Annotated in this window: 55 protein-coding genes (2 of these 55 cut by a window edge); 38 read left to right on the top strand and 17 right to left on the bottom strand. The window is 69.9% G+C overall.

Translation table 11 applies throughout. The annotated features are described in order from the left end of the window. Together ACIQ6S_RS05670 and ACIQ6S_RS05665 are read left to right on the top strand one after the other, a co-directional pair. Window positions 1–718 carry the 3' portion of a diguanylate cyclase gene (locus ACIQ6S_RS05670; protein ID WP_397607508.1) on the top strand. Its footprint begins 437 nt before the window's first position, so the window shows 718 of its 1,155 coding nt (coding positions 438–1,155); the start codon falls outside the window, past its left edge; the stop codon is at window positions 716–718. Between the two features lie 55 nt (window positions 719–773). Further along, entirely contained in the window at window positions 774–1,961 is a 1,188-nt protein-coding gene (locus tag ACIQ6S_RS05665) for a class I SAM-dependent rRNA methyltransferase (RefSeq protein ID WP_397607507.1), read from the top strand. Between the two features lies 1 nt (window position 1,962). Here the strand turns inward: ACIQ6S_RS05665 and ACIQ6S_RS05660 are convergent, their stop codons facing one another. Next, window positions 1,963–2,346 (bottom strand): thiol-disulfide oxidoreductase DCC family protein, encoded by a 384-nt coding sequence (locus ACIQ6S_RS05660; protein ID WP_397607506.1) that lies wholly within the window; start codon window positions 2,344–2,346, stop codon window positions 1,963–1,965. A 121-nt stretch (window positions 2,347–2,467) separates the two neighbouring features. Here ACIQ6S_RS05660 and ACIQ6S_RS05655 point away from each other — a divergent pair, with 121 nt between their 5' ends. The 6 genes from ACIQ6S_RS05655 (at window position 2,468) to ACIQ6S_RS05630 (ending at window position 6,935) form a co-directional block, all read left to right on the top strand. Then, window positions 2,468–3,076, top strand: coding sequence for a pyridoxamine 5'-phosphate oxidase family protein (locus tag ACIQ6S_RS05655; RefSeq protein WP_397607505.1), 609 nt, complete (start codon window positions 2,468–2,470; stop codon window positions 3,074–3,076). A 71-nt stretch (window positions 3,077–3,147) separates the two neighbouring features. Beyond that, window positions 3,148–4,377, top strand: a complete 1,230-nt coding sequence (locus tag ACIQ6S_RS05650; RefSeq protein ID WP_397607504.1) for a TCR/Tet family MFS transporter — start codon at window positions 3,148–3,150, stop codon at window positions 4,375–4,377. Between the two features lie 95 nt (window positions 4,378–4,472). Then, entirely contained in the window at window positions 4,473–5,069 is a 597-nt protein-coding gene (gene folE / locus ACIQ6S_RS05645) for a GTP cyclohydrolase I FolE (protein ID WP_397607503.1), read from the top strand. Between the two features lie 19 nt (window positions 5,070–5,088). Next, window positions 5,089–5,850 carry a hypothetical protein gene (locus tag ACIQ6S_RS05640; RefSeq protein ID WP_397607502.1) on the top strand — a complete coding sequence of 254 codons (762 nt, stop codon included), beginning with the start codon at window positions 5,089–5,091 and terminating at the stop codon, window positions 5,848–5,850. A 7-nt stretch (window positions 5,851–5,857) separates the two neighbouring features. Then, the gene (locus ACIQ6S_RS05635) at window positions 5,858–6,607 is read left to right on the top strand and encodes a DnaJ domain-containing protein (RefSeq protein WP_397607501.1); all 750 of its coding nucleotides are present in this window, start codon (window positions 5,858–5,860) and stop codon (window positions 6,605–6,607) included. Next, window positions 6,600–6,935 (top strand): hypothetical protein, encoded by a 336-nt coding sequence (locus tag ACIQ6S_RS05630; protein ID WP_397607500.1) that lies wholly within the window; start codon window positions 6,600–6,602, stop codon window positions 6,933–6,935. Before ACIQ6S_RS05635 ends, ACIQ6S_RS05630 begins: the two co-directional genes overlap by 8 nt. 16 nt (window positions 6,936–6,951) lie before the next feature. Here ACIQ6S_RS05630 and ACIQ6S_RS05625 read toward each other — a convergent pair whose 3' ends face one another. The 5 genes from ACIQ6S_RS05625 to ACIQ6S_RS05605 all read right to left on the bottom strand — a co-directional run bounded on the left by ACIQ6S_RS05625 (window position 6,952) and on the right by ACIQ6S_RS05605 (window position 14,893). Next, window positions 6,952–8,925, bottom strand: coding sequence for an ATP-binding protein (locus ACIQ6S_RS05625; protein ID WP_297865551.1), 1,974 nt, complete (start codon window positions 8,923–8,925; stop codon window positions 6,952–6,954). Next, the gene (locus ACIQ6S_RS05620) at window positions 8,922–9,446 is read right to left on the bottom strand and encodes a YfiR family protein (RefSeq protein ID WP_397607499.1); all 525 of its coding nucleotides are present in this window, start codon (window positions 9,444–9,446) and stop codon (window positions 8,922–8,924) included. Before ACIQ6S_RS05620 ends, ACIQ6S_RS05625 begins: the two co-directional genes overlap by 4 nt. Window positions 9,447–9,475: 29 nt before the next feature. Next, window positions 9,476–11,467 carry a TonB-dependent receptor plug domain-containing protein gene (locus ACIQ6S_RS05615; RefSeq protein WP_397607498.1) on the bottom strand — a complete coding sequence of 664 codons (1,992 nt, stop codon included), beginning with the start codon at window positions 11,465–11,467 and terminating at the stop codon, window positions 9,476–9,478. Beyond that, window positions 11,464–13,707: an EAL domain-containing protein gene (locus tag ACIQ6S_RS05610; RefSeq protein WP_397607497.1), complete on the bottom strand. Its 2,244-nt coding sequence runs from the start codon at window positions 13,705–13,707 to the stop codon at window positions 11,464–11,466. Before ACIQ6S_RS05610 ends, ACIQ6S_RS05615 begins: the two co-directional genes overlap by 4 nt. Before the next feature lie 88 nt (window positions 13,708–13,795). After that, on the bottom strand, window positions 13,796–14,893 hold the full coding sequence (locus ACIQ6S_RS05605) for an HDOD domain-containing protein (protein WP_397607496.1): 1,098 nt from the start codon (window positions 14,891–14,893) through the stop codon (window positions 13,796–13,798). Window positions 14,894–15,094: 201 nt separating this feature from the next. Here ACIQ6S_RS05605 and ACIQ6S_RS05600 point away from each other — a divergent pair, with 201 nt between their 5' ends. The 3 genes from ACIQ6S_RS05600 to ACIQ6S_RS05590 are packed head-to-tail and all read left to right on the top strand — an operon-like array spanning window position 15,095 to window position 18,617. Next, window positions 15,095–16,228: an HDOD domain-containing protein gene (locus ACIQ6S_RS05600; RefSeq protein WP_397607495.1), complete on the top strand. Its 1,134-nt coding sequence runs from the start codon at window positions 15,095–15,097 to the stop codon at window positions 16,226–16,228. Window positions 16,229–16,234: 6 nt separating this feature from the next. Further along, window positions 16,235–17,917, top strand: coding sequence for an EAL domain-containing protein (locus ACIQ6S_RS05595; RefSeq protein ID WP_397607494.1), 1,683 nt, complete (start codon window positions 16,235–16,237; stop codon window positions 17,915–17,917). A gap of 31 nt (window positions 17,918–17,948) precedes the next feature. Further along, entirely contained in the window at window positions 17,949–18,617 is a 669-nt protein-coding gene (locus ACIQ6S_RS05590) for a potassium channel family protein (RefSeq protein WP_397607493.1), read from the top strand. Window position 18,618: 1 nt separating this feature from the next. On the opposite strand, the gene ACIQ6S_RS05585 is transcribed toward ACIQ6S_RS05590, so the two are convergent. The 4 genes from ACIQ6S_RS05585 to flgA form a co-directional block, all read right to left on the bottom strand. Continuing rightward, the gene (locus tag ACIQ6S_RS05585) at window positions 18,619–19,872 is read right to left on the bottom strand and encodes an ATP-binding protein (protein WP_397607492.1); all 1,254 of its coding nucleotides are present in this window, start codon (window positions 19,870–19,872) and stop codon (window positions 18,619–18,621) included. Between the two features lie 44 nt (window positions 19,873–19,916). Beyond that, window positions 19,917–20,246, bottom strand: coding sequence for a flagellar protein FlgN (locus tag ACIQ6S_RS05580; RefSeq protein ID WP_397607491.1), 330 nt, complete (start codon window positions 20,244–20,246; stop codon window positions 19,917–19,919). Between the two features lie 21 nt (window positions 20,247–20,267). Beyond that, window positions 20,268–20,594, bottom strand: coding sequence for a flagellar biosynthesis anti-sigma factor FlgM (flgM, locus tag ACIQ6S_RS05575; RefSeq protein ID WP_297876736.1), 327 nt, complete (start codon window positions 20,592–20,594; stop codon window positions 20,268–20,270). 127 nt (window positions 20,595–20,721) lie between these two features. Next, window positions 20,722–21,495, bottom strand: coding sequence for a flagellar basal body P-ring formation chaperone FlgA (flgA, locus tag ACIQ6S_RS05570; protein WP_397607490.1), 774 nt, complete (start codon window positions 21,493–21,495; stop codon window positions 20,722–20,724). 162 nt (window positions 21,496–21,657) lie between these two features. Here flgA and ACIQ6S_RS05565 point away from each other — a divergent pair, with 162 nt between their 5' ends. The 8 genes from ACIQ6S_RS05565 (at window position 21,658) to flgH (ending at window position 27,809) form a co-directional block, all read left to right on the top strand. Next, window positions 21,658–22,599 carry a chemotaxis protein CheV gene (locus tag ACIQ6S_RS05565; RefSeq protein WP_297865660.1) on the top strand — a complete coding sequence of 314 codons (942 nt, stop codon included), beginning with the start codon at window positions 21,658–21,660 and terminating at the stop codon, window positions 22,597–22,599. A gap of 88 nt (window positions 22,600–22,687) precedes the next feature. Next, the gene (locus tag ACIQ6S_RS05560) at window positions 22,688–23,125 is read left to right on the top strand and encodes a flagellar basal body protein (RefSeq protein ID WP_397607489.1); all 438 of its coding nucleotides are present in this window, start codon (window positions 22,688–22,690) and stop codon (window positions 23,123–23,125) included. A 25-nt stretch (window positions 23,126–23,150) separates the two neighbouring features. Then, entirely contained in the window at window positions 23,151–23,558 is a 408-nt protein-coding gene (gene flgC, locus ACIQ6S_RS05555; protein WP_397596511.1) for a flagellar basal body rod protein FlgC, read from the top strand. A gap of 20 nt (window positions 23,559–23,578) precedes the next feature. Beyond that, the gene (locus ACIQ6S_RS05550) at window positions 23,579–24,256 is read left to right on the top strand and encodes a flagellar hook capping FlgD N-terminal domain-containing protein (protein WP_397607488.1); all 678 of its coding nucleotides are present in this window, start codon (window positions 23,579–23,581) and stop codon (window positions 24,254–24,256) included. Between the two features lie 57 nt (window positions 24,257–24,313). Beyond that, complete coding sequence (flgE, locus tag ACIQ6S_RS05545; protein ID WP_397607487.1) at window positions 24,314–25,537, top strand: flagellar hook protein FlgE; 1,224 nt, start codon at window positions 24,314–24,316, stop codon at window positions 25,535–25,537. 26 nt (window positions 25,538–25,563) lie between these two features. After that, window positions 25,564–26,319 (top strand): flagellar basal body rod protein FlgF, encoded by a 756-nt coding sequence (locus ACIQ6S_RS05540; RefSeq protein ID WP_397607486.1) that lies wholly within the window; start codon window positions 25,564–25,566, stop codon window positions 26,317–26,319. Window positions 26,320–26,331: 12 nt separating this feature from the next. Beyond that, complete coding sequence (gene flgG / locus ACIQ6S_RS05535; RefSeq protein ID WP_297865535.1) at window positions 26,332–27,117, top strand: flagellar basal-body rod protein FlgG; 786 nt, start codon at window positions 26,332–26,334, stop codon at window positions 27,115–27,117. 8 nt (window positions 27,118–27,125) lie between these two features. Further along, a complete protein-coding gene (gene flgH / locus ACIQ6S_RS05530; protein WP_397607485.1) occupies window positions 27,126–27,809 on the top strand; it encodes a flagellar basal body L-ring protein FlgH in 684 nt (227 codons plus the stop codon). Between the two features lie 27 nt (window positions 27,810–27,836). Here the strand turns inward: flgH and ACIQ6S_RS05525 are convergent, their stop codons facing one another. Beyond that, complete coding sequence (locus ACIQ6S_RS05525; protein WP_397607484.1) at window positions 27,837–28,559, bottom strand: hypothetical protein; 723 nt, start codon at window positions 28,557–28,559, stop codon at window positions 27,837–27,839. A 172-nt stretch (window positions 28,560–28,731) separates the two neighbouring features. On the opposite strand from ACIQ6S_RS05525, the gene ACIQ6S_RS05520 reads away from it, so the two are divergent. The 13 genes from ACIQ6S_RS05520 (at window position 28,732) to ACIQ6S_RS05460 (ending at window position 44,600) form a co-directional block, all read left to right on the top strand. Then, window positions 28,732–29,880, top strand: coding sequence for a flagellar basal body P-ring protein FlgI (locus ACIQ6S_RS05520; RefSeq protein ID WP_397607483.1), 1,149 nt, complete (start codon window positions 28,732–28,734; stop codon window positions 29,878–29,880). 9 nt (window positions 29,881–29,889) lie between these two features. Further along, window positions 29,890–31,014, top strand: a complete 1,125-nt coding sequence (gene flgJ / locus ACIQ6S_RS05515; protein ID WP_397607482.1) for a flagellar assembly peptidoglycan hydrolase FlgJ — start codon at window positions 29,890–29,892, stop codon at window positions 31,012–31,014. After that, the gene (flgK, locus tag ACIQ6S_RS05510; protein WP_397607481.1) at window positions 31,014–32,897 is read left to right on the top strand and encodes a flagellar hook-associated protein FlgK; all 1,884 of its coding nucleotides are present in this window, start codon (window positions 31,014–31,016) and stop codon (window positions 32,895–32,897) included. The genes flgJ and flgK overlap by 1 nt, the downstream gene beginning before the upstream one ends. Window positions 32,898–32,909: 12 nt before the next feature. After that, window positions 32,910–34,130: a flagellar hook-associated protein FlgL gene (flgL, locus tag ACIQ6S_RS05505; protein ID WP_397607480.1), complete on the top strand. Its 1,221-nt coding sequence runs from the start codon at window positions 32,910–32,912 to the stop codon at window positions 34,128–34,130. 150 nt (window positions 34,131–34,280) lie between these two features. After that, window positions 34,281–35,480: a flagellin gene (locus ACIQ6S_RS05500; protein ID WP_397607479.1), complete on the top strand. Its 1,200-nt coding sequence runs from the start codon at window positions 34,281–34,283 to the stop codon at window positions 35,478–35,480. A gap of 101 nt (window positions 35,481–35,581) precedes the next feature. After that, window positions 35,582–36,805 (top strand): flagellin, encoded by a 1,224-nt coding sequence (locus ACIQ6S_RS05495; RefSeq protein ID WP_397607478.1) that lies wholly within the window; start codon window positions 35,582–35,584, stop codon window positions 36,803–36,805. A gap of 217 nt (window positions 36,806–37,022) precedes the next feature. Continuing rightward, window positions 37,023–38,237 carry a flagellin gene (locus ACIQ6S_RS05490; protein ID WP_397607477.1) on the top strand — a complete coding sequence of 405 codons (1,215 nt, stop codon included), beginning with the start codon at window positions 37,023–37,025 and terminating at the stop codon, window positions 38,235–38,237. 89 nt (window positions 38,238–38,326) lie between these two features. Further along, complete coding sequence (fliD, locus tag ACIQ6S_RS05485; RefSeq protein ID WP_397607476.1) at window positions 38,327–39,655, top strand: flagellar filament capping protein FliD; 1,329 nt, start codon at window positions 38,327–38,329, stop codon at window positions 39,653–39,655. Window positions 39,656–39,661: 6 nt separating this feature from the next. Next, a complete protein-coding gene (gene fliS / locus ACIQ6S_RS05480; protein ID WP_397607475.1) occupies window positions 39,662–40,045 on the top strand; it encodes a flagellar export chaperone FliS in 384 nt (127 codons plus the stop codon). Window positions 40,046–40,049: 4 nt separating this feature from the next. After that, on the top strand, window positions 40,050–40,340 hold the full coding sequence (locus ACIQ6S_RS05475; protein WP_397607474.1) for a hypothetical protein: 291 nt from the start codon (window positions 40,050–40,052) through the stop codon (window positions 40,338–40,340). Further along, complete coding sequence (locus ACIQ6S_RS05470; RefSeq protein ID WP_397607473.1) at window positions 40,333–40,872, top strand: PilZ domain-containing protein; 540 nt, start codon at window positions 40,333–40,335, stop codon at window positions 40,870–40,872. Before ACIQ6S_RS05475 ends, ACIQ6S_RS05470 begins: the two co-directional genes overlap by 8 nt. A gap of 58 nt (window positions 40,873–40,930) precedes the next feature. Next, on the top strand, window positions 40,931–43,276 hold the full coding sequence (locus ACIQ6S_RS05465) for a tetratricopeptide repeat protein (RefSeq protein WP_397607472.1): 2,346 nt from the start codon (window positions 40,931–40,933) through the stop codon (window positions 43,274–43,276). Between the two features lie 172 nt (window positions 43,277–43,448). Then, window positions 43,449–44,600: a DegT/DnrJ/EryC1/StrS family aminotransferase gene (locus ACIQ6S_RS05460; protein ID WP_397607471.1), complete on the top strand. Its 1,152-nt coding sequence runs from the start codon at window positions 43,449–43,451 to the stop codon at window positions 44,598–44,600. 30 nt (window positions 44,601–44,630) lie between these two features. Here the strand turns inward: ACIQ6S_RS05460 and ACIQ6S_RS05455 are convergent, their stop codons facing one another. Next, window positions 44,631–45,380: a class I SAM-dependent methyltransferase gene (locus tag ACIQ6S_RS05455; protein WP_397607470.1), complete on the bottom strand. Its 750-nt coding sequence runs from the start codon at window positions 45,378–45,380 to the stop codon at window positions 44,631–44,633. Then, window positions 45,377–46,348 (bottom strand): ATP-grasp domain-containing protein, encoded by a 972-nt coding sequence (locus tag ACIQ6S_RS05450; protein ID WP_397607469.1) that lies wholly within the window; start codon window positions 46,346–46,348, stop codon window positions 45,377–45,379. Before ACIQ6S_RS05450 ends, ACIQ6S_RS05455 begins: the two co-directional genes overlap by 4 nt. Window positions 46,349–46,716: 368 nt before the next feature. Here ACIQ6S_RS05450 and ACIQ6S_RS05445 point away from each other — a divergent pair, with 368 nt between their 5' ends. The 6 genes from ACIQ6S_RS05445 (at window position 46,717) to ACIQ6S_RS05420 (ending at window position 52,254) form a co-directional block, all read left to right on the top strand. Then, window positions 46,717–47,298: a class I SAM-dependent methyltransferase gene (locus ACIQ6S_RS05445; protein WP_397607468.1), complete on the top strand. Its 582-nt coding sequence runs from the start codon at window positions 46,717–46,719 to the stop codon at window positions 47,296–47,298. 25 nt (window positions 47,299–47,323) lie between these two features. After that, on the top strand, window positions 47,324–48,019 hold the full coding sequence (locus ACIQ6S_RS05440) for a hypothetical protein (RefSeq protein ID WP_397607467.1): 696 nt from the start codon (window positions 47,324–47,326) through the stop codon (window positions 48,017–48,019). Then, window positions 48,016–48,798: a phytanoyl-CoA dioxygenase family protein gene (locus ACIQ6S_RS05435; RefSeq protein ID WP_397607466.1), complete on the top strand. Its 783-nt coding sequence runs from the start codon at window positions 48,016–48,018 to the stop codon at window positions 48,796–48,798. The genes ACIQ6S_RS05440 and ACIQ6S_RS05435 overlap by 4 nt, the downstream gene beginning before the upstream one ends. Before the next feature lie 121 nt (window positions 48,799–48,919). Continuing rightward, entirely contained in the window at window positions 48,920–50,323 is a 1,404-nt protein-coding gene (rpoN, locus tag ACIQ6S_RS05430) for an RNA polymerase factor sigma-54 (protein WP_397607465.1), read from the top strand. A 39-nt stretch (window positions 50,324–50,362) separates the two neighbouring features. Beyond that, a complete protein-coding gene (locus ACIQ6S_RS05425) occupies window positions 50,363–50,749 on the top strand; it encodes a response regulator transcription factor (protein ID WP_397573842.1) in 387 nt (128 codons plus the stop codon). After that, window positions 50,746–52,254, top strand: coding sequence for a sigma-54 dependent transcriptional regulator (locus ACIQ6S_RS05420; RefSeq protein WP_397607464.1), 1,509 nt, complete (start codon window positions 50,746–50,748; stop codon window positions 52,252–52,254). The genes ACIQ6S_RS05425 and ACIQ6S_RS05420 overlap by 4 nt, the downstream gene beginning before the upstream one ends. A gap of 27 nt (window positions 52,255–52,281) precedes the next feature. Here ACIQ6S_RS05420 and ACIQ6S_RS05415 read toward each other — a convergent pair whose 3' ends face one another. The 4 genes in view from ACIQ6S_RS05415 to ACIQ6S_RS05400 are tightly spaced (at most 50 nt apart) and all read right to left on the bottom strand, a layout consistent with a single transcriptional unit that may run on beyond the window. After that, window positions 52,282–54,189 (bottom strand): alpha/beta fold hydrolase, encoded by a 1,908-nt coding sequence (locus ACIQ6S_RS05415; protein ID WP_397607463.1) that lies wholly within the window; start codon window positions 54,187–54,189, stop codon window positions 52,282–52,284. Window positions 54,190–54,239: 50 nt separating this feature from the next. Continuing rightward, the gene (locus tag ACIQ6S_RS05410; RefSeq protein ID WP_397607462.1) at window positions 54,240–54,497 is read right to left on the bottom strand and encodes a DUF1653 domain-containing protein; all 258 of its coding nucleotides are present in this window, start codon (window positions 54,495–54,497) and stop codon (window positions 54,240–54,242) included. Window positions 54,498–54,512: 15 nt separating this feature from the next. Beyond that, complete coding sequence (locus ACIQ6S_RS05405) at window positions 54,513–54,734, bottom strand: hypothetical protein (protein WP_297865504.1); 222 nt, start codon at window positions 54,732–54,734, stop codon at window positions 54,513–54,515. Then, window positions 54,731–55,131, bottom strand: partial view of a DMT family transporter gene (locus ACIQ6S_RS05400; protein ID WP_397607461.1) — the 3' portion only. 514 nt of this gene lie beyond the right edge of the window; 401 of the gene's 915 nt are visible here — the last part of the coding sequence; its start codon lies beyond the right edge, outside the window — the gene reads right to left on this strand; its stop codon occupies window positions 54,731–54,733. Before ACIQ6S_RS05400 ends, ACIQ6S_RS05405 begins: the two co-directional genes overlap by 4 nt.

Below are 55,131 nucleotides of genomic sequence, written 5' to 3'. Positions count from 1 at the left end.
CCGGCCTTGGCCTCCCTCGTTCCGGGTGGTGGCCGCCTTTCTCGCCGCGACCCTCGGGGTGCTGCTCGTCCGTGCGGTCAACCAGGTCTTCGGTACGCCGGTGGATTCCATCATTGCCGTCCACCCCACGCAGATCGCCCTGCACCTGCTGGCCACCCTCGCTCCGGTGGCGACCGCGCTGGGTTTCGCGCTGATGGTCGCCACGCGCCTGCAGGACGAACTCGCCGAAGCGGCGAACACCGACCCGCTCACTGGTCTCGCCAACCGCCGGCGGGTCGAAGCCCTCGCGCGCCCGTGGATCGACGACCCGGAAGCGCTTCTGTGCGCGCTCATGATCGACGTCGACCACTTCAAACGCGTCAACGACCGCTTCGGCCACGATGCTGGTGACGAAGCCCTCGTCTGGCTCGGCAGCCACCTGCGCGTGCAGGCGCGGGCCACCGACCTCGTCGGTCGTCTCGGCGGCGAGGAGTTCGTGATGCTGCTGCCGGGCACCACCGCGCCGGAAGCGGCCGTGCTCGCCGAGCGCCTGCGGGCCATGGTCGCGGCGATGCCCATGTCCTTCGCCGACCACGGCGACTGGCCGCTGACCATTTCGGTCGGCGTGGCTTCGCGCACGCCCGGCGACACCGACGTGCGTGACCTGCTGCGGCGTGCGGACGATGCGATGTACGCGGCCAAGCGCGGCGGCCGAAACCGCGTCGTCGCGGCCGACTGAGCGGCCTGGGGGGCCGTCGAGCCGGGGCTCCGCGGGCGGCGCGTACAATGGCGTGATGAACGCCTCTGCCGAAAACCCCGCCGTCCGCCTCAAGATCGAGCGCCGCTCGAACCACCCCTGGATCTTCCAGAAGATGGTGGAGAAGCCGCCGACCAAGCCGAAGCCCGGCAGCATCGTCGAGGTCTACGACCGCGACGGCACCTGGTGCGGCCGCGGCTTCTACAACGGCCATTCGCGCATCGCCCTTCGCATCCTCACCACCGACCCGAATGAGGCCATCGACGAGGCCTGGTTCCGCACCAAGATCGCCGCCGCTGTCTCGCTGCGCCGCGACCTGCTGAAGCTCGATGCGGTCAGCGACGCTTGGCGCGTGGTGCATTCCGAAGGCGACGGCATCTCCGGCCTCGTGGTCGACCGCTACGGCGACCTGTTGGTGGTCGAGTTCTTCTCGGCCGGCGCGTTCCGCCATCGCGAGTGGATCTTCGCCGCGCTCGAAGCGCAGTTCCCGGGCTGCCGGTTCTGGTGGTTCGCCGACGAGCACGTGCAGAAGCAGGAGAGCTTCGACCTGCACCAGCGCGAGGCGCCGAAGCCGGTCGTCATCACCGAGCACGGCATCCAGTTCCGCGCGGCGCCCGGCAGCGCGCACAAGACCGGCTTCTTCGCCGACCAGCGCGACAACCGCGAGTGGCTGTCGCGCCAGGTCGAAGGCCGCAGCGTGCTCGACCTGTGCTGCAACACCGGCGGCTTCGCCGTGTACGCCGCGGCGCGCGGCGCGTCGGAAGTGGTGGGCGTCGACATCGACGAGGACGTCATCGCCATCGCCAAGCAGAACCTCAAGCTCAACGCGCAGGCCGCCGCGACGAAGACGCGCTTCATCCATGCCGACATCTTCCCGTGGCTGCGCGATTCCGCCGCTCGCGGCGAGGCTTACGACGTCGTGATCCTCGACCCGGCGAAGATGACGCGCGACCGCGAGCAGGTGATCCCGGCGCTGAAGAAGTACCTCGACATGAACAAGCTGGCCCTCGGCGTGTGCAAGCCGGGCGCGCTGTTCGCGACCTTCTCGTGCACGGGCTTGGTGAGCGAGGAGGAGTTCCTCGACATGCTGCGCCGCGCGGCCTTCTACGCGAACCGCACCGTGCAGGTGATCAAGGTGGCCGGCGCCGGCGCCGACCATCCGTGGCTCGCCCACGTGCAGGAAAGCCGTTACCTGAAGGCCGCGTTCTGCCGCGTGCTGGATTGAATCAGGCCGGGCAGCGGCCGTCGCGGCAGCGCCGCGGCAGCCGAAGCCGGCAGAACACGGCGTAGGCCCAGGCCAGCGCGCGCGAATCGATCAGCCACGCGAAGCGCCGCGCCCAGGGGGCGTAGCGCGGCAGGCGAAGCCAGATCTCGCGGAAGGCCGGAACGCCGATGTGCCAGGTGCCGTCAGCGTCGCGCGCATGCAGGGTCGCGATCGCGGCCATTGGATCAAGCCCGACGTCGGCGAGGCGCGTGAACGCCTGTGCGGCATCGGTGAAGCCGATCGCTTCGGCCCCCGGCTGTGCGCGGTAGTGCGCCATCTCGCGCCGGCAGGCCGGGCAGCCGCCGTCGAAGAAGACTTCCAGCGTGGTGGGCGAGGGCGTATCCATGCCGCAAGCCTCGCGCAGTGCGCGCGCAGCCGCGGTGAAGCTGGTCGAGAACGGTTCGCGGATGCGAATGGCCGCAGGATGCTTCGCGCTCCGCCGACGGTGCCGCGGTTCCAATACGCCCATGGACAGCCGTGAACCCGCCTCGCTCACTTTCGCCAGCGTGCTCGAACAGCTCTGGAGCCAGCTCGCCGATGGCCAACGCTTGCGGCACTCGGCTTTCCACCAGGCGGTGCTGGCCACCAGTTCACCCCGCGGCCCCAGCGCGCGCTACGTCGTGTTGCGGCAGGTGGATCGGGAGCGCGGCGTGCTGGGTTTCCACACCGATCGGCGAAGCGAGAAGTGGGCCGAGCTGGAGCGCGACCCGCGCGTGGCGCTGTGCTTCTACGGGCAGAGCATCCAGCTTCGCGCCGAAGGTCGCGCCGTCCTGCACCACGACGACGCGGTCGCGGAGCTCGCTTGGAAGCGCACCGGGCTGATGTCACGGCGCTGCTACCTCGCCGAGGCCGCGCCCGGCACCCCCGCGCCGCTGCCGACCAGCGGGCTGCCCGCGCATCTGTCGAAGGATCGTCCCAACGAAGCCGAGAGCGCGGCCGGCCGGGCGAACTTCGCGGTGGTGACGGTGCCGCTGCAGCGCATGGAGTGGCTGCACCTCGCGTTCGAAGGCCATCGGCGGGCGCGCTTCTCGCGCGTTGGTTTCGGGCCCTGGCGCGGCGAGTGGCTGGTGCCCTGAGCGCGGCACGCCTGCACGGCGGACGGTAGGCGCCGCGCTACACTGCGCGCCCTCTTCGAACGGCTTTCCGCGTGGACGCTGCCGCCCCGGCCCGACGCCCTCCGGGCCTCGTCTTCATCTGGATCACCGTCGCGCTCGACATCCTCGCGATCGGCGTTGTCATCCCGGTGCTGCCGCACCTGATCAAGCAGTTCGTCGGCGGCTCGATCGAGACCGCGGCCTGGTGGGTCGGTGTGTTCGGCAGCGTGTTCGCGCTGACCCAGTTCCTTGCGTCGCCGATCCAGGGCGCGTTGTCGGACCGCTTCGGCCGGCGGCCGGTGGTGCTGCTGTCGAACCTGGGCCTGGGCCTCGATTTCGTGCTGATGGCCTTGGCGAACACGCTGCCCTTGCTGTTCCTCGGGCGCGTGCTGGCCGGCATCACCTCGGCCTCGATCAGCACCGCGAATGCCTACATCGCCGACATCACGCCGGCGGAGAAACGCGCCGGCGCGTTCGGCATGCTCGGCGCGGCCTTTGGCATCGGCTTCGTGCTCGGCCCGGCGCTGGGCGGCGTGCTCGGCGAGATCGACGTGCGCTTGCCGTTCTGGGTGGCGGCCGGCCTGTCGCTGGCGAACTTCCTCTACGGATTCTTCGTGCTGCCGGAGTCGCTGCCGGTGGAGAAGCGCAGCGTCCGTTTCGACGTGAAGCGCGCGAGCCCGCTGGGAGCGCTGGGATTGCTGGCCCAAGCCCGCGGCGTGCTGGGCCTCGCGGGCGTCGTGTTCCTCTCGCAACTCGCGCACTACGTGCTGCCGAGCGTGTACGTGCTGTACACCGATTACCGCTACGGCTGGAGCGAGCTTGATGTCGGGCTGACGCTTGGCCTCGTCGGCATCTGCAATGCCTTCGTGCAGGCCGTTCTGGTGCGGAAGCTCGTGCCGCGCATCGGCGAGCGCCGCGCGGTGGGTATCGGGCTGGCCAGTGGCATCGCCGGCTTCGCGTGGATGGGTCTGGCGCCGACCGGTGCGATGTTCCTGCTGTCGGTGCCGCTGCTGGCGCTGTGGGGACTCGCCGGCCCGGCGACACAGAGCCTCGTCACGCAGCGCGTCGATCCAACGCTGCAGGGCCGCCTGCAGGGTTCGCTGGCCTCGCTGGTCTCGACGGCGGGCATCTTTGGGCCCTTCCTGTTCACTGGCATCTTCCGGCTCTTCATCGGCGAGCATCCGCCGGCCTACCTGCCCGGTGCGGCCTTCCTGTTCTCGGCCGGATTGCTCGGTGCCGCGTGGGTGTTGGCCCATCGCGCCACGCGGCCGCTTCCGAACTGAGCAAGTGGCCGGTTGAACGACGGTGGGGCTTCTCGCCGCGTGAACGCGATGCGGCCTAGGGTGTGAAAACTGAAGCCTACGCGTGAAGACCCCCCATGAGCGACGACACTGATCGCGTTACCCGCACCGACGCCGAAGCGGCCGTCCGCACCCTGCTGCGCTGGGCGGGCGACGACCCGGCGCGCGAAGGCCTCGTCGACACCCCGCTGCGCGTCGCCCGCGCCTGGCGCGAGTGGTTCAGCGGCTACACGCTCGACCCGGATGCCTACCTCGCGCGCACCTTCGAGGAAGTCGAGGGTTACGACGAGATGGTCGTGCTGCGCGACATCCCCTTCGAGAGCCACTGCGAGCACCACCTCGCGCCGATCATCGGCAAAGCCCACGTGGGCTACCTCCCGGGCGGCAAGGTGGTCGGCATCAGCAAGCTGGCCCGCGTGGTCGAGGCCTACTCGCGCCGCCTGCAGGTGCAGGAGAAGCTCACCGCCCAGATCGCCGACTGCATCGAGCGCGTGCTGCAGCCGCGCGGTGTCGGCGTGGTCATCGAGGCCAGCCACGAGTGCATGACCACGCGCGGGGTGCACACGCGCGGCGTCAGCATGGTGACCTCGACCATGCGCGGCCTGTTCCGAGACGACGCCCGCACCCGCGCCGAGTTCCTCGCCTTCGTCGAAGTGGGCGGCCATCGCCGCTGAGCGTGGCTAGAATGCGGGCATGGACCTGCCCCTCCGACCCCTGCTGATCGACTGCCGCATCGAGCTCCGAAAGGCGATGCGACAGTTCGACCAATCCGACCTGTGCCACCGCCTGGATACCGCGCTGTCGATGCTGGGTACGGGGATCGGCGTGCCGGCGCCCGGCGCGGAGAAGCCCGATGGCCCGCCTGCGCCGTCCGAACGCAGCGGACAGCAGGTGGCCTACGCCTGGCAGATGGCCGCGCGCAACCTCAAGTCCAGCCACCCTTCGCTCTACTCGGAGCTGCAGAAGGAAGTGCTGCGTCTGCTCGACCACGGAATCCCCACCGACGCCAATGCCGAGATCGAGCGCCTGCAGCAGGACCTCGAAGCGGCGGAAGGTGCCGCCGGCGCCGCCAAGCTCGCGCGCATGAAGGCCACCGGCCAGCTCAACACCATCTGCAAGACCCTGGCCGCCGCCGCCCCGCACGTCGAGGAAACCGGCGATGCGCAGGCCACGGCTCTGGCGCGTGTCGAAGCGCTGGTGAAGGGGCAGGGTGCCAACCTCGGCAGCGTCGCCGAAGTGATGGCCGGCGCTGCGGATCCCGAGGCGGTGCCGCCGCCGTCCTTCGTGCTGGAGATGGTCAAGGCCGGCGAGCGCAGCTTCAACAAGCCGCAGCGCGAGTTCGCCATCGCCGAAGCGATGATCGTCACCGGCTGGCAGTACACGCCGGTGGAGCTGCTGGAACGCGGCGAAAGCTGGTTGGCCGGCCTGCTGCTGAACCCTGACGCCCACGTCTGAGGCGGGCTTGAACGGCACCGCGCCCGGGCTGGTGCAGCGCCTGCAGGAGAGCCCTCAGCGGCTCTCCGACAGCATCCGCGCGTCCGCGCTGTGGTTGGCGGTGCTCGATGGACCGCTCGATGCGCGCGAGTTCCATGAGGTCGGCCTTGCACTGACGCACGACCCCGAGGGCGTGCCGCTGCAGGAGATCGCCGAGGCCTTCGCCGCCGATGCGATGCCGAAGGACCTGCCGAAGCTGTTCCGCTTCCTGCGCGGCCAGCGTTCGCCGAAGCGCACCGTCTCGCTGCTCGACCTCTACATTCGCGTGGCCGCGGCCGACGGCCGCATCTCGCAGATCGAACGCCATGCGTTGATCTTCCTCTCCGACCTGCTCGCCGCCCCGGCGTCGCTGTTGCCGGAGCGCTTCGAGGCCTTGCTCGGCTTCGAGTTCGAGGCACCGGCGGATCTCTCCGACCCGGCGTTCTTCGCGGCGGCGGAAGCCGTCGCGCGCTCCCGTGCCGCCCGCCAGAAGGCCCGCGAGGCCGATGCCGGCAAGGCCGCGCAGGCCGATGCCGAGCGCCGCGATGCCCTGCTGGTGCTCGGCCTGAAGGCGGACGCCACGCCGATCGCGATCAAGGCCGCCTGGCGGAAGCTCTCGCGCCAGCACCATCCCGATCGCCAGCTGCAGGCCGATGAGGCCACGAAGGCTGCGTCGGCCGAGCGATTCGACGCGGTGCAGAAGGCGTGGAAGCGCCTGCAGGACGACGACGATGCGTGACCTCTACGAACGCCTCGGCCTCGGCTTTGGCGCCGACGAGGCCGCCCTGAAACGGGCGATCGGCGCGACGAAGGACCGCGAGCTCGCGCAGCGCGCGAAGGCCGTGCTGCTCGACGCCGACCGCCGTGCCGCGTACGACGCGGTGTACCTCGTGGCGCGCCGCCTGCGCGACTGGCGCGTCGAACTGCTGATGGAGGACGGCGCCTGGGCGCAGGCGCTGGCCGACAGCGATCTCGTGCGTCCCGACCTGCCTGCCGAGCCGTTGGCGAAGCCGTCGGCGTCGAGCCACAAGCGCGCGCCGTGGTGGCGCCGCCTGCTGAAGCGCTGAGCCGACGTATCGGCGCTCAGCCCGCTTCGGCGCTCTTCGGCGCGTTCACCGGCATCACCACGGTGAAGCGCGCGCCGTGGCCGGAGCGGCTCTCCACGTCGATGCGACCGCCGAGGCTGCGCTGCACCAGGCTGTAGACGATGTGCAGGCCGAGGCCGCTGCCGCCTTCGCCGAGCTTGGTGGTGAAGAACGGATCGAAGATCCGCGGCAGGTGCTCGGCCGGGATGCCCACGCCGTCGTCGCTGACGCTCAAGGCCACGTGATCCGCGTCGAGCGGGCTGGCCACCACGCGCACTTCGCCGGGGCGGTCGCCGAGGCCGTGCAGCAGCGCGTTCAGCACGAGATTCGTCACCACCTGGCCCAGCGGCCCGGGGTAGCTGTCCATCGCGAGGCCCGGGGCGATGTCGACGACCACCTGGTGCGGCGTCTTCCGCAGCCGCGGCTGCAGCGTGCCGATGATCTCGTCCACCACTTCCGCGAGGTCGAAGCGGCGACGCTGCTCGGAGGTCTGGTCGACCGCCACCTGCTTGAAACGGCCGATCAGCTCGGCGGCGCGCCGCGCGTTGCGGACGATCAGCGCCTGCGCTTCGGCCTGCTGCTCGAGGAAGGTGTCGAGCGTCGAGCGCTTCAGCTCTCCGGTGTCGAGCTTGCGCCGCAGCTCTTCGATGCCGTCGCCCAGCGTGGTGGCGACCAGCAGCGCGCTGCCGAGCGGTGTATTGAGTTCGTGGGCGACGCCGGCCACCAGCGAACCCAGCGAGGCGAGGCGCTCGCTGCGCACCAGTTCGACCTGGGCGCGGCGGAGCTGCTCCACCGTCGCCGAGAGCTCGGCGTTCGATGCGGCGAGGTCGTGCGTGCGCTCGGCCACGCGCGATTCGAGGGCCTCGTTCAGGCGCTGCAGGGCAGCGGCGGCGGCCTTGCGCTCGGTGACGTCGAACAGGCTGGCCAGCAGCAGCGGCGCCTCTTCCGGCCCGAAGCGCGTCAGGTGTACCTCGGCGTCGAATTCCGTGCCGTCGGGGCGGCGATGGCGCCAGTCATAGACCTGGGCTTGGCCGGCCAGGGCCGCCACGGTGTAGGGGACGCTGGCCTGCTCGGACGGCGTGCCGTCGTACTGCAATGGCGTGGAGACATCGGCCGCATTCGTGTTCAGCGTGGCATCGCGATTGCCCCAGCCATAGATGGCCACCGCCGCCTCGTTGCAGTCGACCATGCAGTTCGCGCGCGGATCGACCACGATCACCGGCAGCGGCGAGCGCTTGAACAGAACCTCGTTGTATTCCGCCTGCAGCTTGAGGCCGCGGGTCTGCTCATCGAGGCGGTCGAGCATGCGGTTGAACGCCTCGGCGAGGTGGCTGACCTCGTCGTCGCCCTCCACGGGCGCGCGACGGCCTTGCGCATTGCTGGTGTCGATCGACTCGACCACGGCGCTGACGCGCCGGATCGGGCCGGAGATCAGCCGCTCCAGCAGGGCGGCGAGCACCAGGGCGAGGACGGCGCCCACCGCGCCTGCGGCCGCCCAGGTCTCCGCCTGTTCGCGCAGGCGCGCCTCCACCGGGCCAAGACTGGAACGCAGCGAAAGCGAACCGACGATCTCGTCGAGCTCGACCGGCACCTCGACCACCAGCGAACCGCCGGGCACCACCCCGGCGGCGCTGCGCGTCTGCGGACAGGCCGTGACGTCGGCGGTGGTGTAGCCGGTGAACAGGCGGCCCTCGTTGTCGTACAGGCAGGCCGCTTGCACGTGGGCGATGCCGCTCAGTGCATCGAGGTTCTCCTGCGCCAGCGACGGATCACCAAAGAGCAGGGCGGCGGCGCTGCGGTTCGCCACCAGCGTCGCCAGCGCCGCCTGCTCCGAGCCCAGCGCATCGCGGGCCGCGTCGCGCTCGCTCACCAGCGCGATGGCGCCGAAGGTGGTGATTGCCAGCAGCGTGACCGCGCCGATGACGGCCAGCAGCCGCGTCCGGATCGACAGGGTGCGCAGGCCGCGGATCACCGGCCGCCACCGCTGCCGCCGTGCCGCACCTCCGAAACCTCCAGCAGCTTGGCGCTGAAGCGCAGCGGCGAACGACGGATGCTCGCGAGGTTGACGTGCAGCCTTACGCGGCCGCTGACGGTGACGAGCGCCACCATGCCGCCTTCGCGGGCGAAGGCGGCGTCGCTGGCGACGGTGAGCGTGGTGGGGGCGGCGTTGGCGGTCGCGGCGGCCTCGATCGCGGCCGGCGTGCCGACGCCGAGGTAGGCGATCTGGCAGCGCGGCAGGTCGGCGAGGGCCGACGGGCGGGCGATTTCGATGGCGCGTGTGCCGACGCGCCGCCGGCCAAGGGCGTCCAAGCGGGCGCCGAACGGGTCAGTGCCGAACACGCAGATGCGGAAGGCGCCGTCCCCGGAGGGAAAGGCGTCCGGCGGCCACTCGACGAAGCGGGTGAAGTTGAAGAGGAACGCGGCCTTCAGCGCGTACTCGTCCGCCGCGCCGCTGGCATGGGCGGCGGGTGCCAGCACCAGCGCCAGCAGCATCGCGACGGATGATCGAACCCGAGCCCGCATCATGGCGGGCTCCAAGCCACGGACCAGGTGATGCTGCGCGGCACCGCGGTGTTCACCCGCAGGCTCTCGAGGTATTCGACTGCCCGCGTGTCGTTCGCATTGCCGATGGACAGCGCCGTTTCCCAGCCCGGCGACGGGCGCCAGGCCAGCCGCAGGTCGATGCGGTCCTCGCCCGGCAGCGCGCCGATGCGCGCGGAGTTGCTCGCGCGGTCGTCCCCGCGCCACCAGCGCAGGTCGACGTCGATGGCATCGGACGGCGACCATTGCACGTGCACCTGCCCGCTCAGCTCGGGCAGGAAGAAGGTGTCGATGCGGCCGGGTTGGCCGATGAAGCGGTCACGTCCGCGGTGCCAGGTCAGCGACGCATCCACCGACCAGCGCTCCGAGGGCAGCCACTGCGTCACCACTTCGACACCGTGGACGCGGTCGCGCACCCGCGAGCCAGGGGTGGTCGCCATGTCGGCGTAGCGGCTCTCGAACGCCGTGGCGTCGAGCGAGAACGCCGGCGACAGCTGTTGGCGCCAGCCGAGCTCGGCCACCTCGACCTGCCAAGGCGGTTGCGAGGGATTGCCGATGATGCAAGTGCCGGCCTCGTAGCGCCGGCATCCGAAGGCCGGAGCGAGGTTGGCCGGCACGTTGAACAGCGCGCCATCGCGCTCGAGGCGCGTGGATGAGCGCAGGGCCCGCGTCCACCCACCCCAGAACGTCCCGCCGAAGCCCGGCTGCCAACGAAGCCGCACGGTCGGCTGCGTGTCCCAGTCCATGCTGCGGGAATCTTCGACCTTGGCGCCCGCGATCAACGTCCAGCCGCGGCCGAGGTCGGACTGCGTCTGCGCGAAGACGCTGCGCTTGGCGTCGGTGCCGATCGGCGGCTCGGCGCCGAAGCAACCGGTGCAGGGCGGTGTCGCCGATCGCTGCGGCGTGCGCGTTTCGCTGCGGTAATGGTTGTAGCCGAGGCCCCAGGTCCACGCGTGGCGCCCGTGGGTGCCGCTGTGCTGCAGGTCGACGTCGACCACCCGCTGCGTGTCGTCGAGCGTCGCGTCGCCGAGGTCGAGCCGTTGCAGGCTGGCGCGCAGCGCCAGCGCCTGGCCGTCGGCGAGGCCGCGGCGCCACTCGCCGGCCGCGTAGTCGAGGTCGAACCAGTTGAGGTTGTCGCGCGGCAGCCCACCGACGAGGCGCTGGTCGATGAAGCGGCCCTCGCGGTGGCCGAGCCAGGCCGTCAGGGCGCCGCCGGGGCGGTCCTCGGGGCTGTCGAAACGCAGCATGGCCGTCCGGAACCGACCCTCGTCGCGGCCTTCGTCGCCCACGGCACGCGGCGCCGTCCACGCGCTCTGGCCGATCGGCGGCAGCAGCCCGGGGGCGGAATCCATCCAGCGCAGCCCGAGCCGCCACGTCCAGTCGCCGAGGCGTTGGCCGGTGCGCGCTTCCGCGAAGCGATCGACATCACCTTCGCCGAGGCCAACGGCGATGCGCTGCCCGAGCGTGGCGTCGCTGCGACGGGTGACGATGGAGATGATGCCGTCGACGGCGTTGGCCCCCCACAGTGGGCCACCCGGACCGCGCACCACCTCGATGCGCTCGATCTCGTCGATCGGCAGGTCGAAGGTCTCCCAGCGCACGCCGCCGAAGAGCGGCGTGTAGGCCGGACGGCCGTCGACAAGGAGCAGCATCGTGCTGGTGAAGCGGCTCATCGCATTGCGGCTGGCGATGGCCCATTTGTTGCCGTCCCACTTGCCGACATGCAGGCCCGGCACCAGGCGCAAGGCATCGGGAAGCCGCTGGATGCCGGAGCGGCGCAGGGTGGCCTGGTCGATGACGAAGACCGCGGCCGCGGCATCGGCGCTGCGCTGCTCGCTGCGACTGGCCACGCTCACCGGCAGCTCAAGCAATTGCTGCAGCTCGAGATCGAGCAAATCCTCGGCGGACGGCTGGGCCTGCGCGGCCGTCGCGCCGAACCCGAGGGCGATCGGCAGCACCCAGCGCGGGCTCACAAGGCGAAGCCCTCGCCGTGCTTCGCCAGCCATTCGCCGAGCGATTCGACCGCCAGCGGCGGCGAGAACAGGTAGCCCTGCAGTTCGTCGCAGCCGAGCTCGATCAGGCGCTGACGCTGCGTCGGCGTTTCGACGCCCTCGGCGATCACCTTCAGGCCCAGCGTGCGGCCGAGCTCGATGATCATCTCGGCGAGGCTCCCGCCGCCGGTCTCGGCGTCGAGGCCCATCACGAAGCTGCGGTCGATCTTCAGGCGCTCGGGCGCGAGCTTCTCGAGGCTGGACAGCGAGGAATAGCCCGTACCGAAATCGTCGATGGCGACGCAGACGCCGAGCTGCTTCAGCGCCGCGAGTCGCGGAAGCACGATGTCCGGCGACTGCATCGCGACGGATTCGGTGATCTCGATCTCAAGCAGTTCCGACGGCAGCCCGCCGTCGGCGAGCGCCTCGGCCACCATGATCTCGAAGCCGGGCACCAGCAGCTGGCTCATCGAGACGTTGACGGCCATGCGCAGGGGATGGCCGGCATCGCGCAGGGCGGCGGCGCGATGGATTGCGCTGCGCATCGCCCAGGCACCGAGGTCCTTGATCAGGCCGGACTGCTCGGCGATCGGGATGAATCGGTCGGGCGGCACCAGCCGGCCATCGTCCGAGCGCCAGCGCATCAACGCTTCGAGGCCGACGGTGCGGCCACTCCGCGCCTCGACCTGCGGCTGGTACATCAGGAACAGGCGCTGCTGGTCGAAGGCCGCGCGCAGCCCGTGCAGCAGGCGCGTGCGTTCCTTGATCTCGGTGGCGACCTCGTGCGAGTAGAACGCGACCGAGCGATGGCCGGTCTGCTTGGCGCGCTTCAGCGCCGAGTAGCCCATCTTGATGACTTCGCCGCCACTGACGCAGTCGCTCACCAGTTCGACGCCGCCGAACGACGCCGACAGGCCGATCTGCAGGTCCTCGACGTCGAAGGGCTCGTCGAGGCGCTTGGCCCATTCGGCCGGTACCAGCAGGTCGCGCGGGCCGAAGGCGGCGAAGGTGTCGTTGGCGACGCGCGCCACGCGCACGCTGGCGTCGGCCTGGGCCATCAGCCGCTGGGCCACGCCGCGAAGCAGGGCGTCGCCGATGCGGTCGCCGAAGGTTTCGTTGATCTCCGAGAACTGGTCGACGTCGATCAGCAGCAGCCGCTGCGGCGCGTCCGGCGGCGTCCTCAGCGCGGCGTCGATGGTCTCGGCGAGCGCCGAGCGGTTCGGCAGGCGGGTGAGACCGTCGACGTAGGCGGCATCGCGCAAGCGCTCGACCAGCCGCACGCCGTCAGCCGCCACCGTGGTGTTCTGCACGAACATGTCGAACACGCGCGGGTCGTGCGTGGCGGGCAGGTCGTCGGCGCCGAGGAAGGCGACGGCGTCGGCGCCGGTGCGCGAGGGCAGGTAGACGGCGATGCCGCAGGGGCTGGTGACGGTGCGGCGCGTGCTGAAGGCGAGCTCGATGGCGCGCACTTCCGGCTCGGCGCCGAGCGAGTCAAGCCGGCGCCACGACCAGTCGGCGTAGCGGCCCAGCGCGGCGACGACGCGGCGGCGCTGGTCTTCGGCTTCGTGCACGCGGCGGCCGTCGCTGCAGAACACCGTGTGCGGCGGCAGGCCGTACAGGCCGGCGAGGCGCTCGAGCAGGCCGACGGCGAAGGCCGGCATGGTGTTGGCGGCGAGGAGCTCGGTTTGCGCCTTGAGCAGGTATTCGAGGTCGTTGCGCGTGGCCTCGACGGCGGAAAGCGTCTGGAAACCGCGCAGCGCCGAGGTGAGCACGGTGTACAGGCGCGTGCGCGTCAGCTCGCTCTTGATGCGGTAATCGTTGATGTCGTAATCGCGGATCGCCTGCATCTCCGGCGCGTAGCCCGGCTGGCCGGTGCGCAGGATGATCCGCGGCTTGTGCAGCTGGAGTTCGTTGCGGATGCGCGCGACCAGATCGAGGCCGGCGCTCTCCGATTCCATGACGACGTCGAGCAGGATCACCGCGACGTCGGGCTCCGCCCGCAGCAGGTCGTAGGCCTGGGCGCTGGATTCGGCATGCAGGAAGTGCAGCGGACGGCCGAGGATCTCGACGCCACGCATCGCCATGCAGGTGGCCGCGTAGACATCGGGCTCGTCGTCGACGACGAGGATCGTCCATGCGGCGCGCTCGGGCGAGCCCGGCTCTCCGGCTTCCTGCGCGAACACCAGACTGTCTTCGCCGGCCTCGGGCCGATCGTGGCTCATGCCATTCCCCAGACGTGCTCCCGGGGGGCATCCCGGCAGCGGCCTAGGATAGCCACGGCCTGCGACCGCCGCACAAGCGGCTTCCGGCTCAGGCCGCGCTGCGATCCATGCGGTCGGCGAGTTCGCGCCAGCCCGACAGGTGGGCGGCCATGCCGCAGCGTTCCAGCCACACCTGGTCCACCGCCCGACCGAAGGCGAGCGCCGTGGCCACGTGGACGGCACCGACCACGCCGAACCCGCCGCCCGACAGGCGCGGGGTGCGCTGCCAGGCCACGGCCTGCTGGAGCAGGCTCGGCAGCTGCCACAGGCCCATCAGGTAGGCGGCCGCTTCGTCCTGCACCGGGGGCACCGCGGGCAGCGCCGGCACTCCGCCGTCGTCGAGCTCGGGAAGCATCTCGCTGATGCCGGCGAGCAGCGCGGCCGTGGCGACGACGTCGGGGTCGATCTGCGGGGCCATCAGGCGCGGCGCCAGCCAGGCCGCGAGCAGGCTGCGCTGGCGCACGCGTTCTGCGCGTGCCGCTTCCGGGCCGCTGAAGGCGTAAAGCTCGGCCGCCAGCACCAGATTGCGAGTGGTCTTCAGCCCGAGACGGCTGACGGCGAACGGGATGCTGGCGATCTGGCGGCCGGCGCCGTACATCGCCGAGTTGGCGATTTGCAGCACCCGGGCGCCGAGCGCCGGGTCGGACATCACCTGTTCGGCGATGGTCGCGACCTCGACGTTCGGGTCTTCCAGCGCCTTGCAGATCGCCATGTAGAGCCGTGGCGCCCCGGGCAGGCGCGTCAGGGCGCCCACCTGGGCGCGCAGCGCCGGACGGTCGAGGCGTTGCGCGAGCTCGGCGTAGGCGACCAGTGCCTCGGCGATCGCTTCGACCGGGCTGGAGGCCGAGAGCAGGCCGTGGGCCAGCGCCTGCAGCCGCGGTTCGATCCCGTCGTGCTCGGTGGTGCCGATCACCAACCGCGCCGTTTGCGGCGCGGTGTAGAGCAGATGCCTGAGCAGCGCCTCCGCGTCGTCGAGGGCGGCATCGACGACGATGGCGTCGGCCGCGTCCTGTTCCAGCACCTGGCGCGATTCCTCGGGGCGGGCATAAGACAGCACCTGCCAGTCGTGGCCCTGGGACAACAGCGCATCGGCGACGGCGACGGCGCCGGGGCGGTTCGGATCGGGCGTGGCGAAGAAAACACGCATGGTGGAGCGTCGAGCCTTTTGTTGCTTTTGACAAAGCGTAACGACAGGACTCCCGTGATTCCGGGGATGCGTCACGCTTGATGCCCTCGCCAGCGTGCGCCGCGTCACAGCTTCTGCATTCGCCATGACGCCGCGCCCCGCGAAGGGCATCGCGGGGCCTCTGCTACAGTCCGGCCACGTCTCTCCGAGCCGCCTTCCCGATTGAGCGCTCCTGCCGCGACCCCCGATGACGCGCCGCTGCGCCTGCTCTTCGCCGGTGCGGATGTCAGCGTGGCTGCCGCACTCGTCGAGGCCTTGGGCGACCGCATCGTCCTGCAGGTTGTTGGTGCCAGCGACGAGGCCCTCGCCCTTGTCCGGCGCGAAGCCTTCGAGGCGGTGCTGGTGCAGCCGCGGCTGGGGCAGGGATCCGGCAACGCCCTCCTCGGCGTCCTGAAGCGCGAAGCCCCGAAGCTGGTGCGCTGCCTCGTCCTCGACGACGGCCGCGATGCGCCGGGACTCGCTGCGCTGGAGAACCTGCACCGCCTGCTCTACCAGCCGCTGGATGCCGAAGCCCTGCTGGCTGGACTGAAATCGCTGCTCGCGCTGCGGCGCCGGCTGGAGAGCCCCTTGCTGGCCGAGGCCATCGGACGCATCGGCCGCCTGCCGCCGCCGCCGGCGCTGTCGCTCGACCTGATGCGCCGCACCGAGGACCTCGACGTCGCCGCGCGCGATGTCGCCGCGCTGGTCGAAAGCGACCCGACGCTGGCGGCCAAGGTGCTGCGCCTGTGCAACTCGGCGATGTACAGCGGCGGACGCCGCATCGACGACATCCACAGCGCCGTGGTGTGGCTGGGCAACCTCAGCCTGCGACGGCTGGTGATGGCCGGCGAGATCTTCGGCGCCACCCGCCCGAAAGCCGAGCCGGAGGCGCTGGACCGGCTTCGCGACACCAGCTTGCGCGCTTCGCGCCTGGCGGCCCGGCTGCTGCCCGGCCCGCGCGCGGACCTCGCCGCCACCGCCGCGCTGCTGGCCGGCGTCGGCCGCCTGCTGCCGCAGGTCCGCGTGCCGTGGTCGCCGCAGCCTGGCGAGGCCGGGGATTGGCCGACCTACGCCGAGGCCGGCGCCTACCTGCTCGCCCTGTGGGGCCTGCCGGAGACGCTGGTCGAGGCGGTCGCGCAACACGCGACGCCCGCGGCGGCGGCGGAGCATGGGCTGGGCGTCGTCGGAGCCAGCCACGTGGCGTGGGCCCTGCTGGGCGAAGTGCCGCTCGACGAGGCCTGGGTCGAGGCGCAAAGCCTCGCCGACCAGCGCGACGGCTGGCAGGCGCTGGGCGCCGAACTCCGCGGCGAGGGCTGAACCGGGGTGGACGAATCCACGGATCCGGTCAGCGGCCTGCCGTGGCTGGGGGCGGACGCCCCGGCACTCCAAGCGCTCGCGGCCGATGGCAGGCGCGTGCTGTTCGCCGAGATCGCGCTGGACCGTTTCGTCGGCCTGGTCGACGGACTCGGCGAGGACACCGCCGGTCGCGCCTTGGCCGTGGCCGCCGATCGCATCGCCGCCTTCGCACTTCCGCAGGGTCGGCTGTGGCGCCTTCGTGGTGCTTGCCTGCTTCTGGCCACCGATGCCGCCGAGGTCCTCGTCGATCCGGAGGCTTGGGCGCAGCGCCTGCTGGACGAACTGGTCGCGCCGCTGTCGGTGCCGCCCTACACGCTGGAGATCAACGCCAGCATCGGGCTGTCGCTGTTCCCCGACGACGCGCCCACCCTTGTGGCGGCACTGAGTGCCGCCGACCGCGCGCTCTACGCCGCGCAGCGCTCCGGCGTCGGCAGGGCGCTGCGCCACGCCGCGTCCGGTGCCGCCGGTCCCAGCGTGCCGGTGTTCACCCACGCCTTGGCGAAGGCCTTGGCGCGCGACGAACTCGAACTGCATTACCAACCGTTCGTCGATGCCGCCGACGGCCGCATCGCCGGGGTCGAGGCCTTGCTGCGCTGGCGCGCGCCGGATGGCCGCCTGCTCGCACCGCCGCAGTTCCTGCCGCGCGCCGAGCAGCTCGGATTGATGCGTGGCATCAGCGGCTGGGTGCTCGACCGCGTCATCGCGGATGCGCGGCATTGGCGACGCGCCGGGTTCGACGACCTGCGTATCGCCGTGAATGTCTCCACCGTGCAGCTGCTCGAGGATGACCTCGTCAACCAGCTGGAGACGCGCCTTGCGGCCGCCGACGTCGCATTCGACCAGTTCGAGATCGAGCTCTCGGAAAGTACGCTTCTGCGCGATGTCGACCGCATCCGCGACACCTTGCGGCGGCTGCGCAGCTGCGGCGTGGGCCTGACGCTCGACGATTTCGGCATGGGCGGTGCCGGCCTCGTGCAGCTGCCGCGCTACCCGCTTTCGAAGATCAAGATCGACCGCGACTTCACCGGCGAGATCGCCCACGACCAAGGGCAGGCAGCGATTGCCCGCGCGATCATCGCGATGGGCCGACAGCTGCACCTGAAGGTGATGGCCGAGGGCGTCGAGTCGGAGGCGCAGGTGGGCTACCTGCGCCGCGCCGACTGCGACCAGCTGCAGGGTTTCCTGTTCTCCGGCCCGAAGCCGCTGGCCGAAGTCGATCCGCTGCTGCGCCAGCGCTACCTGCGTCCGGAGCTGTTCGCGCAGGGCGCCGCCTCGCGGACGCTGCTGCTGGTCGACGACGAGGAGAACGTGCTGCGCGCCCTGCAGCGCGTCTTCCGCCGAGACGGCTACCGCGTGCTGGCGGCCAGCCGCGTGCAGGAGGCCTTCGAGCTGCTGGCCAGCAACGAGGTGCAGGTGATCGTCAGCGACCAGCGCATGAACGACGTCAGCGGCACCGAATTCCTCGGCCGCGTGAAGGAGCTCTACCCGCGCACGGTGCGCCTGATCCTCTCCGGCTACACCGACCTCGCCACCGTCACCGAGGCCATCAACAAGGGCGCGATCTACCGCTTCCTCACCAAGCCCTGGGACGAGGAGGACCTGCGCCACCACATCCGCGAGGCCTTCCGGACCTGGGAGGGCCTGCAGTGAGCCGCGCTGGGCGTTCCCGCGGGGAGGCCGCATGCGCTTCGTGATCCTGCGCCAACTCCGCCGCTTGCCGAACCTGCTCCTCCTGCTCGCCTTGCTTGCGCAGGTGCTCGCCTGGCCGTGGCTGGACGGGATCCCCGGCGGCCGGCTGATGCTGGTCGGCTTCGACTGGCTGATCCTGGTGTTGGCGTTGCGTGCCGCGCGCGCCAGCGGCGCGGAGGCGCGGCTGGGCTGGTTCCTGCTCGTGCCGGCGGTGCTGCTGCATGCCGCCGAGGTGGTGTCCGGCGGCAGCGGCCTGTACGTGGCCAGCCAGCTTGCGCAGGCGGCGTTCCACGGTTTCGTGGTGAGTTGCCTGCTGCGCTACGTGCTGCGCGACGACGTGATGACGCTCGACGAGCTCTGGGCGCTCGCTTCGCTGTACGTGCTGCTGGCCTTCGTGTTCGCCTACGTCTACGCGGTGATCGAGCACCTCGCGCCCGGCGCGTTCTTCATCAACCCGACCAACAACCCCGATGGCGTGACCGGCTGGTGGGAGCTGCTGTACTTCAGCTTCACCTGCCTCACCTCGGTGGGCTTCGGCGAGATCACCCCGGTGCACGATGTCGCGCGCTCGGTGGTGATGATCCAGCAGGTGACGGGCGTGCTCTACCTCGCGATCGTGATCTCGCGCCTGATTGGCATGCAGCGCCGACGCTCGGAGTGAATCACTCGCCCAGCCGCACCGGCTGGTGCACCGGCAGCACCACGGTGAAGATCGCGCCGCCCTCCGCGCCGTTCGCCACGTCGATGCGCCCGCCGTGCTTCTTGACGATGCCGTAGCTGATCGAGAGCCCGAGGCCGGTGCCGGTGCCAACCGGCTTGGTGGTGAAGAACGGATCGAAGATCCGCGGCATGGCCTCGGCGTCGATGCCCGGGCCGCTGTCGCGGATGCTGATCCACACCTCGTCCCGCGCGCCGTCGTGGCCGCTCGCCAGCGTGATGGTGCCGCGCTCGCCGATGGCGTGGCCGGCATTGAGCAGCAGGTTCATGAAGACCTGGTTGACCTCGCTGGGGTGGCACTCGACCAGCGGCAGCGGGCCCAGTTGCCGCTCGACCTTGGCTTTGTACTTGAGGTCGTTCCAGACGATGTTGAGCGTGCTCTCGAGGCCCTTGTGCAGGTCGACGCGGCGCCAGCCGGCCTCGCGCCCGGCATGCGAGAAGTCCTTGAGATCCTGCACGATGCGGCGCACGCGCTCGAGGCCTTCGCGCGATTCGTTGATGAGCTCGGGCAGGTCGGTGGAGACGAAGTCGAAATCGACGCGCGCTCGTACTTCCGAGATCGTGGCCAGCGTCGTCTCGTCGAGCTTTGGCGCGAGCGCGCGTTCGTAGGCGTGGATGAGTTCGAGTAGGCCGCTGGTGTAGTCGCGCAGGCTGACGAGGTTGGAGTGCACGTAGCCGATCGGGTTGTTGATCTCGTGCGCGATGCCGGCGGCGAGCTGGCCGATCGAGGCCATCTTCTCCTGTTGCAGCAGCTGCTCCTGCGCGCTGGCCAGCCGCGCGTAGGCCTGCTGCAGCTCACCGTGGCGGCGGCGCAGCTCGTCCTGGCGGTGGCGCGCTTCGGTGACGTCGCGCAGCAACAGCAGGTGTGCGGGCGCGTCGTCGACGATCCACGGGTAGCGCCGCAGCGCGAACACCACGCCATTGGCCTCGTCGCGGACGTCGCCGGTCCAGGCTTCACCGGCCGCGGCGTCGAACACGTCGTCCGGCAGCAGGGCGACGAGGGGTGCGGGGTTGTCCGGGTCGGCGGGGTCCACCGCCACGCGGTGCGCCAGCTCGCCGGCGGCGGGGTTGGCGTAGTGCACGGCCCGCCGGGCATCGACCAGCAGCACGCCCTCCTCGATCATCTCGAGGAAGGCGACGAGTTCCGGGTTGCTGGGCTGGCTCGGCAGCCAGAAGCGGCCGGGCAGGGTGTCGGGCATTCGCGAAGCACCGTCAAGACGACGGTGCACAGGCTAACGCCGGCTCAGGCGACGGCGATAGGCCGCGACCAGGTGCCGTGCGCACGTTGGCCACGCGGGTCGTAGCCGACCGCCTCGCTGCGACCCAGCTGGCGCAGGGCGAAGGCCACGGCGCGGCGGCGGCGCGCCAGCATCAGGCCGTTCTCGCGGTTGTACTCGGCCAAGGCGGCGACGCGTGGCGCATCCCCGCTGTCGAGACCGGCCGATTCCGCAGCGCGCAGCGCCTGCAACTTCGCCTCGGTGGAGCGCAGCAGCGCTTCGACGTCCTGCCCGCCGAGGGCATCGCGTTCGGCGCGCAGGGCGGCTTCGAGGGCGTCAAGCAGGAGGGCGGTCATCGGGTCGGGTCTCGGGCTTCGTCAGACGCTGAGCTGGCGCTCCAGCGCGTCGAGGCGCTGGGCGATCTCCTGCGGATCGATGCGATACGTGCCCGCGGCGAGTGCCGCGCGCAGCGCTTCGATCTTCGCCATGTCCATCGGTGGCGGGCCGGCCTTGGTCTGCTTCTGCACGACCCGCAGGGCCTCGGCTTCGCCGGTCAGGCGCACATTGTCCGAAGACGGTGCCTGGGTTTCGGCGATGGCTTGGGCGCGCGGGGTCCCCGACCGTTCGATGGCGGCCGGCGTCGGCGCGGCCGCCGGCGCGGGGGCCGGGCGGGGCGCTGAGGCTCCGTCGATCTTGTTGGTCATGGTCGTGTCCTCCGGAACGGGTGGTTCCTCACGACCGGTATCGGCCGTGTCCCGCGCGACTTTAGCCCCAAGGGGGAAATTTTTTCGCCGATGCCGGAAACGTGAGCCGGCCCAAGCTTCGGGGGGCTCATCGGCCGACCCGGACCTCGCCGGGGGCAGCCACCACGCCGCTCAGGACCCGGCGGGAGCTCAGGTTCTCGACCCGGACCACCTCGCCGGCGCCGGCGTCGGCCAGGGCCCGGCCGGCCATCCGCACCTCGAAACCACCGCCGCCGGCCACCAGGGCCACCGGCTCGCCGCGTTTCACCACGGCCTGCGCGACCAGATCGCTGCGCCGGAGGACCTGGCCGGCCTGTCCGCCGAGGCGCAGGGTCTGGCCGATAGCCTGGGCCGGGTCGGTCAGGGGCGCGGCGCCAAGGCGCGCGGTGTCGCGGGTTTCGACGCCGACGGCCGAGGCCGGGACCGGTTGCCCGGGGGCCACGGCGGCGGTCAGCACCACCACCGGCTGCACCCGCTGCACCCGGACCGGCACGAACAGGCGCCAGCCGTCGGGGCAGCTCACTTCGACGTTAACGGCCGAGAGCGCCTGGGCCTGAAGGGTGTGCGGGCAGGGCGGCATGCGCAGGGCCGGGTCGAGGCTGGCCTCGATGCGCGCCCCGGGCGAGGCCAGGGCCCCCTCGGCGGCCGCACGGATGGAGGCCACGGTCTGGAAGCTGCCGTCCTGGGCCCGGAGCTCGCCGGCGAAGACCAGGCCGGCGGCAAGGCTGGCCAGGGTCAGCAGGCCGACATGCAGGGTGCGCGGCACGCGGCGTTCACGCCGGATGATCCGCGCGAGGTCGGGCAAGCGCGGCGGCGGCAGCGGGGCCGGCGCGGGTAGCGGGGTCGCTTCAGGGCGGGACATCGGTCACTCCGGGCGCGGATGCGTCGTGGCAGGCTGTGCAAGCGGTGTGCCGCGGCACGCCACGTGCACGGGCCGTCCCGACCGGGACCCCCGCTCAAGAAGCCCGCGGGCGGGCCGACAACGACAAGGACTGTCCCCATGGATCCGAGGCTGCCGAGCCGCATGTCGCGCGACCTGCTCAACCGCATCGACCAGCGCACCCGCTTGGCCGGCCACAACCGGCTGGCCTTGCTGCTGTTCCGCCTCGGCGGCCGCCAGCTGTTCGGCGTGAACGTCTTCAAGGTGCAGGAAGTGCTGCGCCGACCGCCGCTGTTCCCGATCCCGCGCCTGCCGCCCGGCTTCGTCGGCGCTGCCGACATCCGCGGCCGCTCGGTGCCGATCCTCGACCTCGGCAGCGCGGTGCGCTACCCCGAGCGCCATCTCGACCCGCCCTACCTGGTGGTGACGGAATTCAACCGCTCGGTGCAGGGCTTCCTCGTGGCCGAGGTGGACCGCATCGTGAACATCGCCGTCGAGGACATCCGCCCGCCGCCGGAACTCGGCGTGGACGACAGCTACCTGACGGCGGTCACCCGCTACGGCGGCGAGCTCATCCAGGTCATCGACGTCGAGTCGGTGCTGGCCGATGCCACTGGCGCCAAGATGCTGCAGTCGATCGAGCAGCGCCTGAAGCTGGGCAACGGCGAGGAACCGGTCCGCATCCTCGTCACCGACGACTCCCGCGTGGCGCGCAACCAGATTCGCGGCGTGCTGGACCAGCTGGGGGTTTCGTCGACCCTGCTGTCCGACGGCCGCCAAGCCATCGAGCACCTGAAGCAGCTGGCCGCCGAGGGCATCGATGTGACCCGCCACTACGCGATGGTGATCTCCGACATCGAGATGCCCTCTATGGACGGCTACACCCTGACGACGGAAATCCGCCGCGACCCGGCGCTGGCCGGTCTGTTCGTGCTGCTGCACACCTCGCTCTCCGGCGTGTTCAACAACGCCATGGTCGACCAGGTGGGCGCGAACGCCTTCGTGGCCAAGTACTCGGCCAACGAACTCGCCGAGAAGGTGCTGGCCCGCGTGCAGGCCTTCCAGCGCGAGAAAGCCGCGGCCTGAGGCCGCCGCCGACCCTGCCGCCGGCGCGTCCCGCCGGTCTGGCACGGCCCTTGCACCGCTCCGAGGCAACCCACGCCCGGAGCCGCCCATGGCCGGTCCCTTCGACAATCCGTTCGGTCTTTCCGCCCTGTCGCTGCCGCTGCGCGAGCAACGGCTCAAGGTGCTGTCGTCGAACCTCGCGAACGCCGACACCCCGGGCTACCAGGCCCAGGAATTCGACTTCCAGCGTGCGCTGAAGGGCGCCGAAGACCACCAGCGCAGCGTCTCCGCCGGCCCCTCGCGCGGGCCGCTCGGCGTGGGCGGCGGCGGTGGCGGTGCGGCCGATGCGATGGGCCTCGCTGACGGGCCGGATTTCCGCCGCTACGTGACCACGCGCCAGGCGCTGCAGCCGAGCCTCGACGGCAACACCGTGAATACCGAGACCGAGAACGCCGCCTTCGGCCGCGCGGTGCTCGAGTACCGCGCCTCGCTGACCTTCTTCGAATCCCGGGTGCGCGGCCTGATGACCGCGATCACTGGCCAATGACGCCGCGGCTCACTGAGGAATCGCCATGAGCAGCCTGCCCATCTTCGACGTCGCCGGAAGCGCGCTCTCCGCGCAGTCGGTGCGCCTCAACACCATCGCCTCCAACCTCGCCAACGCCGACACCGTGGGGCGGACGCCCGACGGCGCCTACAAGCCCATCGAGCCGACCTTCGAGACCGCGCCACTCCCCGGCCAGGAGGGCATGAGCGGGGTGAAGGTGCTGCGCGTCGACCCGTCCGAGAAACCGGCCATCAAGCGCTACGAGCCCGGCCATCCGATGGCCGACGCCGAGGGCTACATCTACGCGCCGGACGTCGATCCGGTGGCGCAGATGGTGAACCTCATCTCCGCTTCGCGCGGCTACCAGGCCAACGTCGAAGTGCTCAATTCCGCCCGCGAGCTCGCGCTCGCCACGCTCACCATCGGCCGCTGACGCGGCCCCGGGAATCGACCATGGCATTCGACGTCAACGTGGCCAACGGCATCGGCCTCACCAGCAGCCCGCAGACCCAGAGCCGCATGGGCAAGTCCGACCTCACGCAGGCCGACTTCCTCCGCCTGATGACCGAGCAGTTGAAGAACCAGGACCCGCTCAAGCCGCTCTCGAACGCCGAGTTCGTCAGCCAGATGGCGCAGATGTCGACGGCGCAGGGCGTGGGCGACCTCGAGACCGCCATCGACAACATGGCCACCTCGTTCAACGGCGACCAGGCGCTGCGTGGCGCCAGCCTGATCGGCCGCACCGCCCTCGTCGAAACCGACCGCCTGCCGCTCTCGGCCGACGCCGACGGCGTGCTCTCGGCCAGCGGTGTCGCTGCCACGCCGGGCGCGGGGCCGGTGACGATCGAGATCACCACCGCCAACGGCGCGCTGGTACGGCGCTTGCAAGTCACTTCCTCAGGGGCCGGCGACGTGCCCTTCGCGTGGGACGGACGCAACGAGCAGGGGCAGGCGATGGCGCCAGGCACCTACCGGATGCGGGCCACCTTCGGCGAAGGCCGCGGTTCGCAGGCCGTCGGAACCGGGACCATGGCGCCGATCGACAGCGTCACGCTCGATCCGCAGGGAATGCTGCTGAACCTCCGCGGCCTCGGCACGGCGCCGCTCTCCGCGATCCGCCGATTGGGCTGATGCCTCGCCGGCTTTGACCACCGCCAACACCCGCTGCACCGCACCTGGAGTCACGCCATGAGCTTCCGCACCGCCCTCTCCGGCATCAACGCGGCCACCACCGACCTCTCGGTGACCTCGAACAACATCGCCAACGTCTCGACGGCCGGCTTCAAGGAAGGCCGCGCGGAATTCGGCGACCTCTATGCGGCGTCGATCTTCGGCACCTCGCGCAACACCGCCGGCTCCGGCGTGCGCGTCACCGGCATCACGCAGCAGTTCACCCAAGGCCCAATCGAGTTCACCAACCGCAACCTCGACGTGGCGGTTTCGGGTGGCGGCTTCTTCACCCTGAACAACAACGGCGCGACCGTGTACTCGCGCGCCGGCAACTTCCAGGTGGACCGCGACGGCTTCGTGGTGAACCCGACCGGCGCGCGCCTGCAGATCTTCCCGCCGACGGACCAGTCCGGGAACAACTTCGAGACCGGCCGCCTGCAGGACCTGCAGCTCACCACCACGGACAGCGCGCCGAGCGCGTCGACCGAGGTGGTCGTCGGCTCGAACCTGCCGGCCAACGGCACCGTGCCGGTGGCCGCGCCCTTCGATCCGAACGACACGAACACCTTCAACCACTCGACCTCGATCACGCTGTACGACTCGCTGGGCGTCGCCCACGTGCAGACGCTGTACTACGTGAAGACGGCGAACCCGAACGAGTGGCAGCTGCACAACTACATCGACGGCACGGCCGTCGGCACGGCGCAGACGCTGCAGTACGACGCCCAAGGTGCGCTCACCACGCCGGCGACGGGCTTCGTGACCTTGCCGGCCTACACGCCGACCACCGGCGCCGCGGCCATCAACCTCACGCTCGACCTGCGCAGCTCGACCCAGTACGGCGAGCGCTTCGCCATCAATGACCTGCGCCAGGACGGCTACACCACCGGCCGCCTGATCGGCATCGAGTTCTCGCAGGAAGGCGTGGTGTTCGCGCGCTACACCAACGGCGTCGCTTCGCCGCTCGGCCAGGTCGCGCTCACCACCTTCCCGAACCAGCAGGGCCTGCAGAACCTCGGCGACAACCTGTGGTCGGAGACCTTCGACTCCGGCGGCCCGCGCCGCGGCGCGGCCGGCACCTCGGACTTCGGCCTGGTGACCTCGGGCGCGCTCGAAGGCTCCAACGTCGAGCTCACCGAGCAGCTGGTGAACATGATCGTCGCGCAGCGCAACTTCCAGGCCAACGCGCAGATGATCCAGACCACCGACCAGATCCAGCAGACCATCATCAACCTGCGTTGATCGCGGGCTGACACCGGAGCACGACGATGGACAAGGCCCTTTACGTCGCGATGTCGGGAGCGCAGGCCAACCTGCGCGCCCAGGCCGCGGTGTCGCACAACCTGGCCAACGTCTCCACCGCCGGCTTCAAGGCGCTGCTGCACGCCACCGAGGCCTTCCCGGCCAAGGGCGGCGAGGTCGGCTCGCGCACCTACACGATGGGCGACGTCGGCGGCTTCGATGCCACCGGCGGCAGCCTGCAGACCACGGGCAATCCGCTGGACTTCGCGCTCAACGGCGCGGACCTGTGGATGAGCGTTGCCGACCGCGGCGGCAAGCCCGCCTACACGCGCGCCACCGACCTCAAGCTCGATGCCACCGGCCGGCTGATGAACGGCCGCGGCGAGCCGGTGATGGATGATTCCGGCCAGCCCATCGCGCTGCCGCCGTTCCAGAGCCTCTCGGTCGGCGGCGACGGCACCGTCGCCATCGTCGCCCTCGGCGATGCCACCGGTACGGCGCAGAACGTCGCCCGCATCGGCGTCGTCCGCGCCGATCCCACGAAGCTCCAGCGCGGCGAGGACGGGCTGTTCCGCCCGACCTCCACCGATCCGGCGGCGCAGCCGCAGGCGGCGGCCGGCGAGGTGCTGATGAGCGGCGTGCTGGAGAACAGCAACGTCAATGCCACCGAACAGCTGGTGGCCATGATTTCCCTCTCGCGGCAGTTCGAGATGAACCTCAAGGTCATCCGCAGCGGCGACGAGAACGCGCAGGCGGCGAACACGCTGCTGCGCGCCCGCTAAAGGAGACGCGCCATGAACCCCGCCCTTTGGATCGCCAAGACCGGCCTCGACGCGCAGCAGACGCGCATGTCGGTGGTGGCCAACAATCTGGCCAACGTCAACACGACGGGCTTCAAGCGCGACCGCGCCAGTTTCGAAGACCTGCTCTACCAGCAGGTGCGCGCGCCGGGTGGTGCGAGCTCCCAGCAGACCAACCTGCCCTCGGGCCTCCAGCTCGGTACCGGCGTCCGCGTGGTCAGCACGGCCAAGAGCCACATCCAGGGCAACCTGCTGCAGACCGGCAATGCGCTCGACGTCGCCATCAACGGCCGCGGCTTCTTCCAGGTGCTATTGCCCGACGGCACCGAGGCCTACACCCGCGACGGCAGCTTCCAGATCAACGCTCAGGGCGAGCTGGTCACGAACTCCGGCTACACGATCCAGCCGGGCATCCAGATCCCGGAAGGCGCCCAGGCCATCTCGATCGGCAGCGACGGCACGGTGACGGTGCAGATCGCCGGCCAGGCGGCACCGCAGGAAGTCGGCCAGATCACCCTCACCGACTTCGTGAACCCCTCCGGCCTGTTCGCCAAGGGCGAGAACCTCTTCCTCGAAAGCGGCGCTTCCGGCCCTGCGCAGGCCGGCACGCCGGGCCAGGCCGGCATCGGCCTGCTGGCGCAGGGTTCGCTGGAGAGCTCGAACGTCAACACGGTGGAAGAGCTGGTGGCGATGATCGAGACGCAGCGCGCCTACGAGATCAACGCCAAGGCCATCAGCACCACCGACCAGATGCTGGCCTACCTCAACAACAACGTCTGAGCCCCGCCATGAAGCGCGCCCTCGTCCTCGCCCTCGTCCTCCTGATGCTCACCGCCTGCGGCCACGGCGCGATGATCCGCGGCGACGTCCAGCCGCTGGCGCCGATGGCGGTGATGCAGGTGCCGGTACAGGCCACGGCCGTGCCGAGCGCCGGCGCCATCTACCGCGAAGGCCCCGGCCTGCGGCTCTACACCGACCGCAAGGCGCGCGAGGTGGGCGACATCGTCACGATCAACCTGTCGGAACGCACCCAGGCCAGCACGCGCGCCAACACGGCGATCACCAAGGAATCGACCAACAGCATGTCGGGCACGGTGTTCGGCGCCCCGGTGACGGTGGGTGGCCAGGACGTCCTCGACAACTCGCTGTCCAACACCCGCGACTTCGCCGGCGATGGCAACTCGACGCAGAGCAACCAGATCACCGGCACGCTCACCGCGCAGGTGGTGCAGAAGCTGCCGAACGGCAACCTCGTCATCCAGGGCAGCAAGGAGCTCACGCTGAACCAGGGCAACGAGCTGATCCAGGTGCAGGGCATCATCCGCACTGCCGACATCGGCCCCGACAACACGATCGCGAGCACCCGCGTGGCGGATGCCCGCATCGTCTACGGCGGCCGCGGGCCGATCGCGCGCAGCAACGCGATGGGCTGGCTGGACCGCTTCTTCAACGGCGCGTGGTTCCCGAACTGAGCCGCCGCGCCGTCGTCGCGCTCCCGCTCAATCGCCGACGAATCGCGTGCCGATGTTGATCGTGGCGAACTGCACGAGCTGGACGTTGCCGCGCAGGCCGGCCCGGATCGTGATCGGCTTGCGGAAGATCTGCGTGGCCTGAGCCTCGGTCAGCCCCAGTGATTGGGTGAGGAAGTTCCGCGAGACCAGCCCCCCGATGCAGGCCCGCGTGAACGTATAGAAGCGGTTCTGTGACTGGCCCGGATCGAGCGGCTGCGATTCGTTCACCGCCGTGAGCGAGCTTTCGAAACCCCCGGCGAAGGGCAGCCCGGTCTGCGGGTTGATCAGGGTGGGGTCGGCCAGCACGTCGCTCTCGATGCGGTAGTACGGCCGGATCGAAATCCGCGCATTGCCGGTCGCGGCCGTGGTGTTCTGCCAGAACACGCTGGCGATCGGCGTCTGCCAGTGGCAGAGCAGGCTCTTCGCGCTCCGGCCGGGCAGGGTGATCTTGTCGAGGTCGGGGCGGTCGAAGCTGGTGATCGCCGGTGCCGGATTCAGCACGATGCAGTTCGTGCGCGGCGGGTCGGTCGGGCTGGCGGGGCTGCAGTCGGTGTCGAGTTCGACGAAGCCGGAGACGAGGCCCAGCCACTTCACGGGCTGGGCGAAGCTGGCGGCATCGCCGACGTCCTCGTCGGTCAGTTCGGCGGCGGAGGCGAGCGGGGCGAACAAGGCGGCCGCGAGGGCGGCCAGGGCGAACGGGGTGCGGATCATCGCGGTTCTCCATGAGGCGGGGGAGGGGGTGGAGCCCGCGAATCCTGCGCCGGGATTTCGGCCCGGCCTGTAGGAAAACGCCGCATCCAAGGGTGGGCGGACGCCGCCGGGGCGGTCTGGCCCGGGAATTGCAAGTTCCCGCCCGAGCGGTCGATACCGCTGGAGACTTCCGATGCTGCCCAACGCCGCCCGATCCCGTTCCCTCCACACCAGCCTGCTGGCGCTGCTGGCGCTGCTGGCTGCCTTGGCCACCGCCCCGGCCAGCGCCGTCGAGCGCATCAAGGACCTCGCCCAGATCGAGGGCGTGCGTGGCAATCCCCTGATCGGCTATGGCCTCGTGGTCGGCCTGGACGGCACCGGCGACCGCACCAGCCAGTCGCCCTTCACCACCCAGAGCCTCAAGAACCTGCTCGACGAGCTCGGCGTGACGGTGCCGCCGGGGATCAATCCGCAGGTGAAGAACGTGGCGGCGGTCGCCATCCATGCCGAGCTGCCGCCCTTCGCGCGCCCGGGGCAGGTCATCGACGTCACCGTGTCCTCGATTTCCAATGCCGTCAGCCTGCGCGGCGGCGCCCTGCTGATGGCGCCGCTGAAGGGCGCCGATGGCCAGGTCTACGCCATCGCCCAGGGCAACCTCGTGGTCGGTGGCTTTGGCGCCGAAGGTAGCGACGGCTCGCGCGTTTCCGTGAACATCCCCAGCTCCGGCCGCATCCCGAACGGCGCCATCGTCGAGCGTGCGATCCCGGATGCGCTGGCGCAGAGCGGCGCCGGTGGCACGCTGATGCTCAACCTGCACCAGCCCGATTTCACCACCGCCAGCCGGATGGTCGACGCCCTGACCAAGGCCTTCGGCGAGGCGGCCGCCACGGCGCTCGACGCTGGCACCGTGCAGGTGCAGACGCCCACCGACGCCGGCGCGCGCGTGGCCTTCCTCGCCCGCGTCGAGAACCTGACGCTCGACCCCGGCCAGATCGCCGCCAAGGTGGTCGTCAACGCCCGCACCGGCACCGTCGTGATCGGCAGCAACGTGCAGGTGATGCCGGCCGCCGTCGCGCACGGTTCGCTCACGGTCACCATCACCGAAGCCGCCAACGTCAGCCAGCCGGCGCCCTTCAGCCAGGGCGAGACCGTGGTGACGCCGGAATCCACCGTGGAAGCCACCGTCGACGGCTCGCGCATGTTCCTGTTCCGCGGCGGCACGTCGCTCGACCAGATCGTGCGCGCCGTGAACGAAGTAGGGGCCGCGCCGGGCGACGTGATCGCCATCCTCGAAGCCCTGAAACAGGCTGGCGCGCTGCGCGCCGAGCTGGAAATCATCTGAGCCACGGCCATGCGCGTCGACGCCCGTCCCCTGCCGCTTTCGCCGCCGCCGGCCAACGACGCCGCGCAGATCGACAAGGTCGCGCGGCAGATGGAAGGCCTGTTCGCGCAGATGATGATCAAGCAGATGCGCGAGACGGCGCTCGGCGACACGATGTTCCCCGGCGCCGCCGGCCAGTTCCGCGAGCTTTACGACGAACAGATCGCGAAGTCGCTAACCGAAGGCAAAGGCCTCGGGCTCTCCACGATGATTGCCCGGCAGCTCACGCGCCAGGCCGGCGGGGGGGCGGAAGACGCCGTCCAGGCCCTGCCGCTCTCGATGCCGAAAGCCGGCAGCGCGCCGATGCTGCCGCTCGACACCTATACCCGCCCGCTGGCGGCGAAGCCGGTGCTGCGCGAGGCCGGAGCGGCGCCCCTGCCGCTGTCTCCGCCCACGGGCGCGTCGACGCCGGCGCTCGCTGCCTCGAATGCCTCGGCCCGACCGAACTGGATCGCTGCCGCCGACGTGCCGCGGATGATGCCGGCCGTGCGCGCCAGCGCCGCAACCGAACCCGCGCCCTCCGCGACGGCAGGCCCGGGCAACGCCCGCGTCGACGCCTTCGTCGCCAAGGTCTGGCCGCACGCGCAGAAGATCGGCCGCGAACTCGGCGTCGACCCGCGCGCCATCGTCGCGCAGACGGCGCTCGAGACCGGCTGGGGCCGCAGCACGATTTCCGCCAACGGCCAAACGGCGAACAACTACTTCGGCATCAAGGCCACCGGCGGCTGGCGCGGCGGCAGCGTGGCCACGGCGACGCAGGAGTTCGCGAATGGCGGCTTCCGCACCGAACGCGCGGCCTTCCGCGCCTACGACGGCGTCGAGCAGAGCTTCAACGACTACGCCGCCCTGCTGAAGCGCAGCCCGCGCTACGCCGGCGCGCTGAATGCGGGGGACGACATCCGCGGTTTCGCCGCGGCCCTGCAACGCGGCGGCTACGCCACCGATCCGGCCTACGCCCGGAAGATCGAAGCCATCGCCACCGGCCCGGCGCTGAACCGCGCGCTGGCCCGCCTCGACATCGACGACGCCACCGGTCCGACCGCCCCGTCGGCCCGCAACCTGATGTTTGCCGCCAGCGGCATGGGAGCCTTCTGATGCCCAGCATCCTCGGCAACGGCACCAGTGCCCTGCTGGCCTTCCAGCGCGCGCTGGCCACCAGCAGCCACAACATCGCCAACGCGACGGTGGACGGCTACACGCGACAGCGCGTCGAGCTGTCCAACCGCCCCGGCGACGGCCTGCGCAACAACTACATCGGTGCCGGCGTGCAGATCGCCAGCATCACGCGCCTCTCCGACACCCTGGTCACCAACCGCCTGCTCGACAGCCAGGGCGAGATCGGCCGCCTCGACCTCGTGAACGGCTTCGCGCTGCGCATCGACCAGCTGTTCACCGACGCCACCACCGGCCTTGCCCAGCCGTTCTCGGCCTTCTTCGACGCCGCGCAGGGCGTGGCCGCCGAGCCGGCCTCGCAGGCCGCCCGCACTGAACTGCTCGGCCGTGCCGAGGCCCTCGTCGCCCGCTTCGACCAGCTGCAGGGTGGGCTCGACCAGATCGACCGCGAGATCAACGCGCGCCTGACCGGCGGCGCCGAGGAAGTGAACCGGCTGGCCAGCGAGATCGCCCGCCTCAACGTCGAGATCGCCCGCAACGGCCCGGCCAACGCCTCGCCCGACCTGCTCGACCAGCGCGACCGCCTCGTGGCCCAGGTGGCGACGCTCACCGGCGTCACCACGCTGCCGCAGGAGGATGGCTCGCTCAACGTCTTCACCACCGGCGGCCAGCCGATCGTGGTCGGCGCCACGGCTTCGCGCTTCGTCACCGTGCAGGACGACTTCCGAAACGACCGCGTGGTGCTCGCACTGGAGACCACGACGGGCACCGTGCGCCTGGGTGCCGGCAGCATCGCCGGCCAGTTGGGCGGCGCGCTGTCCTCGCGTGCCGAACTGGTGGATGCCGGCCGCGCCGAACTGGGCCGCATCGCCGCGACGCTGGCCGAGATCGTCAATGGCCAGAGCGCCGCCGGCCTCGACCTCAACGGCAACGTCGGCACCGACTTCTTCGCCTTGGCTGCGCCGCAGCCGCTGGCCAACCGCAACAACACCGGCACCGCCACGCTCGCCGTCGACATCGCCGATGTCGGCGCGCTGGACGGCGTGCCGCTGGAGTTCCGCTTCGACGGCGCGAACTGGACTGCGCGTCGCGGGGACAATGGCGCGCCGGTCGCGCTGGCCGGCCTCGGGACCGTGGCCAGCCCCTTCGTCGTCAACGGCATCGAGGTGGTGGTTTCCGGTGCGGCCGCGGCCAACGACCGCTTCCTGATCGAACCGACCAGCAACGCCGCGCGCGATATCGCGCTGGCCATCAACGACCCGAACCGCATCGCCGCCGCCAGCCGCATCCGGCCGAGCGCCGACCTGACCAACCTCGGGCAGGGCCGCGTGGTCTCGCTGGCGGTGCTCGACCCGACCAACGCCGCACTCACCACGCCGGCGACGGTCCAGTTCCTGACGCCCACCACGTTCAGTCTCAACGGCGGCCCGGCGCAGGCCTACACGCCGGGCGCCAACATCGATGCGAACGGCTGGCGCCTCGTGCTCGACGGCGTGCCGCGGGCCGGCGACACCTTCCGCGTCGGGGCCAACGTCTCGAACTCCAGCGACAACACGAACATGCGGGCCTGGGCGCAGCTGGATGATTCCCGCGTGCTCGGCGGCGGCGCCAACTCGCTCAACGACGCGATCGTCGCGCAGACCACGCGCATCGGCTCGGCCGCGCGCGAGACCAGCTTCTCGCTCGACAGCCAGAAGGCGATCGACGAGGCGCTGGTGCAGCAGCGCGAGTCCCTGTCCGGCGTGAACCTCGACGAGGAGGCCGCCGACCTGCTGCGCTTCCAGCAGGCCTACCAGGCGGCGGCGCAGGTCATCAGCATTGCGGACACCATCTTCCAGACCTTCCTCTCGGCCGTGCGGCGCTGACGGAGCACAGCCATGACCAACCGCATCTCCAGCAATTCGCTGTTTGAATCCAACGTGGCCCAGTTGCTGCGCCGGCAGGTCGACCTGATCGCCACGCAGAACCAGATCGCCAGCGGCCGACGGGTCAACACCGCGGCCGACGATCCGCTCGCGGCCGGCGCGGCCACCGCCATCGACCGCTCGCTGGCCGAGCTGGAACGCTACGACCTCAACGCCAACGTGCTCGGCAACCGCCTGAACCTGCAGGAAAGCAACCTGACAGAAGCTGGCGAACTGCTGCAGCGCGTGCGCGAACTCACCATCCAGGCCGCGAACGCCCCGCTCTCGGCCAGCGACCGCCAGACCATCGCCCGGGAGATCCGGCAGATCCGCGAGGGCCTGGTCGGCATCGCCAATGGCACCGACGCGGCCGGCCGCTACCTGTTTGGCGGCGCGCAGGACGACCGCCCGCCCTTTGTCGATGCCACCACCGGTGTCACCTACGTGGGCGACCAGGTGCAGCGCCGCATCGAGGTGGCCCCGGCCTTGGCCCTGGCCGACGCCGAACCCGGCAGCGAGGTGTGGATGCGCATCTCCACCGGCGACGGCCGCGTCGCCGTGGCCGCTGCCGCGACGAACACCGGCACCGGCCTGCTCGGTACCTTCGGCGTGGTCGACGCGGCCGCCTGGGCCGCCAATGGCAGCGTCGGCTACCGGGTGGCCTTCACCTCGCCGACGACTTACGAGATCCAGGACGCCGGCGGCGCCCCGCTGCTGCCTCCGCAGACGGGCACCTATGCCCCGGGCGACACGCTGAGCTTCGAGGGCCTGCAGCTGCGCCTCAACGGCGAGCCGGCCACGGGCGACGTCTTCAACATCGACCCCGCCGGCCGCCAGGACATCTTCGGCACCCTCGATGCGCTGGCCGACAGCCTCGAGGCCCCGGCCACCACCGTCACCGAGCGGGTGCGCCAGCAGAACGCGATCTTCGTGGCCCTGGCCAACGTCTCCTCGGCCCAGGACCATTTCGTCGACAAGCGGGCTGCCGGCGGCGCCCGCTTGGCCGGCATCGACGAGGCCAGTGCCCTGCGCGAGGCCACCACGGTCACCCTGAAGACCACGCTCTCCGACCTGCGGGACGTGAACATCGCCGAGGCCGCCAGCCGCCTCGCCCAGCAGAGCACGGCCTTGGACGCCGCCCAGCTCAGCTTCCAGCGCATCGCCAGCCTCTCGCTGTTCAATTATTTGCGCTGATCCACAAAACCCAGTCTCCGGGGCCTAAAGCTCCGGCCGGTAGCGCCGTTACTGCATACAGCAGCGGGAGCACCGGGCCACGGCCCCCCACCGCGGCCCCGGACAGCTCGGCGCTGGACCGGCACACCATCCGACCCGGAGACCAAGTCCATGAGCGTCATCAATACCAACACGATTTCGCTGAACGCCCAGCGCAACCTGCAGTCGAACTCGGCCTCGCTGGCGACGACGATCCAGCGCCTGTCCTCGGGCCTGCGCATCAACAGCGCCCGCGACGACGCGGCCGGCCTGGCGATTTCCGAGCGCTTCACCACCCAGATCCGCGGCCTGAACGTCGCCGTCCGCAACGCCAATGACGGCGTGTCGCTGGCGCAGACGGCGGAAGGTGCCCTCGGCGAAGTCGGCACGAACCTGCAGCGCATCCGCGAGCTGGCCGTGCAGTCGGCGAACGCCACCAACAGCCAGAGCGATCGTGACGCCCTGAACGCCGAAGTGAACCAGCTGGTCGACGAAATCGACCGCGTCGCGAAGCAGTCCGAGTTCAACGGCACCAAGCTGCTCGACGGCTCCTTCCTCGGCCAGCTGTTCCAGGTCGGCGCCAACGCCGGCCAGGCCATCGCCATCGAGAAGACCGCCAATGCGCAGGCTGCTTCCCTGGGCGGCGCGGTGTTCGATTCCGAGGACAACGCGGGCGCCGCCACCGGCACCGCGACGGCTGCCACCACGATCACCGGCATCTCGGTGACCGACAGCCTCGGCAACGCGGTCGCCATCGATGACGTCGAGATCGCCATCGGCGACACCGGCGCCGTCGTCACGGGCAAGATCGTCGCGGCCATCAATGCCAAGATCGGCGAGACCGGCGTGCTGGCTACGGCCGACGGCACCAACATCGACTTCGCCTCGGTGCGCGAGTCGGTCAATGCCAGCGGTGCCTTCACCGGCTTCATCGTCAACACCGGCACGGTGACCAGCACGGCGGCCGGCATCACCTTGGCGTCGGCCCCGGCCCAGAACACCGTCGCGCCGGCCTCGGCCTTCCTCGACGATCTCGACATCTCGTCGGTGCGTGGCGCCGGCCAGGCCCTGGCGATCATCGACAAGGCCCTGACCACGGTGAACGGCGCCCGCGCCGACCTCGGTGCGGTGCAGAACCGCTTCCAGTCGGTGGTGGCCAACCTCAACACCAGCTCCGAGAACCTGACGGCCTCCCGCAGCCGAATCCGCGACGCGGACTACGCGAAGGAAACCGCCGAGCTGACCCGCACGCAGATCCTGCAGCAGGCCGGTACGGCGATGTTGGCCCAGGCCAACCAGATCCCGCAGAACGTCCTCTCGCTGCTGCGGTAATCGATCCGGGCGCCGGCCTCGTGCCGGCGTCCCGATCCGCAATGCCCGAAGGCGGGCCCGAGCCCGGGCCCGCCTTTTCTTTGTCCTGAATTCGCGCGGCGATGCCTCCGGGTGCGCCGAGGGGAGCGGCTGTGTCCGTCATCAACACCAACACGATTTCGCTGAATGCCCAGCGCAACCTGCAGTCGAACTCGGCCTCGCTGGCGACGACGATCCAGCGCCTGTCCTCGGGCCTGCGCATCAACAGCGCCCGCGACGACGCGGCCGGCCTGGCGATTTCCGAGCGCTTCACCACCCAGATCCGCGGCCTGAACGTCGCCGTCCGCAACGCCAACGACGGCGTGTCGCTGGCGCAGACGGCGGAAGGCGCCCTCGGCGAAGTCGGCACGAACCTGCAGCGCATCCGCGAGCTGGCCGTGCAGTCGGCGAACGCCACCAACAGCCAGAGCGACCGTGACGCCCTGAACGCCGAAGTCACGCAGCTGGTCGACGAAATCGACCGCGTGGCCAAGCAGGCCGAGTTCAACGGCACCAAGCTGCTCGACGGTTCCTTCCTCGGCCAGCTGTTCCAGGTCGGCGCCAACGCCGGCCAGGCCATCGCCATCCAGAAGACCGCCGACGTTCGTGTCGAGCAGATCGGCGCGGCCACGTTCGGCTTCATCACCGGCGGCACCTTCGCCTCCGGCACGGCGACGTCGGCCGGCACCATCTCCGGGCTCGGCGTGGTCGGCCCGAACGGCAACACCATCGCCGTCGGTGATGTCGATGTCGCCGTCGGCGATACCGCGGCACAGGTGGTGACGAAGATGGAGGCCGCGTTCAATGCTGCGGTTGCCGACACCGGCGTGCTGGCTCGCGCCAATGGCGTCGCGATGACGCTGGAATCCGTGACCGAGTGGGTCAACAGCAGCGGCGTCGCCGCCGGGATCACCATCAACGGCGGAACCAGCAGCGCCGCCGGCATCACCACGTTCGGTGTGACCGGCGGTGCGGGTAGCAACACCTCGGTCACTCGCCTGAATGGCCTCGATGTGAGCACCATCGTCGGTGCGGGTCGAGCCATCACGATCATCGACAAGGCCCTGACCACGGTGAACGGTGCCCGCGCCGACCTCGGTGCCGTGCAGAACCGCTTCCAGTCGGTGGTGGCCAACCTCAACACCAGCGCGGAGAACCTGACGGCCTCCCGCAGCCGCATCCGCGACGCGGACTACGCCCGCGAGACCGCCGAGTTGACCCGCACGCAGATCCTGCAACAGGCCGGCACCTCGATGCTGGCGCAGGCCAACCAGATCCCGGCCAACGTTTTGGCGCTGCTCCGGTAAGCCGCCCCTTCCAATGATGTTCGGGCACCGGGCCGGGGGGCGACCTCCGGCCCGTTTCCTTTGGCGTGCCCGCGTTCGTGGTGTATGGCACGGGGCTTGCAGCTCTGGGGCAGACCTGTCGGGAAGCCGGCGGTCGGCGGATGCCGTGAGGGGTCCGCGTGTCCTGCCGGGCCTTGGCCCGCAGGGCTCTTCCCATCTCCTCGAGGATCCAACGGACATGAGCATCATCAATACCAACACGATTTCGCTGAATGCCCAGCGGAATCTCCAGGCGAACAGCGCCTCGCTGGCGACGACCATCCAGCGGCTGTCCTCGGGCCTGCGCATCAACAGCGCCCGGGACGACGCCGCCGGCTTGGCCATCTCCGAACGTTTCACCACCCAGATCCGCGGCCTCAACCAGGCCGCCCGCAACGCCAACGACGGCATCTCGCTCGCCCAGGTGGCCGAAGGCGCCCTCGGCGAAGTCGGTTCCAACCTGCAGCGCATCCGCGAGCTGGCCGTGCAGTCGGCGAACGCCACCAACAGCCAGAGCGACCGCGATGCGCTGAATTCCGAAGTTCAGCAGCTCATCGACGAAGTCGACCGCGTGGCCAAACAAGCGGAATTCAACGGCACCAAGCTGCTGGACGGCTCGTTCACGGCGCAGCTGTTCCAGGTCGGTGCCAACGCCGGCCAGGCCATCGCCATCACCGAGACCGCCGACACCCGCGCCGAGGCCCTGGGCGGGGCGGTGTTCGACACCTTCACCGGCGCCGGTGTGGTGACCGGCACGGCGACCGCCGCCGCCACCATCTCGGGCATCACCGTCACCGACAGCCTCGGCACCGCCATCGCCATCGATGACGTCGAGGTGCGCATCGGCGATACCGCGAGCACCGTGGTGGGCCGCATCGCCGCCGCCATCAACGCCCGCATCGGCGAAACCGGCCTCTATGCCGAAGTCGCCGCCAACGGCGTCGACATCACGTTCTCGTCGGTCCGCCAGGCGGTCGATGCGAACGGCGCGTTCGCTGGCTACGCCGTCGCCTACGGTGCCGTCAGCAGCAGCACCGCCGGCATCACCCTCGGCACGGCGCCGGCGGCGAACACGGTGGCACCGGCCAGCAACCCGGCCTACCTCGACACCCTCGACATCTCCACCGTCGTCGGGGCCGGCCGCGCCCTGTCGATCGTCGACCTCTCGCTGACGACGGTGAACGGGGGCCGCGCCGACCTGGGTGCCATCCAGAACCGCTTCAGCTCGGTGATCGCCAACCTGACGACGAACTCCGAGAACCTGACGGCTTCGCGCAGCCGCATCCGCGACGCCGACTACGCCCGCGAAACCGCCGAACTGACCCGCACGCAGATCCTGCAGCAGGCCGGCACGGCGATGCTGGCCCAGGCCAATCAGATCCCGCAGAACGTCCTGACCCTCCTGCGGGGCTGAACCGGCGCGCACTGGCGGCCCTTCCCCCGGCGGCGTAGCTTCAGGCCCCGGGGGCGCGGCCGATATCCAGCAGAGTCGAGGAGTTCGCCATGGGTTCGATTTCCAGTCCCGGCATCGGGTCCGGCATCAACGTCAACCAGCTGGTCTCCCAGCTGGTGGCGGCCGAGCGCGCGCCGCAGGAGCAGCGGATCGCCCGCCGGGAAACCGACGCCCGCGCCGACCTCACCGCGTTCAACCAGATCAAGACCGCGCTCTCCAGCTTGCGCACGGCCGCGAACGCGCTCGATGGCAGCAGCGGTGTCGCCGGCCGCAAGGCCACCATCCAGGCCGACGCCGGATTCACGGCGACGGCCACCAGCGCCGCCGCCCTCGGGCGCTACACCATCGAGGTCGAGTCGCTGGCGACGGCGCAGAAGCGCCAGAGCGGCCCCGTCACCACCAGTGCCGATCTCGGCAGCGGCACCCTGAGCTTCACCGTCGGCACCGAGACCTTCAACGTCACGCTCGGCGCCACCAACACCATCACCCAGCTGCGCGACGCCATCAACACGGCGACCGCCGGTAAGGGCCTTGCGGCGACCGTCGTCAACGGCGACTCCGGCAGCGTGCTGGTGCTCAACGCCGCCAAGGCGGGCACCGCCGGCGCCATCACCATCAACGCCACGGGCAGCATCGCCACGTTCACCAATGGCCTCGCGGTCACCACGACGGCGACGAATGCCGTGGTCAAGGTGGACGGCGTCACCCGGACGGCGGACAGCAACCGCCTGACCGATCTCATCAGTGGCGTCACGATCGACCTGACCAAGGCGCAGGACAACAGCACCTTCACGCTCGACATCGTCGCCGACAACGCGAACGTCCGCACCGCACTCCAGACCTTCGTCGGTTCGTACAACGCCGCCCTGACCCAGCTCCGCAACGCCAGCGCCTACAACGCCGAATCGCGTACCGGCGGGCCGCTGCTCGGCGATGCCGCCGTGCGTGGCCTGCAGCAGCAGCTTCGCGGTGCCATTGGTGACGCCTTCGCCGAGCTCAGCACGCTCGGCATCAAGAGCAGCAAGGACGGCTCGCTCAGCATCGACGTCAGCAAGTTCGACGCCGCACTCGCCGCCAGTCCCTCCGCGGTGGAGCGCCTGTTCGACAAGGAGCGCGTGGGCAGCCTCGGCGCCGTGCTTTCCGCCCGCCTCGAAGGCGCCGTCGCCCCGAACACCGGCCTGCTCGACGCCCGAACCAAGGCGTTGAACGATCGCCTGAAGGGCCTGTTGAGCGACCGCGACCGCCTCGACGTGCGCATCGCCCGCATCGAGGACAACTACCGGCGCCAGTTCACTGCGCTCGACGGTCTCGTTTCGCAGCTGCAAAGCACGTCGTCCTTTCTCACCCAGGAACTCGCGCGCCTTCCCGGCGCTGGTTGATCCCCGATGACCACCCGCAACCCCGCCGCCGCCTACCGCAGCACCGCCGTCGAAACCCGCGTGCACGAGGCCGACCCACACCAGCTGATCGCGCTCATGCTCGAAGGCGCCATCCAGCGCCTGCGCATGGCCGAGGCCTGCATCGCCAGCGGCGACCTCATGCGCAAGGCCAAGGCCGCCTCCGAAGCCGGCGCCATCGTCGATTCGCTGTCCGGTTGCCTCGATTTCAGCCAGGGCGGCGACATCGCCGCGCGGCTGGAGGCCCTTTACGACTACGCCTCGCGGCGCATCGTCGCCGCCAACGCCGCCAACGACGCGCAGGGCTTTGGCGAAGTGGCCGGCCTGCTGGACGACGTCTTTGCCGCGTGGAAGCAGATCAAGCCGGCCTGAGCCGATGAGCGATTACGCGACGGCCCTGCAGGCCCTGCGCGACGCCCGGGACGCGCTCAACGCCGTCGATCTTCCGCGCGCCGAGGCGGCCCTGCAGGACCATGATGCCGCCGTGCGCGCGGCCTGCGTCGGCGCGAACCCGCTCGCCACGAGCGAGATGGAGATGCTGGCCGCCGGCCAGCGCGAACTGCTCCAGGCCCTGCTCGATGTGCAATCGGGCGTCTCGCGCGAGCTCTCCGCCACCCGCAAAGGTGGCGCAGCGGCACGCGCCTACTTGGGCAACGTCGGTGGATGAGGCCGCCGCCGACGCCGCACTGTTCGATGGCGCCGTCGCCTGCGAGTTGACGGCCCGACTGCGCGTTCAGCCCGGCCCGCCCCCGGCGGGCAGCGCCGAGGGCGTCGAACGACTGCTGCGCGACCTGGCGATGATGGAGGAGCGTCGCGGTGAATCCGACGACCCGGCCCATCCGCCCGATCCGGCCCTGCGCCGCCTCGAGGCAAAGCTCGACCTCACCCTCCAGCTGTTGGCGCAAGCCTTGCCGGCGCTCGCGCCGCCACCGCCCCGCGCAGTGCGCCTCAGTGCGCGCGGCCTGCGCATCGACGCTTCCGCGGCCGATGCGGAGGTCGTGGACGCGCCGGCCACCTTGGCCTGGCAGCCGGGCGATGGCTTGCCCTTGCTGGCGTATCTGCCGGTGCGCCGCTTGGCGCGACAGGGCGACACCTCGTGGTGGGCCTTCGAGCCCTTGGAGCCCGCGCTCGCCGACCTCCTCGAACGCCACGTGTTCCGCCTGCATCGGCGCTGGCTCGCGGCGCAGCGACGCGGCTGAGGCCGAAGACGGCACGCGGCTTGCACGCCGAGGGTTCCTGTCCCCATGGGCCTGAGCCATGCTGGCCGAGATGACCCGCGACACCGCACCTTCCGCCCAGTCGGCCCACGACGCCCAGCGCGCGTTGCGGGAGGCCCACCTCGCGCACGAGGCCGGACGCCTGGACGAGGCCGAGGCCCAGTACCTTGACGCCCTCCGGGCCAATCCCTATGCCGCCGAGGCCGAGCACGGACTCGCATGGCTGCTTGCGCAGCGCGGCGACTGGAAAGGCGCATTGCCCCGCTTCGGGCGCGCTCTGAAGCTGCGTCCCTGGGAAAAGGAGTTCTGGATCAGCCAGCTCGAAGCCTTGATGCAGCTCGGGCAGCACGAGGCCGTGCATCGGCTGCTGCATCGGGCGATGCAATCGGGCTTGCCCGCCGAGGTCGCGGCCGGATTCGAGAAACGCCTGCGTGAGCGGCGCACCGCACTGTTGGCGGCTCAGGTCCGCGCCAGCGGCAAGACGGCAAAGCAGGCCGCCGACGCCCCTCGCAAGGCTGTGTTGGCGTTGCGGGAGACCTTCCTGAAGCGCGACTTCGCCGCCGCGCGCGCGTCGGCCACGGCCTTTGTCGCCGCCTACCCGCTGTGCGCCTTCGCGTGGCGGGTGCTCGGCGCCAGCTTGCCGAGCAATGAGCCCGGCGACGGGCCCATCGAGGTCCTGCGCATCGCCTGCGACCTCGACACCGACGGCGCGGACGTGAGGATGAACCTCGCCCTCGCATTGCACGAACGCGGCCGGCTGGACGAGGCCGAGGCCCTGTTCCACGAGGTCCTGCAGCGCGAGCCGGAAAACCTCCGCGCCTTGGTCAACCGCGGCCTGCTGCTCAACCAGCGCGGCGACCCCGAGGCCGAGACCCTGCTGCGGCGGGCCCGGGCCCTTGGCGCCCATGACCATCGCGTGGCCCTGGCGCTCGGCGCTTACCTGCGCGATCGCGATGAGCTCAAGGAAGCCTTGCCGCTCCTCGAGGAGGCGATGGCTGCCGATCCGGCCAACCACGCGTGCCTTTCCGCGCTGGCGGTCTGCTACCTGGGTCTTGGCCGCCACGAGCAGGCCGCGGCCTTGTTCCGCCGACTGCGTGATTCGGGGACGTCGCACCTCGGCGCCCTCGACATCGCCCTGTTTGTCGGTGCGCACGTCGCCGAGATCGGCCCGGAAGAGCTCTTTGCCTTGCACCGCCGATATGGCGAGCTGGTCGAAGCGTCGGTCGTGCCCCACGCGTTCTGGGACAACGATCGCGACCCGGATCGGCGGTTTCGCGTGGGCTTCGTTTCCGGCGACCTTCGCCAGCACGCGATGGCAAACTTCGTCACGCCCCTGTGGCAGGGTTTGGATCGCTCGCGCGTCGAAGTCTTCGCCTACTCCAACCACCGCACCAATGACGAGGTCACGGCTCGCCTGCGCGCGCTCACGGACGGCTGGTGCGACATCGTCGGCATGAGCGATGAGATGGTCGCCAACCGCATTCGCCAGGACCGCATCGACGTGCTCGTCGACCTCTCCGGGCATACGGGGTTCAACCGTCTCGGCGTCTTCGCTTTCAAGCCCGCGCCGGTTCAGATCAGTTGGGGTGGTTATCCCGCGACAACGGGTCTGTCGCGGATGGACTACTACGTCGCCGATGTCTTTTGGGCTCCGCCGGGAACCATGGACGACCAAGTGACCGAGAAGCTCCTCCTGAATCCCGGCACGTCCATCTTCCACCCCGAGGATCCATCGCCCGATGTTGGACCGGCGCCCTGCATCAGGAACTCGTTCGTCACGTTCGGCAGCTTCAACCGAATGAACAAGATCAATCCCGCGACGATCCGCCTTTGGAGCCAGGTGCTCCGGCGGGTGCCGGACAGCAGGATGGTCATTGGTGCTGTCGACAGCGCTTCGGCCGAACGTCTCCGTGTCCAGTTCTCCGAGCAAGGCGTCGACCCGTCAAGGATCCAGTTCATTCCGCGCAGCAAGGTCTTCGAGTACCTGCAACGGCAGACGGACGTCGACATCAACCTCGATGCGATGCCCTACACCGGAGGTACCACCACCTACCATGCGCTCTGGATGGGGGTCCCCACGCTGACGCTGGCAGGGAAGACCCTTCCCGCCAGGGGAGGATGCAGCATCATGAGGGGCGCGGGGCTCGCGCCTTTCGTCGCGGAGTCCGAAGACGAGTTCGTCGACAGGGCGGTGCATTGGGCGAGCCCCAGCCAGTGGGATGCGCTCGCGGCCCTCCGATCGTCAACCCGGGACATCATGCGCCGCACGATGATCGGAAAAACGGCACCCGCGATCCTGGGTTTCGAGGACGGGATTCGATGGGCGTGGTCACAATGGTGCAAGGGGCTGCCGCCCCAGCCCTACGTCATTCCGCCGCGCGCATAGCGCCAGGGATCGGTGCTCTGGCAACGTTCTTGCAAGTGCATCCAGCAAAGTCAGGTTCTCGGCGAGGTCGAACGAAATGACGATGTCACCAGCCACCAAAGGCAACCTCCGTTCCGTTGCGCCGACGGGAATGGACATGCCGTCCATCGCGCCGAGGAAGGCGATCCACTCCATGGAGGATCTCGCGATCGCCGGGGCTCCCCCCGCCTTCGTCGATCCCGTCCACGTCGGTCGCCCGAACATCGGTGATCGCGCGGCCTTCCTTTCCCGCGTCAATGACCTGTTGGATCGCCGTTGGCTCACCAACAACGGGCCGCTGGTCCACGAGCTGGAGCAGAAACTCGCCCGTTATCTGGGCGTGCGCCACGTCGTCGCGATGTGCAATGGCACCATCGCGCTCGAAATCGCCATTCGCGCGCTCGGCCTCAAGGGTGAGGTGATCCTCCCCTCCTACACCTTCATTGCCACCGCCCAGGCCCTGCAGTGGCAGGAGATCACGCCGGTGTTCGCGGATATCGACCCGGTGACGCACAACATCGATCCAGCCGCGGTCGAGAAGATGATCACGCCCCGGACCACGGGCATCATCGGCGTGCATTTGTGGGGACGCGCCGCGCCGGTGGATGAGCTGGCCGAGATCGCCCGCCGTCGCCACTTGTCCCTGATGTTCGACTCCGCCCATGCGTTCGGTGCGACCTATCGTGGGCGTCGCGTTGGCGCGTTTGGAAGGGCGGAAGTCTTCAGCTTCCATGCCACCAAGTTCTTCAACTGCTTCGAGGGTGGAGCGGTCACCACCAACGAAGACGACCTCGCGACCACCATGCGGTACATGAGGAACTTCGGGTTCGAGACCTACGACAAGGCGGTGCACGTCGGCACGAACGGCAAGATGCCGGAGATCTGTGCCGCGATGGGCCTCACCAACCTCGAGTCACTCGAGGCCGTCGTCGATGCGAACCGCGCCAACCATCGCCTTTATGCCGAAGCCTTCGCCGGCATCGACGGGATCCACCTGCTCGACTACGACCCGACCGAGAGCAGCAATTGGCAATACGTCGTAATCGAAGTGGATCGCACGTTCCGCGCATCGCGCGACGAGATCGTCGCCGCGCTCCATGCCGAGGGCATTCTCGCAAGGAAGTACTTCTGGCCGGGTTGCCACAACATGCAGCCCTTCCGCGAGCTCTATCCGCATGCCGGGCTTCTGCTTCCGAACACGATGGTCGTTGCTGATCGCGTGATCGTGCTGCCGACCGGTACGACACTGCCCAACGAGACCGTCGGGGTGATCGCGGACGTCTTGCGGGTTCTCTCCGGGGCGTGAATCCTCCCGCCCGTTGGGGCGGGCTGGATGTCACCCCTTCCCGTGCGGGTCGGGCGTCACCTCGAGCACCAGGGACTCCGCCACCCGGAGTGGCCTGAGCCGGTACGCCAGCGCGGCCAGGCTGCCCTGCACCGACGCGGGGAAACGACCCCCAAGCCCCTGATGCATCCAGTCGACACCTCCGAAGCCATGGAGGCGGACGGAACCACGGACTCCTGCCTTCGCGAGGCCTTCATGGGCGAGTTCGAGGAGTTCATCAGGCTTGAAGAATCGGACCTGATAGAGCTTGTCCGTCTCGGCTTTCGCTTGGAACATCGCATGAAACGGTGCGTTTGCCCCGTTGTGAACGAGCGCCAACATCGTCCGCCGGGTGACCCTCAGTTGTTCGGAAAACAACCGGGCGACCTGAACGTCATCGCTGAAGCAGCTCCAGAAACCCTTGTGGAAGGTGAGATCGAAGGCGCGGTCGGGGAATTCGAGGTTGAGCGCATCCATCGTCACGGCGCGCAGATTGGGCGGAGGATTGCTGGCTCGCAGCGCCTCCATCGCGCCCGCCGAGAAATCCACGCAGGTCACGGATCGCGCGTACGGTGAGAGGAAGCGTGACTCCCGGCCACTTCCTGCCCCGAGTTCCAGGATGTCGCAACCCGAGGTCGCGTAGGCCCTCGCCAGCCACATGCCCAAGCGGGGAATGCCGCGAGAGTAGCGTTCGAACCATCGCGCCCATTCCGCGTCCCATGCGTCAGGCGTGTCGATCCCGATACGGACCTTGCTGCTCATGGCGACACCACGGGACCGGCGATGGGCTCGGGGCGCTTCATCATGGTCACCCCTCGTCGATAAGGCGTTACGGGCGCCTGTGTTGCCTCCCCGCGGATCATTCCGACAATGCGTCGTGGGAAATCCGCGCCCGCCATGTGCGACACCGGATAGCCGCCGCCGAATCGCAGGTTGAGCTCGAGGACCGACAGGGTCCCGTCCGCACCGCGAAAGAAATCACCGTCGAACGGGCCGATGATCCCCAGCGACTCGACCAGTGATTCGGCGAGGGCGATGAGCTCGGGGCATTCGATCGTCTCCGCGCGCTCCGTCTCCCCCAGGGTGGAAAGCCACTTCCTCCAGGGAACGATCGCCACCGGCCGACCATCGAGATCCCCGAGCCCATCGACGTTGAGGGCCTCGGCGTCCAGGAACTGCTGGACCAGCATGTCCGGCGCGCGATGGAAGAACACGTCCAGCTCGGCACGGTTCCGGGCCACGTAGGTCTCGGCACTGCCGAACCCGAAGCGCGGCTTGACCACCAACGGGAACGCGAAGATCCCCGACGCGAGGTTGGCATGGGCGTCGTCGAGGCTGGCGACGGTCAGCGGCGTCGCGATGCCAAGGCCAGAGAGCACGTGGAATGCTTCGAGTTTGTCGAAAGCGACCGTGGCCGCCCGTGCCTCGGGCAGCACCGCCATGACGCCACGCTCTCGAAGCGTCGCTCGATGGGGTGCCAGTCGGCAGACGTCGGGATCGAAGAGGGAGAGAAGCCCTTGGACCTCGTAGTGGACGCAGGTCTCGATCAGGTGCGGCAGGTACTCGTCCGAAGCGATCGGGGGAAGAAGAACGCCATGGTCGCAGCGGGAAAAGCCCGGCGTCCACGGTGTATTGCTGGTGCCGACGATACGACTGCCCGGTGGCAGGGCGTCGCGGAAATAGTCCGCGATGTACCCGCGCTTTCCGATGCAGGAGAGGAGGATGTTCATGTCGCCACCGGGATTCCGGGACTCGAAGAGGTCCTCGCGAAGCCTAGCCCACCAGAGTGCTGACAGGAAACGATGAGCGAGGCTGAGCACGATGCCGCTGCGCGTCCCGGCGAGGGCGAAATCCCACGCACGCCGCATCGATCCGATGCTTGGCACGGCGCTTGCACGACCGCCGACGACTCCCCAGACTGCTGGAAAGGGGTGTTCGTACGTCTTGTGCTATCGGAAGAGCTTGCCGGAGGCCACCCGTGCTGCATGGCAGGCCATCGGCCTCCCGATATCTCCGGAGCCGATGGTGGCGGCGGTCAGGAGAGTCGCGGACATGATCGGCGCAGAGTCTCCAGCTTGCGGCTATTGGAATTCAGAAAATGACCTTGCCTTCAGAGTTCGACAACCTCTTTTTCCCGGTGGCCAGGGCCTTCATCAATGAAACGAGGCTGGAGTTCATCAAGAGCTATCTGCAGCCGGATGATGTGATCTGCGATATCGGCAACCAGGGCAAGAACATTCCCGAGCTGCAAGGCCGCAAGCTGGTCACGTTGGACATCACGCCAGACACCGGCCCGGACATCGTGGCGGACATCACCCGGCACAACGCGCACATCCCGGATGGCCATTTCGATGCCCTGCTGTGCACCGAAGTCCTGGAACATGTGGTGGAGCCTTTTGCGGCCGTTCGCGAGCTCAAGCGCATCGTGAAGGTGGGCGGTTATGTCCTCATCACCACGCCCTTGAATTGCCGCATCCACGGCCCGGTGCCGGATTGCTGGCGCTTCACCGAATTCGGCCTGAAGGTGCTGCTGCGCGACTTTGAAATCGTGCTGTTCCGCAAGCTGGACACGCCCGACCGCAACCTGTTCCCGCTGGAATACGGCGTGATCGTCAAGCGCGTCAGCGAGAGTCTGGTCGAGTCGGACCCGCGCGAGATGACCTTCCAGAAAGTCGATTGACCGGGTGTGAGTACGCGAGGTTGATGTGGGCGCACTAAAGAGTTTCCAGCTCAGCGAGTTGTTCTTTGATCGGGGCTACGAAGTCTTCGACGATGTGTTGCCGGCCGGCGATTGCGCGACGCTGGCACAGAAGCTGAAGGCCGCCATGGAACACGACTGCATCCCCGTCGACAACGACGGTGTGCACATCAAGACCCGGAACGGCGAGGCGCTGATCGCCGAGCTCCCGGAGATCGAGCAGCTCTACCAGCAGGTCTACGCGCAGATGGCGGCCGGCATTGCCAATCTGCTCGTGCTGGACGATCTGCCCGTCGCCATCTCGGCCAACTACCTCCGCCGGGATCAGGGGCATTCCTTCCGCTACCACTTCGACCGTAATGAATACACGGCGGTCCTGTACCTGACGGACAGCCCGGATTTGCCCCTGTGCATCCACCCCAAGATCCGCACCGACCCAGCGCTTGGTGAGTCGGTTTGGCAGTACGAGAGGGACGCGAGGGTTCCCGTGCGGGTCGACCCGAGCCCAGGGCGCCTTGTGTGCTTCCATGCCCGGACGTCCTTGCACGGCGTCATCAGCAGCCCCGAAGTCCCATCGACGACGGACCGGATTTCGCTGCAGTTTGCCTTTGACACGCGGCGCCGCAGTTTTGAAGACCAGCAGTACTACGGCAGGTCCACCGCTGCGCCAGCCGGCGCCGACGTCCAACAGGATCGGCCATGAACTTCTTTGAATTTCCAGCCGCGGAACTGGATTTCTTTTCGCAGGCGGGACATCTGGAGGGCAGGCAGCTATCGCTGGAAGTCCTCGACCGTGCCGGTGTCTTCGTCGTGCGAGGCCTGCTGCCTGCGCAGCGGGCGGCGTCCTACCTGCAGGCCTATGAGGCAGCCCTGACGGAGGGCTCTGCCAAGGCCCGCCAGAATCACCTCACCGAAGTGTCCTTCGAGCTCGATAGCCCCCTGGCGAAAGTGCTCTTCGAGCCCGAGTTCGCCGCCCTGGCGGCGCAGATCTTCGAGCGCGGCGCGGGCCTCCACAACATCCGCGTGGTCCGCAAGGACGAGAACAACCGTGAGCCGGTGTTCGTCCATCAGGACAGCCCGTACTGCCTCGGCTTCTTTGAACGCTACTCGGCTTTCCTGGCGCTCACCCCTTGCGGGGCGCAGAACGGCGGGCTGTTCGTCTACCCCGGCACCCACCACCTCGGCTACCTCGGCGATGCCGGTGCGATCCATGGCGACCTGACGAACCAGCTTTACCGGTTCACGCCCGAGCTGGGCCCCGGCGATTGCCTGCTGATGCACTCGGCCATCTGGCATGGCTCGACTCGCCATGAGTCCAGCGTGCCTCGGGTGATGTACGACATCCAGATCCAGCCCGTGGTCGATCCATCCAGCATGATTTCCCTCAGTGAGCGGCCGCTGTCGAAGTGGCGCCTGCGGCTCGAGAACAAGGAGATCTTCTCCACCTCCCGGGTGCAGCGGGGCACGACGGTGTCGAAGTAAAGGGCGCGTGGTGCCGAGATGAGCGTCCGGGCGCCACGATGGGCCCGCCCGCCGGATTCCCGCCGCCCCACGTTGGCACGCCCCTTGCATACCGCTTCGGCACCTCCTCGGAAGTGCCGCCATGAAGAACCGCCTCGCCGCCACCCAGTCCCAGTCGCAGAGCCTCAACGCGCAGGTGCTGCAGTCGATCCGCCTGCTCGGCCTCACCGGCCTCGAGTTGGAGCAGGAGCTGGCCGAGGCGCTCGCGCAGAACCCGATGCTGGAGCGCGAGGAGGACGAGTCCGACGTTGCGCCGCCCGAGCTCACCCCGCAGGAGCGCGCTGCGCAGGAAACCGCGGCCTTCGACGAGCTGCCCGACCTCTGGTCGACGCCCGGCATGGGCAGCGGTTTCGATCCGGAAGAAGGCGAAGACCGTCTGTCCCGCGTCGCCGCGCCGGTCAGCAATGACCCGGCCCTGCGGGTGCTGGAAGGCCTGGCGATGGAACTGAAGGACGCCGACCTCGCCATCGCCGCGGCCTGGCTGGAGCGGACGGCGGATTCCGGCTACCTCGCCGGCGACCGCGACGCCATCGATGCCGACATCACCGCCGCGCTCGGCCTCCGCAAGGGCCGCGCCGAGGCCATCCGCCAGCGCCTGCTGCACGGCACGCCGGCCGGCCTTGCCGCCGTCGACCTGCGCGAGTGCCTGCTGGCCCAGATCCACGACCTGCCGGCGAAGGACGCCGGTGTGGCGCTCGCCCGCGACATGATCGACCGCAGCCTCGCCCTCGTCGCCCAGCGCGACTGGCCGGCCCTGGCCGCCGCGCATGCCGCGCCGATGGAGGCGCTGCGCGTCGCCGCCCGCCTGATCCAGTCGCTGAACCCCAAGCCGGGCGAGCCCCTGCTGGCCGACGAGCAGGTGCACGTGCTGCCCGACGTCGTGGCCTGGCCGGCCGACGGCCGCTGGCACGTGGCGCTGAACCCGCAGACCGCCCCGCGCGTTCGCGTGGCCAGTGAATACGAGAGTGCGCTGTCGGAAGCCGGCGATTCGCCCTCCGTGCAGCACCTCAAGGCGCTGATGAACGAGGCGCGCTGGCTGGCCCGTGGCATCGCCCAGCGCCACGACACCCTGATCAAGGTCGCCCGCGCCGTGGTGGCGCGCCAGCAGGCCTTCCTCGAGCGCGGCGAAGAGGGCCTGCTACCCCTCACGCTGAAGGAGATCGCCGCCGACGTCGGCGTGCACGAGAGCACCGTCTCGCGCATCACCACCGGCAAGTACCTGCAGACCCCGCGCGGCCTGTTCGAGCTGAAGCGCTTCTTCGGCGTGAAGCTGGAAGGCAGCGCGATCGCTGGGGTGGCCATCCGCGCGCTGGTGAAGAAGCTGATCGATGCCGAGCTGCCGGCAGCGCCGCTGGCCGACGACGTGCTGGTGGCCCTGCTGGCCCGCCGCGGTGTGCAGGTGGCCCGCCGCACCGTCGCCAAGTATCGTGAGCAACTGAACATCCCGCCGGCGCGGCAGCGGGGCCTTGCGGCCCGCGCGGCCTGACCGGTTCCACGCCGCCCGCGGCGCCGCGAGCCCGTTGCCATGACCCTCATCCGCCTGCTCATCGTCGACGACCACGACGCGTTCCTGAACGCGGCGGAGCGCCATCTGCGGCGCGTGGCGCACGTGGCCATCATCGGCCGCGGCCGCAACGGCATCGAAGCCGTGGCCCTGGCCGATGAGCTGAAGCCGGACGTGGTCGTCCTCGACCTCGCCATGCCGGAGATGGGCGGGCTGCAGGCCACGCGCCTGATCAAGGCGCAGGACGAACCGCCGTTCGTCGTGATCGCCTCGCACTTCGACGACGTCGAGCACCGCGAGCACTCGCAGCGCGCCGGCGCCGACGCCTTCATCAGCAAGCTCAACTACATCGCCGAGCTGCTGCCGATCATCGACTCCCGCGCCGGGACGGCGCAGGGCGGCGCATGAGCGATTCGCGCATCCTCGTCGTCGAGGCCGACGACGCCCGCGCGGAACGCATCGGCGCGTTGCTCGATTTCCTCGATTTCACCCCGAAGCGCATCGGCGCCGTCGACGAGCTCGACCTCGCCCGGGCCAAGCCGCGCGACTGGTTGGCGATCGTCGTCGGCGGCGTGGAAGACCTCGAGGACTTCCGCCGCTTCGGCGGCTGGCTGTCGAAGTCACCGCTGCACCCGCCGCTGCTGGTGCTGCCGGCCCTGCACGGCCTCACCGAGCAGCTCGGCGTGCACCCCGAGCAGGTCTGGACGCTGGACTGGCCGCTGCGCCACCCGCAGCTCGAAGGGCATCTCCGCCGCGCCAGCCTGCAGGCCCTGCGCGGCGAAGAGCGCAGCGAGCGCGACGCCGGCCCGGAAGGGCAGAGCGAGGGCGTGCGTCGGCTGCGGCGGATGATCGAGCAGGTCGCGCCTTTCGACACCACGGTGCTGATCCTCGGCGAGAGCGGCACCGGCAAGGAGGTCGCCGCGCGCGCGATCCATTCGGCGTCTTCGCGCGCGAAGGGGCCCTTCGTCGCACTGAACTGCGGCGCCGTGCCGGCCGAGCTGCTGGAAAGCGAACTGTTCGGCCACGAGAAGGGCGCTTTCACCGGCGCGCTCGCCGCCCGCAAGGGCCGCTTCGAGATGGCCGAGGGCGGCACCCTGCTGCTCGATGAGATCGGCGACATGCCGCTGCCCATGCAGGTGAAGCTGCTGCGCGTGCTGCAAGAGCGCAACTTCGAGCGCGTCGGCGGCACGCAGACGCTGAAGTGCAACGTGCGCGTGGTCGCGGCCACCCACCGCAACCTCGAGGACCAGATCGCCCGCGGCGGGTTCCGCGAGGACCTGTACTACCGCCTCAACGTCTTCCCCATCGAGATGCCGGCGCTGCGCGAGCGCATCGCCGACCTGCCAGCCCTCGTGCAGGCGATCAGCCTGCGGCTCGCCGAGGACGGCCGTGGCGAAGTGAAGCTTGGCGCCGATGCGATGGCGGCGCTCGCCGCCTACGCCTGGCCGGGCAACGTGCGCGAGCTGCACAACCTCATCGAACGCCTCGCGGTGCTACACCCGAATGCGACGGTCACCGCCGCCGACCTGCCGCAGCGCTACCGCGCGGTCTGGGAGGCCAACGGCGCCCCGTCGGCACCGGCGACGCCCGTCCCGGCGCCCGATCGCGGCGAATCAACGCCGGTGTCCGTGTTGGCGGCCGACCGCGGGCTGTCCGAGGCGGAAGAACTCGCGGCGGAGCGCGCCGCGCTGTTCGGCGCCCCGGCCGCGCTGGCCCTCGACGAACTGCCCGAGGACGGCCTCGACCTCAAGGAACACATCGCGGCCATCGAGGAATCGCTGCTGCGGCAAGCCCTCGAACGCGCCGAGGGCGTCGTCGCGCATGCCGCGACCCTGCTCAACCTGCGGCGCACCACCCTCGTGGAGAAGCTGCGCAAGTACGGCATCGAACGCGAGGGCGGCGAGGAGGGCTGAGGCCGCACTCGCCGCGACATTCCTGCGTCAGCCCCAGGGCGTGAGCCCGAGGACGAGAATGCCCACCACGGCGACCACGCCGCCGAGTCCCGCCAGCGCGACGCCCCACTGCCGTTTCCGCAGGGCGAGGCCGAGGGCGAGCCCTGCCAGCGCACCGCCGACCGGAATCGCCCACAGGCCGAGGGCGAGCGTCGGCTCCAGTCCGAAGCCCATCATTCCGGGATGTGCCTGCATCGTGCCGGCGACCGGCAAGACCGCGCCGGCGACGCCCAGCAGACCGCCGCCCACCGCCAAGGCCCGCACGCCTCGCGCGCCGGGTGCCGCGCGCTGTCGGCGCAGTCGACGCCAGAGCCAGAGCGTCGCGGGCACGACGAGGCCCGCGACCAGCAGCAGCGCCAGTCCGGCCGCCGCCACCAGTGCACCGGCCGGCGGACTGCCTCCGTTTGCCGACGCGCCGAGGGTGACGACCGCCGGCATCGGTCGCACATCGAGCACGAACGGTGGCGCCGTCATCTCGGCGATGCACGTGGTGTCCGGCGTCTTCGACGGGTCGTTGATGAAGGCCGACACGATGCCGCGCGGGCAGTCGCCGGCGCCGCGCACGCTGTGGGCGGCCCGCGGCAGCAGGTAAGCGGTGGCGGCCGGCCCGATGGCCGCGGCCACCGCCTCGCCGTCGGGCTGGAAACCGTCGTAGCCGGCGGACAGCACCAGCACCGGCACCGTCGTGCCCACGGGCAGGCCCGGTACCGTCCCGAGCGGGAGGTCGCCGCAGGCACCGTTGGGGATGCCGAGGACCATGTCCATCCAGTTCGGACCCGGCCCCGCGTGCGGCGCGTGGTGCCGCGCGCGGTCGCGGCAATCCGTGCCCAGCAGCCCGGGCATGGCGACGCCAGCGTCCGCAAACGCGTCACCAACCAGCAGCGGCGCCCCGAGTGCCGCGGCGATCGTGTCTCCGTCGCGGCGGACCATGGCATCCACGAACCAGGGCACCGAGCGCGCCGTCGCTTCCGTGTAGAACAGGGTGTAGAGGGCGCTGCGGACGGCGCGTTCATCCGCCACGTAGCGCTCTCCCCCGAGATGGAAGGGGAGCGGATCAGTCGCGAACGACGACAGCGCGGCATCCGCCTTCGCCCGATCGAGGCCGGGGAAGCGCGCAGCGCAGGTCGCGTCGGCCGCGCACTCGTTCAGCAGGCGCCCGATGGCCCGGCCTTGGGCCTCGCGCACCGTGTGCACGTAGGCGTCCGGTGGGTACAGCGAATCCAGCACGAGTGATTCGATGGCTTCGGGGTGCCGCGCTAGGTACTCGGCGCCCACTGTCGTGCCGTACGAGGTGCCGTACACGGCCCAGCGCTCGATGCCGAGGGCTTGGCGGATGCTTTCCGCGTCCTCGACGTTGCGCACGCTGCCGAAGTGCTCGGGCTTGTAGCCGGCCGTGGCGAGCTCGTCCATGCACGCAGCGAGCGCGGTATTCCGCGCGGGCATCGGATCATCGCCGCGCAGGGCGATGCGGAAGGACTCGAACAGTGCGGCGGCCATGCCGCTGCACAGCACCGGCCCGGTGCGGCCGCCACCGCGCATGTCGAAGGCGATGACGTCGCGACCCGGTGTGAAGTCCGTTGCGCCGAGGCCCATGTAGCGCACCTGTTGGCCACCGGGGCCGCCGTGCAGGAACAGGATCGGCGTGGCGCCTGGCGTGGGCGCTGCGCTGCGCTTCACCACGACCGCAAGCTCGAAGTTGCCGTCGTCGGGGCGGGCGGCGTCGCGGGGCACGCTCACGGTTCCGCAGCGCAGTCGTTCGCGCACCGCGTCGTTGACGATCGGGATCTCGCACGGTGCCTCGACGAAGACCGGAGCGGCGTAGGCATTCGCCGCGGCCAGTGCGCCGAGCCACAAACCGCCGTGAACCAGTGCCGCGAGCCAAGCTTTCGTCGCCATTCCCCGCTCCCCGTCGTGTGTGATCCCTCGATGTGTTCCGCTCGACGCGCTCAGTGCTCCGGCGGCAGGTCCGGCGAAACGAAGGCGAAGCGCGGCTGCGCGTGCCCGTGAACGATCACCGGGCTGAAGAACATCGCGTGCGGCCTCACCCAGAGTCCGCGCTGGCCGTAGAGCGCGCGATACAGCACGAGGGGTTCGAGCGTTTCGCTATGGCGCACGCAGCCCACCACTTCGTACTCGCCACCCTTGTAGTGGCGGTACAAGCCGGTCGGCGTATCGGGCAGCGGGGGCAGGTCGGCATCGCTCATCGCGGTGCTCCGCCGTCAGCGCTTGCGGCCGCCGACGAGCAGCAGCACCACGCCGAGGGCGATGGCGCCGCCGCCGGCCCACGGCGGAATGGTGACGGTTTCCTTGTCCTGCACCTTCAGCTCCAGTGGGCCGGCCTTCAGCGCGGTCTTCTCCTGCGTGTAGCTGAAGCTGCCGAACGCGAGCGCAAGCCCGCCGGCGATGACGAGGAGGATGGCGATCAATCGCAGCAGGATCATGGTCGGGGCCCGGAGGTGGCGGTTGGCGCCTGAGGATGCGTCCCCATGCGCCGGCCGCGCAACACGACGGCGATGCCGGCGAGGATGGCCGCGCCGGCCAGCAGGCGGGTGGCATCGAGCGTTTCGCCGAGCAGCAGCACCCCAGCGACGGCAGCCAGTGGCGGCACCGCCAGCTGCAGGCTCGCGGCGCGCAGGGCGCCGAGCTGCGGCAGCACGCGATACCAGAGCACATAGCCGAGACCTGAAGCGAGCGCGCCGGAGGCCACGGCACCGACGAGGCCGCGCGTGTCCATGGCGAGGCCGTCGAGATGCAGCAGGAGGAGCGCCAGCGCGAAGGGAAGGCTGCGGACGAAGTTGCGGGAGGTGTCGGCCACCGGATCGGTGCTGCCGCGGCCCC

The sequence above is a fragment of the Silanimonas sp. genome, assembly GCF_044377035.1.
GTDB lineage: Bacteria > Pseudomonadota > Gammaproteobacteria > Xanthomonadales > Xanthomonadaceae > Silanimonas.
Note: the sequence above shows the minus strand (reverse complement) of the source record. Positions and strands in the feature narration are given on the sequence as shown.

What these genes read in the sequence shown, in the direction of transcription:
- ACIQ6S_RS05590 (WP_397607493.1), top strand. Translation starts at nt 17,949, where the DNA reads ATGCGCTTCGTGATCCTGCGCCAACTCCGCCGCTTGCCGAACCTGCTC.
- flgM (WP_297876736.1), bottom strand. Translation starts at nt 20,594, where the DNA reads ATGACCAACAAGATCGACGGAGCCTCAGCGCCCCGCCCGGCCCCCGCG.
- ACIQ6S_RS05500 (WP_397607479.1), top strand. Translation starts at nt 34,281, where the DNA reads ATGAGCGTCATCAATACCAACACGATTTCGCTGAACGCCCAGCGCAAC.
- ACIQ6S_RS05425 (WP_397573842.1), top strand. Translation starts at nt 50,363, where the DNA reads ATGACCCTCATCCGCCTGCTCATCGTCGACGACCACGACGCGTTCCTG.
- ACIQ6S_RS05610 (WP_397607497.1), bottom strand. Translation starts at nt 13,707, where the DNA reads ATGAGCCACGATCGGCCCGAGGCCGGCGAAGACAGTCTGGTGTTCGCG.
- ACIQ6S_RS05455 (WP_397607470.1), bottom strand. Translation starts at nt 45,380, where the DNA reads ATGAGCAGCAAGGTCCGTATCGGGATCGACACGCCTGACGCATGGGAC.
- ACIQ6S_RS05490 (WP_397607477.1), top strand. Translation starts at nt 37,023, where the DNA reads ATGAGCATCATCAATACCAACACGATTTCGCTGAATGCCCAGCGGAAT.
- flgG (WP_297865535.1), top strand. Translation starts at nt 26,332, where the DNA reads ATGAACCCCGCCCTTTGGATCGCCAAGACCGGCCTCGACGCGCAGCAG.
- ACIQ6S_RS05460 (WP_397607471.1), top strand. Translation starts at nt 43,449, where the DNA reads ATGGAGGATCTCGCGATCGCCGGGGCTCCCCCCGCCTTCGTCGATCCC.
- ACIQ6S_RS05565 (WP_297865660.1), top strand. Translation starts at nt 21,658, where the DNA reads ATGTCGCGCGACCTGCTCAACCGCATCGACCAGCGCACCCGCTTGGCC.
- flgL (WP_397607480.1), top strand. Translation starts at nt 32,910, where the DNA reads ATGACCAACCGCATCTCCAGCAATTCGCTGTTTGAATCCAACGTGGCC.
- ACIQ6S_RS05540 (WP_397607486.1), top strand. Translation starts at nt 25,564, where the DNA reads ATGGACAAGGCCCTTTACGTCGCGATGTCGGGAGCGCAGGCCAACCTG.
- ACIQ6S_RS05605 (WP_397607496.1), bottom strand. Translation starts at nt 14,893, where the DNA reads ATGCGTGTTTTCTTCGCCACGCCCGATCCGAACCGCCCCGGCGCCGTC.
- ACIQ6S_RS05495 (WP_397607478.1), top strand. Translation starts at nt 35,582, where the DNA reads ATGCCTCCGGGTGCGCCGAGGGGAGCGGCTGTGTCCGTCATCAACACC.
- ACIQ6S_RS05620 (WP_397607499.1), bottom strand. Translation starts at nt 9,446, where the DNA reads ATGCTGCTGGCGCTGGTGCTGGCACCCGCCGCCCATGCCAGCGGCGCG.
- ACIQ6S_RS05630 (WP_397607500.1), top strand. Translation starts at nt 6,600, where the DNA reads ATGCGTGACCTCTACGAACGCCTCGGCCTCGGCTTTGGCGCCGACGAG.
- ACIQ6S_RS05420 (WP_397607464.1), top strand. Translation starts at nt 50,746, where the DNA reads ATGAGCGATTCGCGCATCCTCGTCGTCGAGGCCGACGACGCCCGCGCG.
- ACIQ6S_RS05520 (WP_397607483.1), top strand. Translation starts at nt 28,732, where the DNA reads ATGCTGCCCAACGCCGCCCGATCCCGTTCCCTCCACACCAGCCTGCTG.
- ACIQ6S_RS05640 (WP_397607502.1), top strand. Translation starts at nt 5,089, where the DNA reads ATGGACCTGCCCCTCCGACCCCTGCTGATCGACTGCCGCATCGAGCTC.
- ACIQ6S_RS05585 (WP_397607492.1), bottom strand. Translation starts at nt 19,872, where the DNA reads ATGCCCGACACCCTGCCCGGCCGCTTCTGGCTGCCGAGCCAGCCCAGC.
- ACIQ6S_RS05560 (WP_397607489.1), top strand. Translation starts at nt 22,688, where the DNA reads ATGGCCGGTCCCTTCGACAATCCGTTCGGTCTTTCCGCCCTGTCGCTG.
- ACIQ6S_RS05405 (WP_297865504.1), bottom strand. Translation starts at nt 54,734, where the DNA reads ATGATCCTGCTGCGATTGATCGCCATCCTCCTCGTCATCGCCGGCGGG.
- ACIQ6S_RS05550 (WP_397607488.1), top strand. Translation starts at nt 23,579, where the DNA reads ATGGCATTCGACGTCAACGTGGCCAACGGCATCGGCCTCACCAGCAGC.
- ACIQ6S_RS05465 (WP_397607472.1), top strand. Translation starts at nt 40,931, where the DNA reads ATGCTGGCCGAGATGACCCGCGACACCGCACCTTCCGCCCAGTCGGCC.
- ACIQ6S_RS05475 (WP_397607474.1), top strand. Translation starts at nt 40,050, where the DNA reads ATGAGCGATTACGCGACGGCCCTGCAGGCCCTGCGCGACGCCCGGGAC.
- ACIQ6S_RS05435 (WP_397607466.1), top strand. Translation starts at nt 48,016, where the DNA reads ATGAACTTCTTTGAATTTCCAGCCGCGGAACTGGATTTCTTTTCGCAG.
- ACIQ6S_RS05415 (WP_397607463.1), bottom strand. Translation starts at nt 54,189, where the DNA reads ATGGCGACGAAAGCTTGGCTCGCGGCACTGGTTCACGGCGGTTTGTGG.
- ACIQ6S_RS05445 (WP_397607468.1), top strand. Translation starts at nt 46,717, where the DNA reads ATGACCTTGCCTTCAGAGTTCGACAACCTCTTTTTCCCGGTGGCCAGG.
- flgE (WP_397607487.1), top strand. Translation starts at nt 24,314, where the DNA reads ATGAGCTTCCGCACCGCCCTCTCCGGCATCAACGCGGCCACCACCGAC.
- ACIQ6S_RS05665 (WP_397607507.1), top strand. Translation starts at nt 774, where the DNA reads ATGAACGCCTCTGCCGAAAACCCCGCCGTCCGCCTCAAGATCGAGCGC.
- flgA (WP_397607490.1), bottom strand. Translation starts at nt 21,495, where the DNA reads ATGTCCCGCCCTGAAGCGACCCCGCTACCCGCGCCGGCCCCGCTGCCG.
- rpoN (WP_397607465.1), top strand. Translation starts at nt 48,920, where the DNA reads ATGAAGAACCGCCTCGCCGCCACCCAGTCCCAGTCGCAGAGCCTCAAC.
- fliS (WP_397607475.1), top strand. Translation starts at nt 39,662, where the DNA reads ATGACCACCCGCAACCCCGCCGCCGCCTACCGCAGCACCGCCGTCGAA.
- ACIQ6S_RS05655 (WP_397607505.1), top strand. Translation starts at nt 2,468, where the DNA reads ATGGACAGCCGTGAACCCGCCTCGCTCACTTTCGCCAGCGTGCTCGAA.
- ACIQ6S_RS05580 (WP_397607491.1), bottom strand. Translation starts at nt 20,246, where the DNA reads ATGACCGCCCTCCTGCTTGACGCCCTCGAAGCCGCCCTGCGCGCCGAA.
- flgK (WP_397607481.1), top strand. Translation starts at nt 31,014, where the DNA reads ATGCCCAGCATCCTCGGCAACGGCACCAGTGCCCTGCTGGCCTTCCAG.
- ACIQ6S_RS05410 (WP_397607462.1), bottom strand. Translation starts at nt 54,497, where the DNA reads ATGAGCGATGCCGACCTGCCCCCGCTGCCCGATACGCCGACCGGCTTG.
- ACIQ6S_RS05660 (WP_397607506.1), bottom strand. Translation starts at nt 2,346, where the DNA reads ATGGATACGCCCTCGCCCACCACGCTGGAAGTCTTCTTCGACGGCGGC.
- folE (WP_397607503.1), top strand. Translation starts at nt 4,473, where the DNA reads ATGAGCGACGACACTGATCGCGTTACCCGCACCGACGCCGAAGCGGCC.
- fliD (WP_397607476.1), top strand. Translation starts at nt 38,327, where the DNA reads ATGGGTTCGATTTCCAGTCCCGGCATCGGGTCCGGCATCAACGTCAAC.
- flgJ (WP_397607482.1), top strand. Translation starts at nt 29,890, where the DNA reads ATGCGCGTCGACGCCCGTCCCCTGCCGCTTTCGCCGCCGCCGGCCAAC.
- flgC (WP_397596511.1), top strand. Translation starts at nt 23,151, where the DNA reads ATGAGCAGCCTGCCCATCTTCGACGTCGCCGGAAGCGCGCTCTCCGCG.
- ACIQ6S_RS05450 (WP_397607469.1), bottom strand. Translation starts at nt 46,348, where the DNA reads ATGAACATCCTCCTCTCCTGCATCGGAAAGCGCGGGTACATCGCGGAC.
- flgH (WP_397607485.1), top strand. Translation starts at nt 27,126, where the DNA reads ATGAAGCGCGCCCTCGTCCTCGCCCTCGTCCTCCTGATGCTCACCGCC.
- ACIQ6S_RS05525 (WP_397607484.1), bottom strand. Translation starts at nt 28,559, where the DNA reads ATGATCCGCACCCCGTTCGCCCTGGCCGCCCTCGCGGCCGCCTTGTTC.